Here is a 48,076-nt window from a genome sequence, read left to right as displayed (position 1 = left end):
CGGGCGTGGTGGGGGGTCGGGGGGCGGCGGGCGCCCCCGGGCCGCGGGCCGCCCGGCCCCCCCCGGCCCGGGCGCGGCCCCCGCGAGAAGACCCAGGACACGGCCGCCACCAGCGCGGCGGCCAGCGCCACGACCCCCGCCAGGGTCACCTGGAGCAGCAGCGCCCCGCAGGCGGCCCCGGCGAACATGGCGAGCACGGAGCCGACCCGGCGATGCGGCCTGGCGCCGGTCCCGGCCCCGAGCACGCTCTCCGCGGTGAGCGCCGTGAGGGTCTGGGTGAGCACCGTCGTGGTCAGGTCCCGGGCCCCCAGCAGCCGTACCGTCGCGTTCTGCAGCCCGCAGCAGAGCCCGAGCAGCGCGACGACCGCCAGCAGTTGCCGGCCCTCGGCGCGCAGCGCCCCCGTACCGAGCAGCAGCGCCGTCAGCGCGAGACCGGCCGCCTGCCCGGCGAAGGCACCGCCGAGCCAGAGCCGCGGCCGGTCGCCGAGGAGCCTGTTCAGCTGACCGCCGAGAAACGCCCCGAGCACGAAGGCCGTCATCGCCACGATCGGCGCCACGACCGGCAGTTGGTCGCTCCGTACGACGGAGAAACCCAGGAAGACCACATTGCCGGTCATGTTGGCGACGAAGACATGGCCGAGCCGCAGAAAGCTCACCGCGTCCACCAGGCCGGTCGCGAACGTCATGACCAGCAGCGCCCCGACGGCCCACCGGCGCCCCACGGGAAGTTCCTCGGTCACCGGGACCCACCTGCTCTCTGCCGTGCCCGTGCTCTTGCGTGACGTCCCGCGCAGCGCGCCACGGACCTAACCAAGCAGGTCACGGTCCTGATAAGAAGAACCCGAGCGGGCATGGTCCCCACGCCCCGACGCAGCGAAGGAGAGTTCCGTGCCGCAGCAGCCCGGACGCACCGAAGATCCGCGTGACTCCTCCGTACCTCCGGTGGTACGGAACTGGGCGGGCAACATCACCTTCCGGGCGGCGCGTCTGCACACCCCCGCGTCGGTGGAGCGGTTGCGGGAGATCGTCGCGGGCTCCGACGCGGTACGGGCGCTCGGCAGCGGCCACTCGTTCAACACGATCGCCGACACGCACGGCGACCTGGTCTCGGTGGCCGGACTGCCGGCGACCGTGGAGGTCGACACGGCGGCGCACACGGTCACGGTCGGCGCGGGGATGCGGTTCGCCGAGTTCACCGGCGCCGTCCACGCCGCCGGCCTCGCCCTGCACAACCTCGGCTCGCTCCCGCACATCTCCGTCGCGGGCGCCTGCTCCACCGGTACCCACGGCTCGGGGGCCGGCAACGGCACCCTGGCCTCCGCCGTACAGGCGCTGGAGATCGTCACCGCCGACGGTGAACTGCTCCGGCTCGCCCGCGGGGACGCGGACTTCCCCGGCGCCGTGATCGCCCTGGGCGCCCTCGGCGTGGTCACCCGGATGACACTCGGCCTCGTACCGGCCTACGAGATCCGGCAGCGGGTGTACGACGGGCTGGCGTACGCGCGGCTGCGCGAACACTTCGACGAGATCCTGACCGCCGCCTACAGCGTGAGCGTCTTCACCGACTGGCGCCCCGACGGCGCGGCGCAGCTGTGGCTGAAGCAGCGGACCGACAGCGCTGTTGGCGCCGCCGGCCCCGTCCCCGGCGACGGTCCCGCGCCGGACACCTGGCTCGGCGCGGTCGCCGCGGACGGCCCCCGCCACCCGGTGCCCGGCATGGACGCGTCCACCTGCACCGAACAGGCCGGTGTCCCGGGGCCGTGGCACGAGCGGCTGCCCCACTTCCGTGCCGGCTACGTCCCGAGCAGCGGCGACGAACTCCAGAGCGAGTACTTCGTGGCCAGGGAGGACGGTCCCGCCGCGTTCGACGCGCTGGCCCGCATCGGGGAGCGGATCGCGTCCGTCCTCCAGATCGGCGAGATACGGACCGTCGCCGCCGACGACCTGTGGCTCAGCCCGGCGTACGGACGGGACACGGTGGCCTTCCACTTCACCTGGGTCCCGGACACCGACGCGGTGACGCCGGTGCTGGCCGCGATCGAGGAGGCCCTGGCGCCGTTCGCCACCCGGCCGCACTGGGGCAAGCTCTTCGTGATGGGGCCCGAGCACGTCCGCGGGCTGTACGAGCACTACGCGGACTTCGAGGCGCTGGCGGCGAGGCTCGATCCGCGGGGCGTGTTCCGCAACGAGCTGCTCGACCGCTACTTTCCTGGTGGAAAGTGACGTAAATCACCGATTCGATGGTGTGTCAGAAGATTTGTCATAGAAACTTAACCTGCGCCACAGACAAGGCTCAGTCGAGGTTCCTAGCCTCACCGCCATGTCCCGTCATCGTCTCGCCCCCTCCGCCCGCGGCTCCCTGCCGCGCCGGGCCGCCTTCCCGGCGGCCGCCGCCGCGGTCGTCTGCCTGACCGTGTGGACGGCGACGGGCTTCCCGTCGCCGGTCCGCGGCGACTCCGACGCGGTTCCGCGGTCGGGCGGCCTCACCCGGTCCGCCACCGCCGCCCTGGAGTCGCCGTCGGCCGCGTCCTCGGCCGCGTCGTCCCGCGCCGCCGCGTCCTCGCGGACGGTCGACCCCGACCAGATCCTGACGCGGCGGCTCGCCGCCCTGCCGAAGCCCGCCAAGGTATCCGTCTCGGTCGCGCTCATCGATCTCAAGGACGGCCGTGAGGCCGACTACGGCGTCGGAGTGGGGAAGGCCACGGCGACGTACGACACGGCGAGCATCGTGAAGGTCAACATCCTGGTGGCGCTCCTGCTCCAGGCGCAGGACGAGCACCGCGCGCTCACCACGGCGGAGAAGTCCCGCGCCACCAAGATGATCAAGGTGAGCGACAACGAGTCCGCGGACGCGCTGTGGCGCACGATAGGCAAGGGCGACGGTCTGGACGCGGCGAACCGGCGCCTCGGCATGACCGGCACCACCGCGGGCAGCGGGCCGCTGTGGGGGCTGACCCAGTCGACCGCGGCCGACCAGATCGCCCTGCTGTCGGCGGTCTTCGGCGACGACGCCACCTCCCCCCTGACCGCCGCCTCCCGTACGTACGTACGGAGCCTGATGGGCGGGATAGAACCCGGCCAGGACTGGGGCGTCTCGGCGGCGGGCACCGTCACCGGGCTGAAGAACGGCTGGCTCTCGCGGAGCGCGACCGGCCTGTGGGACGTGAACAGCATCGGCCGGATCGTGGTGGACGGGCACAGCTATCTGCTCGCCGTGCTCTCCCGGGGCAGCGTCAGCATGGAGGCGGGGATCTCCCTGGTGGAGAAGGCCGCCACCACCGCGGTCTCGGCCTCCCGGGAGTGGACGTGAGCCCGCTCATGGCCTCCCGGGAACGGGCGTAGCGCAGCGGCTCACGGCTTTCCGGCGGTGGCCACCACCAGGACACAGCGCGGGCTGCCGTCGGGCCGCGTCCCCAGCTCCGGCAGGGGCAGCAGACCGGTCGTGAAGCCGGCCCCGGCCAGGTCGTCCAGCACATCGGACAGCCGGAAGGTGCGGTAGTACATCACGAACGACGGGTGCCGGAGCAGATTGCGCAGCCGCATCGCCCCGTCGAACCCCCACATCGCCCAGTACGCCGCCGAGCCGACCCGGGGCGGCGCGGGCACCGGGAAGACGAACCTGCCGCCCGGCCGCAGCGCCGCGTACGCCTGGGCGAAGAGCGCGGGCCGCTCGCCGGGCAGGAAGTGGCCGAACGCCCCGAAGCTCACCGCCAGGTCGAAGGCGTCCCGGAACGGCAGGGCGCGAGCGTCGGCCCGTACCCAGTCCACAGCCGGGGAGCCGGACCGGCCCGGCTCCCCGGCGGGGTCCGGAAGGCCGGGCAGGGCCGCGCGCGCCGCGGCGAGCATCCCGGCGCTGAAGTCGACGCCGGTGGCCCGCTCCGTGCAGAGCCGCCGCAGCACCGCCACCCCCGCGCCGGTCCCGCAGCAGATGTCGAGTCCGGTGCGGAAGGGGCCGAGCGGCGCGGCCGCACGGACCACCGCGTCCAGCAGCGGCTCGGGCGTCCGGAACGGCGTCCGGTCGAACTTCGGCGCCAGCAGGTCGTAGCCGTGCTCGACGGACGACAGCGCCTGCACGGCGAGTTCGCGAAGGGTCGGGCCCTCAGGGGTGAACATCACCGCTCACCCTATCCACCGCGCGGCGCGCGCCCTCACGGGGCACTCGTCAGCCCCGCGCGGGCGGCGGCGATCCGGCGCACCGCCTCCCGCAGCCGGTCGGGCGGCTGGGTGAACGGGAGCCGCAGCCACCGCTCAAGACCGTCCTGCACCCCGAAGCGCGCTCCGGGCGTGAGCAGCACGCCGTGCTGCCGCGCGGCGCCGGCCAGCCGCGAACCGGTCGGCTCCGGCAGCCGGCACCAGAGGTTCACGCCCCCCTCCGGCGTACGGAAGGACCAGTCGGGGCACTCGGCACGCACCGCCCCGGCCAGCGCGTCCCGCTGCGCGCGCAGCGCACGGCGGCGCGGTCCCGGACACGGCACGGGGTCGGTGAGCAGCCCGGCGAGCCAGAGCTGTTCGAACAGCGGCGAGCCCAGGTCCAGCGAGGCCCGGATGGCACCGAGCCGGCCGATCAGCTCCTCGGAGGCCCTGATCCAGCCGATCCGCAGCCCGCCCCAGTGGGTCTTGGCGGGCGAGCCCACCGTGATCGTCCAGCGCGGCGCGAACGCGGCCAGCGGCGGCGGCGCGCCTCCGGTCCGGCACCCGTCGCCGTCGCCGGCTCCGCCCCCGTACCCGATTCCGCCCGGGATCCCGTTCCCGCCGTCCGCGCCGCCCAGATCCAGCTCCACCGCCGACTCGTCGACGACCGTGTGGGTCCGGGTGGCGGCCAGTACGGCGCCCAGTCGCTCGCGGTCCTCGGCGGCCATCCGCCGCCCGGTGGGGTTGTGGAAGTCGACCATCAGATACGCCAGCCGGGGCGAGGTCTGGCGGAGCGTCGCCGCGATCCCGTCGATGTCCCAGCCGGACGCGGCGAACGGATCGACCGGTACGGGCACCAGATGGCCCCGCGCGGCCGTCACCGCGTCGAAGGCGTGCGGATAACCGGGCTGCTCGACCAGGACCCGGTCGCCGGGCCCCGCCAGCAGCCGCAGCGCCAGGGCGAAACCGTGGTGCGCCCCATTGGTGATCATGATCTCGGACGGCGCGGTGGGCAGCCCCCGCGCCGTGTAACGGGCGGCGAGCCGCTCGCGCAGCGGCATGATGCCCAGATCGTCGTACGTCTCGTCGTGCAGCGCCTCCCGCAGGGCCCGCTGAGCCGCCTCGAAGGCCGGCAGCAGACCGTCCGCGGCGCCGGGGGAGGCCCGCGTGAGATCGATCAGCTCGGCCCCGTCCGGCAGCCCGGTGCCCGGGTGGCGTACTCCGGGCGGAGCCGCCGTCCAGGACCCGGAACCCTGCCGGGACGCGACCAGACCCGCGTCCCGCAGCCGCTCCAGCGCGGCGCCGATCATGGTCCTGCTGACCCCGAGCGCACCGGCCAGCTCCCGCTCGGAGGGCAGCCGCGTTCCCGGCGGCAGCCTGCCGTCCCGGACACGGGTGGCGAGGGCGTCGGCCAGGTCGTGGCCGCCGCTGCGCGGACCGCCCCGGTGCCACTGCCCGAGCAGGGATGCCAGCCGGGCGGCGGAGATACGGCCGGTGGCATGGCTGCTGAGAGGCGGCAATCCATTCATCGGGCCACTGTAATGAGATTGGTCATGCAGTGGTATGTGGAATCCGGCCAATCAGACTTCTCTCAGGAAAATGGACTGATGTCCGGTTGTCCGGACGCGGGACGACGCGGACGCGGGACGACGGGGGAACGCCACGACGCGGAAACGGCACACGGTGAACGGCGCGCGCGGAACGCCGGATCCGGTGGTGCTCACGGCCGGAGCCCCGGGACCCGGTGCAGGCGCCGCGCCAGGAGCGCCAGCTGGAGCCGCAGCCGCCCGTACGGGTCGCGCACCGGCCAGCCGAGCCACTGCTCCGCCTGTGCCAGCCGGTCCTGGAGCGTCGAGTGGTGCACGGTCAGCTCCGTCGCCGCCGCGCGCAGGCTCGGCGCGAACGCGACCGTGTGCAGCGTGAGCGCCGCCCAGGGCGCCGCGGCCACCGCGCGCTCCAGCGCCCGCACGTCGGGCACCGGCTCGGCCCCGGCGCCGACCGCGTCCGCCAGCAGCACCAGGGAGCCCAGATCGTCCGCGTACACCGTCCTCGGTCCGGGGTCCCGCTCGTCGCCCTCCGCTGTGAACCGCAGCGCGACGCGCGCGGCGGCCCAGGACGCCGGGAGGCCGAGCACCGGCACGGCGGGACCGATCCCGGCCCGCCGTTCCCCGGCCACGGCCGGGCGGCGCGTCCCGGACGGCCGTGGCGCACCGGAGGCCCGGCACGCCCCGGACGGCCGGGGCTCCGGTCCGGGCACCGCCTCGACGGCGGGCGGCGCCCCGGCCGCCGCCACCGCACGGGCCAGGGCCGTGTTCCCCAGCCCGAGGCGACCGGCCGCCCGCCGCCGCGCGTGTACCGGGGCGGACGCGTCCAGCAGTACCTCCACCGAGGCCGGATCGTCGCCGGGCCCCTGGACCGGGGCCCGGCCCCGGGTCCGGTCGAGAACCACCCGCGCGGCGGCCGTGAGCCGTTCCACCACCATCGCGTGGACCCCGCCGGGGCCGGGCGGCCCGGCCAGCTCCAGCCACACCGCGGGAACGCCGCCCGGCTCCAGCGGCGCCGACATCCAGTGGGGACCGGGCGGAGCGCCACCGTCCAGGCGTACGCCGTCGGCGCCGACCCGGATCCGTACCCCCCGCTCCTCGTCCACCAGCCGGGCCGGGCAGCCGGAGAGCACCGCGGCGCCGCGCACCAGCGCCTCCAGGCCGGCCCGGCCCTCGACCAGCCGGTCGAAGTACGCGATCACGTGGAGCGCCGCCCCGGCGTCGGGGTCGAGCGCGGCGAGTCTGCCCGCGAGCTCCTTCACGCCCTCATCCTGCGGTGCCGGACGCCCGCGGCCAAACACGGGTGCGGGCGTCCGCCGTTCCCTCTCCCGGTGGCCGGGTTCAGTTCTCCAGCAGCCGGGTCAGCCAGCGGAGCTGGGCGGCCCTGGCGTCCTGGGCGAGCGCGGTCTGCGGCGCCATTCCCTCGAAACCGTGGAAACCGCCGGGCCATACGTGGAGTTCGGCCCGGCCGCCCGCCTGCCACAGCCGGGAGGCGTACGCGACGTCCTCGTCCCGGAAGGTCTCGGCGGAGCCGACATCGATGAACGCGGGCGGCAGTCCGGACAGATCCGTGGCCCGCGCCGGAGCGGCGTACGGGGAGACGTCCGGGCCGCCGCGCGCCTCGCCCAGCAGGGCGGTCCAGCCGGTGTGGTTCGCGGCCCGGTCCCACACACCGAGTCCCGCCATCTGGAAACTCGACGGGGTGTCGTTGCGGTCGTCGATCATCGGGCACATGAGCATCTGCCCGGCGAGCGTGGGACCGCCCCGGTCGCGGGCGAGCAGGGCGACGGCGGCGGCCAGTCCACCCCCCGCGCTGCCGCCCTCGACAATGATCCTGGCGGGGTCGATGCCCAGCTCGGCGGCGTGCTCCGCCGTCCAGAGCAGCCCCGCGTACGCGTCCTCCACCGGTGCCGGATGCGGATGCTCGGGGGCGAGCCGGTACTCCACCGACACCACGACCAGGCCGAGTTCGAGCGCCCAGTCGAGGGCGCCCTCCAGGCCGGTCCTGCGGTCGCCGAGGATCATGCCGCCGCCGTGGATGTGGTAGAGCGCGGGCAGCCGGGTGGCCGCCCCGGCCGGACCGGTCCCGGTGGGCCGGCAGATGAGGAGGGAGATGTCCGGCTCACCGGGCGGCCCCGGCACCGTACGCTCCTCGAACGCGATGGCGCCGTCCCGGCTCAGCTCCTCGTCGGACGGCCCCCGGCCCAGGGTGCTCCGGATGGCCGGGATGTCCGTGAACTCCAGCGCGCTGCCCATCTCGGCGGTGATGATCTCCAGCGCCGCCGCCAGCTCCGCGTCGAACGGCGGGGGCGGCGGAACCGGGCGGTCGGAACCGGTGGGGTGCGGCGGGGTGGCGGTCATCGGCTCTCCCTTGTCCGTGGTCACGTCCCCGTGACCGGTGGTGGCCATCCTGCCGCCGGGGCGACGGCCACCGGGAGTGTCGGGACGGCGGGGATCACCCGCCGGTCGGCGGGTTCCGGACCCCGCCCCCTGTGACCGTCCCCGCTGGTGGGCCGGTCCTGTCCGCGCCGGCCGGGCTCACCGCGTGGGCCCGCCACGTGGGCCGGCCCTTCCGCGCCGGCCGGCCGTCAGCGGGCCGCCCACCGTCCGGCCGGCCGTCGGCGATCCCCGCCGTCCGGCCGGCCGCCGGTCACTCGCCGCGGGCCGCGATGCGCGCCGGGGAGAACTCCACCGGCAGGGACTTCGGCACCCGGGTCCACGGGGACGGGTGCCAGGCCACCTCCTCGGCGGGGATCGCGAGCTTCATGTCGGGCAGCAGATGCAGCACGGTGTTGACGGCGGTACGGGCGATCAGCCGCGCGGGCACCTGCGCGGGACAGACATGCGGTCCCGCCGAGAAGGCGAGATGGGCACGGTTGCCCGGCTCGCTCACGCCGTCGTCGGGACGGATCACCGGATCGTCGTTGGCGGCGGCGATCCCCAGGATCAGCGCGTCACCGCGCCGGATGAGCCGGCCCCCCAGCTCCGTGTCGGCGAGTGCGTAGCGGGCGGGCTGGTTGTTCATCGGCGGGTCGCGCCACAGCGCCTCGTCCAGCGCGTCGTCCACCCCGAGCCGTCCGCCGTGCATCCGGGCGGCGAAGCGCGGATCGGTGAGCAGCAGCCGCAGCGCCAGCGAGGTCCAGGCGTTGACGCCCTCCGTACCGGCGGAGATCATCACCGCCATCGACTGCAGCCGTTCCTCGTCGTTGCGGAGGTTCGGGTGGTTGATGAACGACGTGGTCAGATCGTCCGCCGGGTTGCTGTGCCGCTGGCGCAGCGCGTCGCCGAGGATCTCCTCGAAGTGCCGGTTGCCGTCCTGGGAGTCGTCCGCGCTGCCGAACACGGCGACCAGCGAGCCCAGCAGCCGCTGGCCCTCGTCGCTGTTCAGCCCGAAGAGCGACGCGATGGAGAGCATCGGCACGATCGTCGCGTAATCGGTCACCAGGTCCGCCAGGCCGCGCTGGGAGAACCCCGCGATCAGCTCCGTGCACACCGACTCGACCTGGCGGCGCGCCCGGCGCTGGTCGATCCGGGCCACTCCCTCGTCGAGGGGCTGGCGCAGCCTGCGGTGTTCCGCGCCGTCGGCGCCGAGGACATTGGCGCGCCAGCCCATCATCGGGAGCAGCCTCGACCGCGGGGACACCACCCCGTCGTTGAGGTCGCGCCAGTTCCTGGCGTCACGGGAGTAGATCTGCTCCTGCCGGGTGATGGTCAGCAGCTCCCGGTAGCCGAGGACCAGCCAGGCGTGCACACCGGGCGCCAGTTCGACCCTGGCGACATTGCCCCACCGGGCGCGCAGCGCGCGGTAGGCCTCCCGGGGGTCGGGCGCGCCCGTCGCCGCGAGGAGCGGCAGTGGCTCGTCCGCACCGATCAGGGAGGCGACGGAGGCCCCGGCCGCGCCGGGCACTCCGGTCCCGTCCGGCGCACCCGGCGCGAGGTGTGCCGGGCACTCCGGCGGAGCCGGGAGCGGGGTGAACGCGGGGGGGCGGGTCATGAGGCGGCCTCCTCGGTGGACTCGGCGCCGAAGTGCGCGGCGTTGGACACGTACTCGACCAGGCTGATCAGGGCGTCCACCGACGGCATGCGCTCCCGCGCGTCGCACATCACCACGGGGGTGTCCGGCAGCAGGTCGAGCGCGCCGCGCAGCTCCGTCGTCCCGTGCACCTCGCTGTCGGGGAACTGGTTGATGGCGACCGCGAACGGCAGCCCGCGCAGCTCCAGTTGTTCGAGGACGTCGAAACTGTCCTCCAGCCTCCGGGTGTCGACGATGACGAGGACGCCGAGCGCGCCCTCCGCGAGTCCGTCCCAGAGGTCCCAGAACCGGCGCTGTCCCGGGGTGCCGAACAGATAGAGCACCAGCCGGGAGTTGAGGGTGATCCGGCCGAAGTCCATGGCGACCGTGGTGGTCGTCTTCGTGCTCATCCCCGCCAGATCGTCCACCCCGATGCTCGCCTCGGTCATCACCTCCTCCGTGCGCAGTGGTGCGATCTCGCTGACCGAGCCCACCAGTGTCGTCTTCCCGACGCCGAAGGCGCCCACCACCAGGATCTTGACGGCCTGCTGGATCGTGTCGGGTAAATAGCGGTCAGCGGAGCCGACGGAGACCATCCAGTACCTCCTGAAGGAGTTGGGAATCGGGGAGAACGGCCTGGGGGACGCCGGAGCGTGCGGAGAGGTGACCGTCGTCGATGAGGTCGGACGCGAGCACCTTCACCAGGCTCACCGGCAGTTCGAGATGGGCGGCGGCCTCCACGAGGGAGAGCAGCCGCTCACACATCCGCACCAGGGCGCGCTCCTCCCGGGTCGCGGAGACGGGCAGGTCGCGCGGGGCGTCGGTGGCGATGAGGAGACTCTCGACACCGACGGTGTTACGGCTGGGCCTGCAGCGGCCCTTGGTGATCACATACGGGCGGAGGGCGCTCGCCGCATACTCGCCGTACTCGCCGTCCGGGCCACTCACCGCACGGATTCCTGCCGGGGCGGACTGCTCAGGTTCCCCGCGCCCATCCGCAGCACCTGCGCCTGCATCTGGCGGGCGACGAGCTTCGGGTCCACCACCGGTCCCGTCACCACCGCGAGATGGGCACCTCTGGCGCTGCGCATGAACAGATACCCCCCGTTGAACTCGACCATCTGCTGGTGGACCGCCCCGCCGTCCTCGCCGAACTCCCGGCCGAGGCTGCGGGCGAGGGACTGGAGCCCCGAACAGTTGGCGGCGAGCCGGTCGGCGGAGTCCCGGTCCATCCCCTCGGAGCTGGCCAGCAGCAGCCCGTCGGCGCTGAAGACGATGGCGTCGCGCACCCCCGGCACGGCGGCCACCTCGGCGATCATCCAGCCGCGTTGCTCCGGGTTCTCCGTGTAACTCATGCTCACGTCAGTCCTTCCGGTGAATCGGGTGGGGTGGGGTACGCAGGGCCCCGCTGGCCCTGGTGGGGTACGGAGTGGCCCTGATGCGGTACGAGGTCGGACGGTGTTACGGACCGGCCCCCCTCGATGAACTGCTCCATCCAGTCGCCCGCCTGCTCGGGTGTGCCGGGCGGGGTGGCCGCGACCGGGCCCGACTCGACCGGCGCGTACTCGTCCCGCCGCGAACGCCGCTGCGGCAGCCGCTGCACGAGGGCGGCACGCTCCGGCGCGGGCCGGCGGACGGGCTCCTGGACGTACGGTGTCACGCCGTCGGCCATCGCCTCGGCCACCGCCGGTACGGGCGGGGGCGGTTCGGCGCCCCGCGCCGGAGCGGCGAGCGGCGCGTCGGCGGGCACGGGCGCCCCGGTCGGCGCGGGCGCCCCGTACCCGGCGCGTTCCTCCCGTACCGACGGAGCCTGCTCCGCCGCGGCCAGGACGGCCTCGGGCGCGGACTCCTCCGCCGTGGACACCCTGGACCTCCTGCGGACGAGCGGGACCGCGGCCGTACCGGCGGGGGGAAGGGTCTGCAGCACCTCCCGGGGGACCAGTACCACCGCGCGGACCCCGCCGTAGGGGGAGGGCCCGAGGTCGACGTGGAAGCCGTGCCGGTCGGCGAAGCGGCCCACGACCGCGAAACCGGTCTGCGGGATCTCGCCGATCTCGCCGACGCCGAGGAGCCGCCGGCCGGAGACGACCTCGCGCGCGTCGGCCAGCCGGTACTCGTCCATGCCGAGACCGCCGTCGTCCACCTCGACCACCGCGCCGCGCTGCACCGTCCGCACGGTCACCGGCACCGCCGTCCGCGGCGGCGAGTACTCCGTGGCGTTGGCGAGCAGCTCCGCCAGCAGGTGGATCAGCGGCTCGACGATCGACGGGGTGACCCCGAGGTCCGGGTCACCGGTCACCTGCACCCGCTGGTACGCGACGATCCGGCCGGAGGCGGCGCGCACCACGTCCACCATCGCCAGCGGCTTCTGCCACTGCTGTCCCGGCCATTCGCCGCACAGCACCTTGAGGCTCTGCGCGTGCCGGGCCTGCTGGGTCGCCGCGTGGTCCACCCGCATGGTGGTCTCCAGCAGATCGGCGTCGCCGGGGAAGCGGTCCGCGAGGCTGGTGACGGCGGCCTGGATCCGGTGCGCCGAGGTCTGCACCCGGCTCGCCAGCTCCACCAGGGCCAGCCGCTGCGACTCCTCGCGGTGCTGGACGGAACGGGTCACCGAGGAGAGCAGCAGATCGAATCCGTCGCCCACTGCGAGCCCGAGCTGTTCGCCGCCGTGCAGCGGCGCGGGAATCTCCGAACGGGTGAGGGCCGCGGGCAGCCTCTGGTTGACGAGGTGCTCGACCTCCTCCCTGATCAGCTCCGCCTGGTGCTCGGAGCGCTGCTGGGCATGGGTGCGCCAGCCGGTCTCACGGCGTACGGCCTCCGCCTCCCGCTCCCGGGCCTCGTCCTGGAACCGGGAGGCGTCGTACTCGGCGCGGTGGTGCCGTCCGCGCAGCACCGCCAGGGCGCCGAGCAGCAGCGCGGCGACCGAGCCGTACGCCACGGCCGCTCCGGCGCTCATCCGCGCGAGCGGCACCAGCGGTATGGCGAAGGCCGCCAGCGCGACCACGAGGGTGGCCGGCCAGAGCCACGGTGAGCTGCCCCGGGGCAGCGGAGGGGGCGCGGGGGAACGTGCCATGGAAAACCTTCGAGTTCGCTGAGAAAAGTGGTCCGGCCGAGGTCACCCGGCAGTCGTCACGGGAGGCGGAGGTGGCGCGTGGCCGGTATGAACGGGCGCGCGCCCAGGGGGCGGCGGACGTCGTCGGCCTCACCGAGGTCATGCCAGTTGATCATGAGATGAACTACCTCTTCACCAGACGTTGTTGGGGATCGTATCCCCGGCGGACCGGTTCTGAAGTAACTTAACGAATACGGAGGGTCACGAAAATAAATCGACCGTTACCGACGGATGCCGACAGAAAACGACTGGCGCTGACTGGCACCGATCGGCGCTGACTGGCACCGACTACCGCTGACCGGTACCGACAGCCGCCGGGGCGAACATGCATGGCCGGTTCGGCCATGTGGGTGTGCTCAGCGCTTCATACGCTCGATCAGCCGCATCTTGTTCGTCACGTCGAGGGCCGCGACTTTGTACGACTCCGCGAGCGTCGGGTAGTTGAACACCGCGTCCACGAGATAGTCGACGGTGCCGCCGCACCCCATCACGGCCTGGCCGATGTGGATCAGCTCGGTGGCGCCGGAGCCGAAGCAGTGGACTCCGAGGAGCCGGCGGTCCTCGGGGGACACCAGCAGCTTCAGCATGCCGTGCGCGTCGCCGACTATCTGGCCGCGGGCCAGCTCGCGGTAGCGCGCGACGCCTACCTCGAACGGCACGCGCTCCTCGGTCAGCTGGTCCTCGGTGCGGCCGATGAAGCTGATCTCGGGGATCGTGTAGATGCCGATCGGCTGGAGGTGGTGCATCGGGTTCACGGGCTCTTCGCACGCGTGGTACGCGGCTGCCCTGCCCTGCTCCATCGAGGTCGCGGCGAGGGCCGGGAAGCCGATGACGTCACCGACCGCGTAGATGTGCGGAACGCTCGTACGGTAGTGCTCGTCCACCGGTATCCGGCCCCGCCGGTCGGCGGCGAGCCCCGCCTTGCCGAGATCCAGCGCCTCGGTGAGCCCCTGCCGTCCCGCGGAGTACATCACCGCGTCGGCGGCGATCTTCTTGCCGCTCTCCAGCAGCGTGAGCGTGCCCTCGTCGTGCCGTTCGACCGCCGCCACCGTCTCCCCGAAGCGGAAGGTCACCGCGAGGTCGCGCAGCCGGTACTTGAGCGCCTCGACCACCTCGGCGTCGCAGAAGTCCAGCATGCCGGCGCGCTGTTCGACCACGGTGATCTTGCTGCCGAGCGCGGCGAACATCGACGCGTACTCCATGCCGATGACCCCGGCGCCCACGATCACCATGGACCGGGGCACCTCCGCCATGCTGAGGACGCTGTCGGAGTCCATGACCGTACGGTCGTCGAACTCGACGCTCGCGGGGCGGGCCGGACGCGTACCGGTGGCGATCACCAGATGATCCGCCGTCAGCAGCCGCTCCTGGCCCGCCTCGTTCCGTACGGCGACCGTGTGCTCGTCGATGAACCGTCCGGTGCCGGAGACCAGCGTGACCTGGTTCCTGGCGAGCTGACTGCGGACGACGTCCACTTCGAGGCCGACGACATGCTGGGTGCGCGCGGTCAGATCGGCGACGGTGATCTCGTCCTTGAGCCGGTAGCTCTGCCCGTAGAGGTCCCGCTGCGTCAGCCCGCTGAGGTAGAGCACCGCCTCGCGCAGGGTCTTGGACGGCACCGTCCCGGTGTGCAGGGACACCCCGCCGATCATGTGGGGCCGGTCCACGACGGCGACCCGGCGGCCGAGCTTCGCGGCGGCGATGGCGGCCTTCTGGCCACCCGGACCTGATCCGATGACGAGCATGTCGAAGTCACGCACGGGAGGAGTCTGTCAGCCGGTGACGTATCCCGGAAGGGCGTGCCCGCGCCGGCCGGCGGCCGCGGTCCGCGTCAGAAGCCGTGGTCCGCGTCGGAGGCCGCGGTCCGCGTCGGGCCTCCCGGGCCGCCCGTCTCACGCCACGACGGTGAACAGCCCCCCGTCCGGGTCGCGCAGCGTGGCCTCGTCGCCCGAGGCGCAGACGGCCGGGGGAGCGACGACGCCGCCCCCGGCCGCCGCCGCGGCCGACGCGGCGGCGGGCACGTCAGCCACCCGGAAGTAGACGTGCCAGCGGGGCCGGATCTGCGGGTCGGGGGCGCTCTCGACGGCCCCGCCGCGCAGCGCGGCGACCGTGTGCGTCCCGTCGCGCACCAGGACCTGGTCGTTCTCGTAGTGCACCTCGCAGCTCCGCCCCTCGTCGGAGCCCCAGGTGAGGACCTGGGCGTAGAAGATGGCCGCGGCGAAGGCGTCCCGGGTGTGCAGCTCCAGCCGCGCGGGCCCGCCGCCCCGCCCCACGGACCAGCCCAGGACGGTCCTGCCCTCCCAGAAGCCGAACACGGCGCCGTCCGGGTCGGCGGCGAGGGTGGCGCGGCCCGTGCTCATGGCGAGGGGCCCCACGGCGACGGTCGCGCCCCGCTCCCGGATACGCGCGGCGGTCGCGTCCGCGTCGTCCACGGCGAAGTACGGGGTCCAGGCGACCGCGGCCTGCAGACTGGGGGCCAGCGCCCCGATCCCCCCGACGGCCCGGCCGCCCGACAGCGCCACGGAGAACGCGTCACCCAGCTCGGTGGGGCGGAACGTCCAGCCCAGGACCGTGCCGTAGAACTCCTGGGCCGCCGGGAGGTCGCGGGCCATCAGGCTCACCCAGCAGGGGGCCCCGGGTACGGCATGTGGTGACGCCGGCATGGCTCTGGTCCACTCCCTTCCGGCGGGTCCGCGGGAGCGGCGCTCGGCACTCCCGTAGCCATGCTTCACCCGGGCGCGGCGCCGCGCATGTCGGCGCCTCAGGGGCGGGCGCGGTGGACGCGCAGGAAGTCGACCCGGTACGACATGGCCGACGTGCCCGGGTCGGGCGCCGGGTGGTGGTGGCCGGCGCTGACCGACAGATTCACGATCAGCGAGGCGGACCAGTCCCGGCCGACGCCCCTGCCGTCCGCGAAGGCCCGGATCCCGTTGACCCACCAGACCACGGTTCCCGCCCGGAACTCGACCTTCAGGTGCACCCACGCGCCGGGCCGGACCGAGGGGTGGGCATAGGCGGTCCCGCCGCCCCTGACGTGGTTCGACAGCTCCAGCAGACCCGGGTTGTCCGGGTGGTACTCGAAGACGTCGATCTCGTTCCCGCCGTCCCGCCAGGTCCAGATCGCGGGCCACGCGCCCCTTTCGGCGGGCAGCCTCACCCGGGTCTCCAGGACGTCGCCGGTGCGCAGCATGAAGCCGTCCGGGCTGCCCTCCGTGGTGAGCAGCCCCGCGTCCCAGTTGCCGTCGGGGCGGCGGGTCGCCCGGAAGACACCGGTGCGGCTGTACTCCGGATCGGTGACGAGATGGTCCAGCTTGTTGTCGTCCGGATTGGTCGGGCCACCGCCCGGATACGCCCAGGACCGGCCGGCGACCCACTGCCGCGTGGAGGAGAAGTCGGCGGTGAAGCAGGGGGGTCCGCCCGGCCCCGGCGGACCACCGGGAGCCGGTACGGTCGGGCGGGGCCAGGGACCGAGCCGGCCGGACAGCCACTCCAGAAGTGCGGAACCGCGGTGCCCCATGACGTGCCTCTTCTCCGGGCCGGGATACGCGCCGGCGGGACCCGGCGCGCCTGCCGGGCCCGCGACCGCGGTGCCCGCCGGGCCAGGCAATCAGGCGCGGGGCACGAGGAGAACCCGCCACGCGGGCCCGGGCGGCCTTCGGCCCGGAGACTGCCGCCATCGGGTGGGCGACGGTCCCGTCATGCCGAGGTCTGGGCCTGGGGCGGTACGGAGCCCGGTACGGCGGCCTGGACCGCCGGAGGCGCCGTGCGCTGCGCCGCCGCCGGGTCCCCGGCGGCGCCGTTGATCTTCTCGATCGCCTGCCGGGCGTGCTCGCCGGTACGTGCCGTCAGCGACGACACCGTGGAGGCCGGGGCGGCGACGGGCCAGTCCTGCGCGGGCTTCGCGTGACCGGCGGCCCGGGTGCGCAGCCGGTGGCTCGCGGCCTCGTCCAGGCTGACGGGACGTTTCATCTGGGCGGCCAGCCGGCTCGCCTCCTGCCCCAGCGAGGCGACGTCCTCCCACCCCAGCCGAACCACCAGACGGAGTTCGGCCTCCCCGTCGGGCAGCGCGCGGAGGGAGGTGTTGACGGGGTCATTCATGGACAGATCCTCTGGGTCTCGGAACGGAACCCTGGCAGAGAGGGCCGCACCGCGCGGGCACGGGTGCTGCAGAGTGATACGCGCCGCCGCCACGGGGCGTTCACTCCGGTGGCCGATTCCCGCCGTTCGCCCTCCGCGTCACCCAGGCCGGGGGCCGTCCCCGCAGCAGCAGCACGACGGAGGCCACCGCGGCCAGGGCGCACCAGGTGGAGACGTACTCCAGCCGCCACAGCGCCGCGCAGAGGCCCGCGCCGGCCGCCACCGCCACGCCCAGCAGCCGCACCCACCGGTCCCCGCCGAGCAGCAGGGCGCCGACCGTGGCGACCAGATAACCCACGACGAGCGGCGCGGCGTACGGCAGGTCGATCACGTATCCGACGGTGTGGCCCCGGATCTCGGCGGTCACCGTGCGGCGCGTGAGGGCGTACGCGAGGAATCCGGCCGTGCCGAGCCCGACGGCCACCGGGACCGCCAGCCGGCGCCGCGCCCCGGGCGGGGCGGCGAGCAGCACGGCGACCGGCACCCAGACGGCCAGCAGCGGCAGGGCGACGACCGCCCAGGCCAGGGTGGCGGTACCGGAGCCGCCGCCGGCCCGCCACACGGCGGACTCGATGATCTGATGGACCCCCAGGATCAGCGGCAGCGCGGCGAGCGGCAGTTCTCGGGGTGAGCGCGCACGCGCCACACAGGTCACCCCGATCGCGGTGATCGCGGTGCCCGCCACGAGATCGGCCGTCGCGCTCCAGCACATGACGCCTTCCAAAGTAGTGCGGAAGGGACGGAGCGGCCGGGCGCGACGGCCGGGGAGGCCGCCGGGTCCTCAGCCGTCGCAGTAGCTGACGTCCCCCACGGTCCAGGCGCTGACGTCCTTGAGGGCGATGCGGTACATGCCGCCGGTCTCCGGGATGCCCAGCGTGCCCTGGAGGATCCGGGCGACATGGAAGTGCAGATGGGTGGGGGGTTCGTCGCGCGGACGCGGGCGGGTGGTCCGGCCGGGCGCTTCGAAGACGGCGGCGAACGGGCCCAGGCGCTCGGAGTCCTTCAGGACCTCCGCGACGCGCTCCCGCCAGACGGTTTCGGGTGCCAGGCGGCCCGTGATGACGGCGCCCTGGACGACCACGGTGAGGGACATCTGATTGCTTTGCTCGGACTCCACGGTGGTGGCGATGTCAACAAGCAGATGATCAGGCTTCGACATGGGCGCCGACTCTACTACGCGAACGGCCGTCCACGGGGCGGTCCTTCGCCGCGCCGACGGGCCGCGGTCACGGCACTCCCTCCGGCGCGAACGTGACCCGCGCCAGACCGTGGTACGCGGCGACACACCGGGCGGGCCAGGGCCGGTGCCCGTGGTCGCCGAACGGTTCGCCCATCCCGCTGATCGGCAGGGGGTGGTACGGCAGCACCCGCGCGCCCCGTGCCGCCCGCTCCCGCAGCCACCGGTCCTGGTGGTCCCACCGCTCCGCCCGTACGCGCATCTCCTGGCCCAGATCGCCGACGGGGACGGCGAGTCCGGCGCAGCACGCGGCGCACACCGCCGCGCCGACCGCCGTCGCGGCGCCGGTACGCCACCCGGAGCGCCGGAGCGCGCGCCCCAGCAGGGCGCCGGCGCCCGTCAGCAGCGCCACGTACAACAGGAGGTAGTCGTTCCAGGTCCGCGCCGCGCGGGCCACGCCGTCGCCGAAGAGCGGATAGGTGAGGACCGTGCAGAGATAGCCGGAGACGACGAGTGCCAGGGCCCCGCCGGCCAGCAGATGGGCGGGGCGGCAGGGCCCCAGCACCGACGGGCGCGCGCCCCGGTCCCGGACGAGCAGCCCGAGGAGCAGACCGGCGGCGACGGCCCCCACGTACTGCCAGGTCGTCAGGACCGTGCCCAGGATGTCCAGGAAGCCGCCCAGCGAATCCGCCAGCGCGTCGGGCGCGAACAGGTCGCCGGTCCGCGCCCCGTAGCGCTCCCGGCGCTGCCGCGACCCCGGGGAGGTGACCAGGACGAGCAGGCCGGTCACCACGCCCGCGAGCCCGGTCAGGCACCAGGCCCGCGCGTACGGGCGTACGCGCGGGACGAAGAGCCCGCGGTGCGCCAGCACTCCGGCGGCCAGCGCCACCGCGGCGACGGCCGAGGTCTCCTCGGAGAGCGTGCCGAGGAAAGCGCCGACGGCGAACACGGCGGCCAGGGCGGCGCGCCGGCCCCGGCGCGAGTGCGCCCACGCGAGGGGGATCACCGCCGCGCAGGCCAGCACCGGCGCGACGGTGTGCGACACCGAGGAGGCGGGCCAGTAGAAGGTCTTGTAGATGTTGAGCGTCGGGAAGAGGAAGACCACGGCCGTCATGGCCGCCACGAGCAGCGGGACGCCGCGCGGCGCCGTACGCCCGGTCAGGCGCAGCAGCGTACGGACCGCGCCCCACAGGATCGCCAGCATGACGACGGCGCTGACGGCGGCGAACCACCGGTGTCCCGCCACACCGGGCTTCGCGTACAGCCCGACCAGCAGTCCGTTGCCGAGCCGGCCGTTGTCCGTGCCGTAGAACTTCCCGATCAGCCCCGTGATGCCGTGGTCGCGCACCTCGGGCAGGAAGCACCAGTCGTCCGCGCTGGGGCGCACATGGCGGCCGAGCCAGGCCGCCATCGCCAGCACACCGAGGGGCAGCGCCGCGAGGGCGGGCGGTCCGTACGCCGCCCATCCGCGCGCGGACCGCGACTTCCCGGTCTCCGGCGCGGGGACCGGGGCGGGGGCGGGAAGGGTCCCGGGGGCGGATCGCCCGGCCGGTCCGCCGGGGAGGGTGACGCTCGACGCGCCCGTGGCCATGCGCGCCACCGCCTTTCGGAGCTGAGGGCTGAGGCTGAGGGCTGGGAGGGAGGGGCGGGGACGGCTCCGGGCCGGTTACAGGGCGGCCCTGTTCCTCGGTCCGGTGTTCCTCGGTCCGGTACGGGACTGTTCCGTCTCGCGGACGATGTAGTGCGGGCGGTGCTTCGCCTCGTGGTAGATGCGGCCCACGTATTCGCCGACGATGCCGAGCGTCGCGAGCTGGATCCCGCTGAGCGCCACGACGGCGGTGATCAAAGTGGTGTAGCCGGGCGCGTCCACACCGTTCAGCGCGACGTTCCCGATGATCCACAGGGCGTATCCCAGCGCGGAGAGGAAGAGCCACAGTCCGGTGTGGATCGCGAGCCGCAGTGGGCGGCTGTTGAAGGAGAGCAGTCCGTCGATCCCGTAGTTGAGCAGGTTCCGGCCGCCCCATTTCGAGGTTCCCGCGGCCCGCCGCACATTCCGGTAGGTGAAGCTCGCCGTGTCGAAACCGATCCACGAGAAGATTCCCTTGGAGAACCGGTTGGACTCGGGCAGTGAGAGCACACTCTCCACCGCGCGGCGGGAGAGCAGCCGGAAGTCCCCGGCCCCGTCGACGACTTCGACCTCCATGCAGCGGCGCACCAGCCGGTAGTAGGCGAGGCTGAGCGCGGTGCGTACGGCGCCCTCGCCCGCGCGGTCGCGCTGCGCGACGACCTGGTCGTAGCCGTGCCGGTGCAGTTCCAGCATGCGGGGGACGAGGTCGGGCGGGTGCTGGAGGTCGGCGTCCATCAGGACCACCGCGTCGCCGCGGGACATCCGCAGCCCAGCGAGCATGGCGGCCTCCTTGCCGAAGTTACGGCTGAAGGAGGTGTAGCGGACCCGCGGATCGGCGCCCGCCAGTCCGCTCAGCAGAAGCCGGGTCCCGTCGGTGCTGCCGTCGTCCACGTAGCAGATCTCGAAGCTCTGCCCGGTCGGTTCGAGGGCGGCGAGCAGCGCGCTGTGAAAGGAACCGAGGACTTCGCTCTCGTTGAAACACGGTACGACAATGGAAACCTGAAGCATGGTCATCCCACTCCACATGGCTGATGCGACAGACGCGCCCGGGAAGGGCGGGGCGGAGGAATCAGCGGGATATGCCGCCGTGGAAGGAATGGGAGTTCACCGCGTACTACCCGGCTGTCCGCTCGCCGGGATTCCGCCGCCGCATCGCGTCCACGCTGCTTCCTCCGGTCCGTGCCGCATGTCCGTTGCCGGTGGCAACCATAGGATGAGGCGATCTTCATCTCAACGGGACATGCCGGACGGTGCGGCGCTTTCGTGCCGCACCGTCCGTGGGGCCGCACCGCCCGGGAGGCCGCACCGTCCGGGCGGCCGCACCGTCCGGGCGGCCGTGCCGCGCCCCGTCAGGCGCGGGGCTCCCGTGGCGCCGGGAGATGGATCGCGGTGGCCACCAGACCGTGTCCCGCGGTCCAGCGGCCGGGAAAGGCGCCGATGCGCCGGCCGCCGACCAGCGGTCCCGGTACCAGCAGCTCCGCGCGGAAGGTCCGTTCGACCGGATCGATGTCGATCCGCGCCTCGGAGAAGTCCAGTTCGGACCCGGTCAGCGGGTACCAGACCTTGAAGACGCTCTCCTTGGCGCTGAAGAGCAGCCGGTCCCAGCTCGTCCCCGGGTGCCGCTCCGCCAGGGACATGACCTGCTCGGTCTCGCCGGGCAGCCCGACGACGTCCAGCACGCCCTCCGGCAGCGGCGCGTCCGGCTCCGCGTCGATCCCCACCGACGCCGTCCCGTCCGCCCGCGCCACGACGGCGGCGCGGTACCCGTCGCAGTGCGTCATGCTGCCGACGATCCCGTCGGGCCAGCCCGGCGCGCCCCGGAGGTTCGGCAGCAGGGGGACGGGCGGCTGCCCGAGCCGCAGCAGCGCGCGGCGGGCCAGCAGCCGTACGGTCGTGAACTCCCGCTGCCGCTTGGGCACGGCCTTCGCGATCCGCTCGCGCTCCTGCGCGTACAGCAGCTCGCCGGGCCCGGGGACGGGGTCGTCGTACGCCGCCTCGCAGGCGACCGAGGCCGGCAGTATCGCCTCGATCACCAGGCGCTCCGGTCGTCGGGTACGGGCAGGATCTCCCGCAGCGGTGTCCTCGGCGGCCGTTTGCCCCACTCGCGCGGATAGCCGATCGAGACCTCCTCGAAGCGCACCCCGTCGTGCCACGTGACGCGGGGTATGTGCAGATGCCCGTAGACGACGGAGGCGGCGCGGAACCGGGTGTGCCAGTCCGCGGTCAGCTCCGTGCCGCACCACTGCGCGAACTCGGGGTGGTGCAGGATCAGGGTGGGGTGCCGTACCAGCGGGAAGTGGTTGACCAGGACCGTACGCAGTCCGGGATCGACGGCGGACAGCCGGCGCTCGGTCTCCTCGACCCGTGCCCGGCACCACGCGTCCCTGCCCGGATAGGGGTCGGGGTGGAGGAAGTACTCGTCGGTGCAGACGATGCCCGCGTCGTGGGCCACGCGCAGCGACTCCTCCATGGTGGTGGCGCCGGGGGCCCGGAACGAGTAGTCGTAGAGCACGAACAGCGGTGCGACCGCGACCGGTTCGCCCGCACCGCGCCACACCGGATACGGGTCCTCGGGGGTGGCGACGCCCAACTCGCGGCACAGCTCCACCAGATGCAGATAGCGCTTCTCGCCGCGCAGATCGCACGGATCCTTCGGGTGCGTCCACAGCTCGTGGTTGCCGGGCGCCCACACCACCTTGGCGAACCGCTCGCTGAGCAGGCGCAGCGCCCAGGCGACATCGGCGTACTTCTCGGCGACGTCGCCCGCGACGATCAGCCAGTCCTCGTCGGAGTCCGGGCGCATCCCCTCGACCAGCGCGCGGTTCTCCTCGTACGCGATGTGCAGATCGCTGACCGCCAGGAGTTTTCCGTCGGGCACAGTACCGTCCTTCTGGATCAGGCTCGAACACCGGTCCGGGCGCCGGTGTTCCCCCTGCGAGATTACGGCTCCGGGGCCGCGACAGGGAGTGGATCAGGGGCGTTCCGGAGGGAAGTCTGCCCGCGCGTGCGCGATCTCAGGCCCTGACGATTGCGCGGACGCGCGGCGCACCGCCGCAGTAGAGTGGAGCCGGCCTCCGGTCCCGCCTGTCGGCGGCCCGGATTCCTCGGTCCGTACCCGGGTTTCAGGAGGATACGAAACGATGGCGACGTCCACCGAAGCGAGCCGCTGGGTCCGGTGCTTCCATCCGGCGCCGCACAGCCGCGGCCAGCTCCTCTGTTTCCCCCACGCGGGAGGCTCGGCGTCCTTCTACTTCCCCCTCTCCGCACAACTCTCCTCCGTGGCGGAGGTGTTCGCCGTGCAGTACCCGGGACGCCAGGACCGACGCGAGGAGGCCGCCCCGCGTGACATAGGGGTGATGGCCGACCGGATCTACGCCGCGGTCCGCGGGCGGCTCGGCACCAGGCCGACGACGTTCTTCGGGCACAGCATGGGCGCCGTCCTCGCCTTCGAGGTGGCACGGCGCTACGAGGCCGACGGCGGTGAGCTCTCCCGCGTCTTCGCCTCGGGGCGGCGTGCCCCGTCGCGCGTCCGGGACGAGAACGTGCACCTGCGCACCGACGACGGGATCGTCGCCGAGCTGAAGTCGATGTCGGGGACGGACTCGGCGCTCCTCGGCGACGAGGAGATCCTCCGGATGATCCTGCCGGCCCTGCGCAGTGACTACGAGGCCATCGAGACATACCGGTGCGAACCGGGCGCCACGCTCCGTGCTCCGATCTCCGCGTTCACCGGCGACAGCGATCCCAAGACCTCGCTGGAGGAGGCCGAGGAGTGGCGTGAGCACACCACGGGAGCCTTCGACCTGAAGGTGTTTCCCGGCGGGCACTTCTACCTCGGCCCGCAGGCGCCCGCGGTGTTCGCGGCCCTGCGGGAGCATCTGGCGTCCGTCGCCTGAGCCGCGCCCGGGTGGTGCCCGGCCCGGCGAACGGTCGGCGGCCCGCGCCGGACACCGGTCGCGTCGCGCCCGGTGCGGACCGGCGGTGGCCACGGCCACCGCCGGTCCGTCCAGGGGCGCGGGCGGCACGGACACCGGATGCGGTGACGACCGTCAGCTGCCGGACGCCTGGTAGAGGCCGCGCCCGGCGCGGTGCGCCCGCGAGGTGCCGACCAGCCGGTCGAGGGTGCTCCGTACCGCGTTGATGCTGCCGGGCGTACCGTCGCGCCCCAGCTGCGCCGCCACGTCACGGGCCCGGACCGGGTCGCCGCCGGCCGCGGCGAGGATGGCGAGGATCTGGTCCGTCAGCCCGGCGCCCTGCTGATCGTCGGCGACGGGAGCCGCCTTCTTCGCGGACTTGGCCGGCGGCGTCTTCTTCGCCGGGCTGCGCTTGGTCTCCTTCGGCGCCTTGGCCGGTGTCTCCGCCTTGGCCTTGGCCGGAGCTTCCGCGTCGGCCTTGGCCTCGGAACCGGCCGCCGCCTTCGCGGCCTTGGCGGTCGCGCGTGCCTTGCCGCGTGCGGGCGCCGGGGCCGTCCCGGCGGGCGCCTCCTCGGCCGGCGCCTCCTCCGCCACGGGCTCCGGTGTCACCGCCCGCTGCTCCGGTACCGCGGGCGCGGCCACCGGCGGCAGCGCTTCGACGGCCTCCGGCGTGGGGGAGAGCGCCTGGAGTGCGCCCAGTGCGGTACGCACCGACTCCAGCCGCTCGGTGACCGTGGCCAGTTCCTTCTCCAGCGTCTGCTGGTGTGATTCCAACTGCGGGAGTTCCGAGCGGAGAAGCGCCGTGGTCGCCTCGATGCTGCCCGGTGTGGTGGGTGTGGTTGTCATGGTGTCGCCCTCTCGTTCTGGCCGCCGCCGTTGCCCCCCGTCGGCCGCCTCTGGGGTGAAGCCTAGGCCCTGCGGTGTGTCGTGTTGTGGTGAGAACGTGTGAACTGCCGTCGATCACCCTTACGGACGGCCCGAACTCACCCTGTAAATACGTCAGTTCGCGGAATCAACGCATCGGGGCGACAGGAGCCGGGCCGCAGGTGAGCGCCCCGGCGGTGGGACCCGTGAGAGGTGTGTGGTGCACTGTGGTGGCAGGCGCCCCGTACGGAAGGACATCTGCCCGTAACGGAACGGCGGCTCGAAAGGCCAGGTGTGCTGTTACGGTCGGAGAGGTGCGGTCACCGCTGCCCGCCGGTCTGTTCGCCCCGCTCCCGACCGGTTGTCCCAGGAGACTCGTGACCGCCTCCCTCGCGCGCCGCGCGCGTTCCGCCCGCCGTACCGCCGTGCCCGCCTGGCTCAGCCACCCGCTGGGCTGGCGCTCGGGACCGATCCCCCGGGCCGCCGTGGTCCGCGGCGCGCTCGGCGCCGGCCCGCTGCTCGCGCTCGGTGTGCTGACCGGTCATCTCGGCCCCGCCGTGCTCGCCGGGCTCGGCGCGATGCTCGCCGGCGTCAACGACCGCCCCGGCACCCGCCGTACCGGTGTCGTGCACATCGGCCTGCCCGCCGTCGCCGGGGCCTTCGGGCTGCTGTGCGGCGGCCTGCTCGCGGACACCGGCGGCCGGTGGGCCGCCGTGCCCGCGCTCTTCGTGGTGGGCTGGCTCTCCGGGGCGCTGAGCGTCGCCGGTCCGGTGTGGTCGGCCGCGGCGACGCAACTGCTCGTCACCGCGTCCATCGGAGCCGGGATGCCCCTGGCGGGCCCCGCCTGGCTCAAAGCGTCCTGCTACCTCGGTGGCGCCGCCTGGCTGCTGCTGCTCCGGTTCCTGCTGCGCGCTCCCGGCCTGCGCCGCGGCGCCCGGTGGGACGGGGAACGGGAGGCCGTCGCCGCCGTCTTCGACGCGCTCGCCGACGCGCTGCGCGCCGTGGGCGGGCCGGACGCCGGGGCCGCCCGGCGCCGGCTGACCGCCGCCCAGCAGCGCGCGGACGAGTCGGTGCGCCTGATGCGGCTGCTGTCCTGGCCGGCCGGGGCGCGCGGCGGCGGCCCGGCCGCCGTCCACCGGATCGTCACCCGCTCCGGCGCGGCGACGGCGCTGTGCGAGGCCGGGATAGCACTGCTCTGGGAGGGCAGGCCGCTGCCCCGCCAGGTGGCCGAGGGGCCCCGCCGGCTGGCCGCGGCCGTCCGCGCGGACGCGGCGCCCGGCGCCCTGCCGAGCCCGGCCTCCGACACGGTCCAGCGCGGCGCGTTCGACCGCGCGCTGCTGGACGCCGCGGTCGCCTTCGACCGTACGGAACCGGAGGGGAGGCCCCTGCCGTACGAGAACACCACCACCCGGCCCCGCGCTCCGCGCGCCGTTCCCCGGCGGCCGGGCCGGGTGTTCGCGCCGGCGCGCCGGGAGAACGGGCTGCGGGTGGCGCTGTGCGTCGCCGTGAGCGCCGCCGTCGCCCTGAGCCTCCACCAGACGCACTGGTACTGGCTGCCCGCCACGGCCGCCTTCCTCGTCAAGCCCGACCTGGGACCGCTCTTCTCCCGGGTGGTGAACCGCGTCGCGGGCACGGCCGCGGGTGTGCTGGTCTTCACTCTGGTCACGGCGGTGGCCACGGGCCTCGGCGGACCCTGGTGGCTGATCGGTGTGGTGGTGACGGGCGGGGCGCTGATCCCGGTGGCCACCCGGCACTTCGGCTTCCAGACCGCGGCCGTCACCCTGCTCGTCCTGGCGTTCCTGTACGCGGCCGGGGACACCGAGGCGACCGCCGCGCGGCTGCTGGACACCGCGCTCGCCTGCGCCATCGTGCTGCTCGTCGGGCATCTGCCGCACCTCACCGATCCCCGGGTACGGGTCGGTCACCGCTTCGCGGTCGCACTGCGCTGCACGGAGCGGTACCTGCGCCACGTACTGGACACACCGTCCGGCGGCGGTGCGCCGGGCACCCCGCGGGCCCCGCACGGAGCGGGGACACCGGCCCCGCCGCGCGGCGGCGACGCCACCGGCATCGCGCTGCGCCACGCCGCCTACCGCGCGCTCGCGGAGGCGCGGGCCGCGGCGGAGACGGCCGCCGCGGAGCTGCCGGGGCCGCACCGTACCCACCGCCACGACTGGGCGGCGGTGGTGGCGCGCGCGGAGCGGATCGTCGAGGCGGCGACCGCCTGTGCCGTACGGGTCGAACAGGGCGTCCCGCTGCCGTCGGCCGCCGAGGCGCGGGAGGTCACCGGGGCGCTCGCCGCGATGGCCGACGCGCTGGAGGAGGGCCGCCCGCCGCCCGCCGCGGCCCTGCCCCCGGTCCCGAGCCGGTGCCGTTCCCTGCGGGACGTCGTGACCCATCTCCACGGGATCCAGGCCCTGACCACGGCGGCCTGACCCGCCCGGACCCGCCCTCGACCCGCCCGGACCCGGCCCGCCGGAGCCTGACCCGTCCGGGCCCGACCGCCGGTGTGTCCGGCCCGGACGGGAGGCGTCACTTTCTTCCGCGGCGGGTGAGCGGCCGTTCGAGGAGCCGGTACGAGGCGTACGCCGCCACGAAACTGGCCGCGACCGTGGCGGGCCCCTGCCAGGTGCCGAGCCCCAGGTCCGACATGAGCCGGGACAGCGGATAGTGCCACAGGTAGAGGCCGTAACTGAGGTTCCGTCCGGTCCACACCAGCGGGGCCAGGGAGAGCGACCGGGCCAGTCGGCTGTCGGGACACAGCTCCAGCGCCGCGACGAGTGTCGCCGACAGGACGGCCGTCACCAGGAACCCGACGGTGTACCAGGGCACGGTCCAGGCGGACTCGCCCGTCATCGGCACCTGCCAGACGATCAGGGCGAGCAGCGCCAGCGCGGGCCAGGCGAGCCGTCCCGCCCACCGCCCCAGGGTCGCGAGCCGGGGATCGTCCGTGGGCAGCCGGGCCACCACCACGGCCAGCAGCGCGCCGGCCAGCAGCTGGTCGGCGCGGGTGTCCATGCCGTTGTAGATACGGTGCGCGGCATCCGGGTTCCACAGCACAAGGCGCCACACCAGCGGCAGCAGACACACCACGGCGGTGCAGATCAGCACCGTACGCGCCCGGAACCGGCGCAGGAGCAGCAGCAGGAGCGGCGGCCAGACGAAGTAGAACTGTTCCTCGACACCGAGCGACCAGGTGTGGGACAGAAGGGAGGTGTCGCTGGAGTAGACGCCGGGCTGGGAGGCCCTGACGATGTTGACGAGGAAGGTGGCGGCCAGGACGACGGCCGGCCACGCACCGTCGAACGAGGGCAGCCGGGTGGTGAACACCAGTACGGCGCAGAACGCGCAGACCGCGAGCAGCGCCGGGACCAGCCGCAGCCAGCGCCGCCAGTAGAACGACCGCATCGCGACGTCGCCGGTCCTGGCGAACTCGGCGAGCAGCAGGCGGGTGATGACGAAACCGCTGATGGTGAAGAAGACGTCCACCCCGAGTGCGCCGCCGGGCAGCAGGTCGGGTTCGAGGTGGTACACCATGACCAGCACCACGGCCAGCGCCCGCAGCCCGTCCACCCCGCGGACCCGGCCGCCCCGGCGCAGCGTTCCCGGGAAGCCGCGCGCTCCCCGGTCGGGCCGGCCGTCGACGCGTACCGGGATGAGACCCAGAGCGAGCCCCGGCGCACCGTCGTGACCGGTGTGCCGGGGCAGTTCCCGCGTGTGCCCTCCGGGCCCACCCGGTCTGTGCGGCTTCTGTTCCTCGGCGGCTCCGTCCCCTCGGCCTGTGCGCGTCGCTGTCTCGGTAGGTGTGCTGTCCATCCCGTGCCCGTGCCCGGAAAGTGGACTCCCACGCGGTTGTTCATGCGATTCTCAGAAAGCGCGGCCATTTGGAGGAAGACGGCAGGACGGGAGGAGAGGTTGCTCCTACGGGAGGAGAGGTTCCTACTTCAGCGGTGCGGCGAACAGCGGGACGACCTTCTCCAGCGCGTACGCCACCGAGAGCACCGAGTCCGTCGCGAACGCGTTGCTGAGCGTGTCGTCGTCGAACACCACGGAACGGCCCGCCTTGACGGAGGGAACGGCCTGGTAGAGCGGGTCGTCGGTGATCTTCTTCGCGTCCACGCCGATGGGCGCCATCACCGTCAGATCGGCGTCCAGCAGTTCGAGGTTCTCGCGGCTGACGGGTACGGAGAACGACGCGCCGGCCTTGGCCTCGACGGCCGGGCTGTTCCGGAAACCGAGGCGTTCGACGAAGTCGACGCGGCCGGTGCCGTGGACGTACGCGCCGAACGCGTCGCCCGTCCGGGAGCCGAGGGCGATCGTTCTGCCCTTGAACTCGGGGTGGGCGGCGGCGGAGTCCTGGAACTTCCGCTCCGTCTCCGCGATGAGCTGCTCGCCCTTCTCGGGGATGCCCAGCGCGGCGGAGATCATCTCGGTCTGCTTGCTCCAGGAGATCTTGTACTGGTCGCCGCCCTTCGGCACCCCGATGGTCGGGGCGATCTTGCTGAGGGTGTCGTAACGCTCTTGGTCCCCGCTGGACTTGGTGTCCAGGATGAGATCGGGCCGGAGCGCCGCGATCTTCTCGAACTGCGGTTCAAGGGTGCCGATGATCTGCGGGCTCTTCCGGTAGAGCCCCTTCGCCCAGGGGCCGACCCCGTCGCCGCCGAACGCCAGCCAGTCGCTGGCCCCGACGGGCTGCACGCCGAGCGCCAGGGCGGCCTCGGCGTCGCCCCAGCCCAGCGCCACGACGCGCTGGGGGTGTTCGTCGACGGTGACCTCGCCGAACTTGGTCGCGACCTTGGCGGGGAAGGCGCCGTCGTCCCGGGCGGCGGAGGAGCCGGCGGAGGCGTCGTCGGACGAGGACGAGCCGCAGGCGGTCAGCAGCCCGACGAAGAGCGCGGTGAGAACGGCCCACAGGGCAGCGCGAAGATTCTTTTTACGTGACATGAAATTAGGTTAGCCTAACCTTAAGTCACTCCGCAGTGGCGGGGTCCCGGTCTCCGGCGGGTACCGGCTCCCCGGCGATGTGGTGACGGCCCATCGGTACGATCATCGGCGTCAGCGAGGCAGGATCCTCGGTGACGGAACAGCGCATCCCGAACACCTCGGTGACGAGGGACGCCGACACGATCTCCTGGGGCGCCCCCTCCGCCACGATCCGCCCGTCCTTCATGGCGACGAGATGATCGGCGTACCGGCAGGCCAGATTGAGGTCGTGCAGCACCACCACGATCGTCGAGCCGTACGTCCGGTTCAGATCGGTGAGCAGGTCCAGTACGTCGAGCTGGTGGCTGATGTCGAGGTATGTCGTCGGCTCGTCCAGCAGCAGGATGTCCGTACGCTGCGACAGCGCCATGGCGATCCACACCCGCTGCCGCTGGCCGCCGGAGAGTTCGTCCACCGGCCGCGCCGCCAGCTCCAGCACGTCCGTCGCCAGCAGCGCCTGCGCCACCGCCGCGTCGTCCTCCGCGGTCCAGCGCCGGAACCACCCCTGGTGCGGATAGCGCCCCCGGCCCACCAGATCGCTCACCGTGATGCCGTCGGGCGCCACCGGGCTCTGCGGCAGGATGCCCAGCACCGCGGCGACCTCCTTGGTGGGCATCGCCTGGATGTCCCGCCCGTCGAGCAGCACACCCCCCTCGGTGGGCGTCAGCAGCCGGGCCATGGAGCGCAGCAGCGTCGACTTCCCGCAGGCGTTCGGCCCGACGATCATCGTGATCCGGCCCGGCGGTATGACCACGCTCAGCCCGGCGACGACCTCACGCCCGTCGTAGCCGAGGCGGACGTCCCGCGCCTGGAGTGTGTGCTCCGCACTCATGCGCAGATCCTTCCCTCATATCACTCAGGGCCTGCCGTTCGGAGCAGGCCCGGCTTTCTCGCGGGGCTTTTGTCGGACACGCTCTAGCCGCCCCTGCCCGCGCGGTTGGCACGGGCCAGGAGCCACAGCAGATAGGGCGCGCCGATCACACCCGTCACCACACCCACCGGGAACTGGGTCGAGCCCAGCAGATGCTGTGCGGCGAAGTCGGCGACCAGGACGATCAGCGCCCCGGTCAGGGCGGCGGGCAGCAGCGCGGCGCCCTGACGCGGCACCAGCCGGCGGGCGATCGGCGCGGAGACGAAGGCCACGAACGCCACCGGGCCCGCCGCGGCCGTCGCCACCCCGGCCAGCGCCACCGCGCAGGCGAGCAGCGCCAGCCGGGCGCGCTCCACCCGGGTGCCGAGCCCCATCGCCGTGTCGTCGCCCAACTGCAGGGTCTCCAGGGGCCGCGCCGCCAGGAACGTCGGCGGCACGAGGAGGGCCAGGGCCACGACGAGCGGCCGGAGCTGCTCCCAGGAACGGCCGTTGAGGCTGCCCGTCAGCCAGGCGAGGGCGGTCTGCGCGTCCGCCACGTCCGAACTGGTCAGCAGGTGCGAGATCATACTGGACAGCGCGGCGCCGATCCCGATGCCGACCAGCACGAGCCGGTATCCGGCGACGCCGTCGCGCCACGCGAGCGCGTAGATCGCCGCCGCGGCCACCACCGCACCCAGCAGCGCGGAGGCGGAGAGCAGGAAACCACTGGCTCCGAAGCCCACCCCGGCCAGCACCCCGGCCGCGCCCGCCCCCGAGCTGATCCCGATCACATCGGGACTGGCCAGCGGATTGCGCAGCACCGTCTGGAACACCGCGCCGGAGAGCCCGAACGCCGCGCCGACCAGCAGGCCGATCAGCGCGCGCGGCAGCCGCAGGTCGACGATGACGAACCGGGAGCCGCCGTCGCCGCCGCCGGCCAGCGTCGCGATCACGTCGCCCAGTGGGACGTACAGGTCACCGAAGGCCAACGAAACGCAGAACATGGCCAGTACGGCGCCGGTCAGTGCCACGCAGACCGCGACGGTACGGGCCCGTCCGGCGCGCCGGGTCCGTACGACGTCCGCCACGGCGGCGGCCAGTCGCGGGTCCGGGTGCCTGGCGGTTCCAGCGGTCAGGTCGTTCACAGCTCCACCAGACGGCGACGGCGCACCAGGATCACGAAGGGCACGGCCCCGACCACCGCGGTGACGATCCCCACCTGCACCTCACCGGGCCGGGCGATCAGCCGCCCCACGATGTCGGAGACCAGGATCAGCACGGGCGCCAGCAGCGCGCTGTACGGCAGGATCCAGCGGTAGTCCGGGCCGGTGAACATCCGGGCCGCGTGCGGTACGACCAGGCCGACGAAGCCGATGGGCCCGGCGACCGCGGTGGCCGCCCCGCACAGCAGCATCACCGTAGCCGCCGACAGCAGCCGCGCCGCGCCCACCCGCTGCCCCAGCGCCCGCGCGAGATCGTCCCCCAGCGACAGGGCGTTGAGCTGCGGCCCCAGCGCCAGCGCCAGCACCACGCCCACCGCGATGCAGGGCAGGGCCTGCCACAGCAGGGTTGCGTCGCGCCCGGCGAGCGAACCGACCTTCCAGAACCGGAACCGGTCGAAGACCTGCCGGTCCGTCAGCATGATGGCGGTGGTCACCGACCCGAGGATCGCGGTGGTGGCGGCCCCGGCCAGCGCCAGCTTCACCGGTGTGGCGCCGTCCCGGCCCAGCGAGCCGACGCCGTAGACCAGTACGGTCGCGGCGAACGCGCCCAGGAGCCCGAACCAGATGTAGTCGGAGGGGGAGCCGAGGCCCAGCAGGCCGATCGCGGTCACCACGGCCACCGAGGCGCCTGCGTTGACACCGAGGATGCCCGGATCGGCCAGCGGGTTGCGGGCCACGCCCTGCATGACCGCCCCGGCGAGCCCCAGTGCGGCGCCCGTCATCAGCCCGGCGACCGTACGCGGAACGCGCTCCTCCAGGACGATGAGCTGCCCCTTGTCGGAGAGATCCCGGTCGAACAGGGCCCGCAGCACATCGCCGGTCGCCGCGTCGCCGGAGCCGAACGCGAGGCTCGCCCAGACCGCCGCCACCAGCAGGCCGAGGGCCACCAGCAGCCCCGCCCCGAGGAGCGGACGGCCCCGGCGCGTACCGGGGCCCGCCGGCCCGGCGGGCCCCTCGGTCGGGTCCGCGGGTCCGCCGGGGGAGCGGGGACCGGTCTCCGTGCCGGAGCGCGCGCTCACGCCTCGTGGGCCTTCGCGCGAAGCGTCCCGCCGTGCATCTGTCCCGCCCCCACTGTGCCGTTCCCGGCGCGGCCGGCCGCGCCGCGGATGCTGGTGAACCCGTAAAGTAAGGTGAGCCTAACATTATCGATCAGCTGTTCGTCTCGTCCTGCCCGGCCCGTACCCGGAAGAGATCCCCCTTGTCCCCTGCCGCGACGACGGAGCACGCAGCGCACCCCGCCCACGAGTTCACCGACCGGGCGGGCCACCGCGCCCTGCGCTCCGCCGGCGAACTGCGCGAACTGCTCGGCACCCCGCACCCGATCGTGATCGACAAGGTCCGCCGACGGCTCGGCCCCGAGGACCTCGATCTGCTCGCGCGCTCACCGTTCTGTCTGCTCTCCACCTCCGACGCCCGGGGCAACTGCGACGCCTCACCCCGCGGCGACGTGCCGGGCTTCGTCCGGGCCCTGGACCCCCGCACGCCGGCCCTCCCGGACCGGCCGGGCAACCGGCGGGCCGACAGCTTCCACAACATCCTGGAGAACCCGCACGTCGGCCTGGTCCACCTCGTGCCCGGCAGCAAGGACGTGCTGCGCGTCAACGGGCGGGCGCGCATCCTCACCGACGCCCCCTTCTTCGACGGGATGGCACTGAAGGGCCAACGCCCGCTGCTCGCCCTGGTGGTGGAGATCGACGAGATCTTCCGGCACTGCCCGGCCGCACTGACCCGGTCGGGCCTCTGGCAGCCGGAGACCTGGCCGGGAGCCTGACACCGTGAGCAGCCGACGGCCCCCCGGCGGCTCAGCAGTGGCCGGGCCGGGCGTGGACCGTGATACGGGCCCGGGTCACGGTCCGGCTGCCGCACTCCTCGAAGTAAGCGCGCAGCACCGCGCGTTTCACCGCCTCCCCGCCGGCCCTCTCCAGCGGCTGCCCCGGCAGGTCGTGGACGGCCACGATCCGCCGCACGGCCAGCATCCGCTCGCGCACCCGCGCCGCCGGCAGCTCCGTGCCGTGCAGGGTGTCCGAGGCGACGGGGGAGCGGTCGAGGGCGAGATCCGTCAGCCCCCGGAAGTCACCGGGCCGCGCCAGCGTCCACACCCGGCGCCGCGCCGGCAGGAAGAGCAGGCCGTCGCCCGGCCGCGCCGACTCCCGTACGGCGCGGGCCACGGCGGTGGCGTCGTTCTGACGGCTCTGCGGGGTCCGCAGATACGTGCCCACCGGCCACAGCGCGGTGAGCGCCGCCGCCACCGCGACCACGGCCACCGCCCGGCGCCGGGCCGTGTCCGCGCCGGCACCCCGCCCCCGGGACCGGTCGAGCGCCGCGCCCAGGAGCAGCGCGAGACCGACGGTGTACGAGAGGACGTAGCGCTCGACGTAGAACGGCCGTAGCGGGGTGAGCGCCATCAGCAGCGCGGTCGGCAGGATCAGCAGAGGCAGCGCGAGCGCCTCCAGCCGGGGGAGCGGCGACCTCGACAGGACCGGCGGGGCGGCGCCCGACGCGACCGGCGGGGCGGCGGCGCACGGGCCGGCGGCCGTGCCGGGTCCACGTGGCGCCGTACGGGCACATGCCACGCCCACCACCGTCACCGCCGCGAAGCCCAGGACCTGCCGCGCGCCGGGGGCGCCGATCCAGTCGACCTGCGCCGACTGCGTCGTACTGAACACCGCGAGCGGCAGCAGCCCGGCGCCCACCGCGCACGCGGCGGTGCCCCACGCCCTTCGAGTCCGCGCGGACAGGTGGGGAGGCGTCGAACACACCACCGTCACGCCGTGGGCGAGCAGCGTCAGCACCGCGAACTCGTGCAGCAGACAGGCGGTCAGTGTCACCCCGGCGTACGCGGCCCACCGCCACCGCGCCGGGCGGGCGAGCGCGTACGCCAGCAGCCAGCTCGCCCAGGTGACCAGCGCGCACACCAGCGCGTAGGAACGGCCCTCCTGCGCGTACCGCTGTACGGCCGGGAGCAGCGGGAGGACCAGTCCGGCGAGCAGCCCGGCGCGCGGCCCGGCGAGGGCGCGGCCGAGCAGCGCGACCCCGGCGGACGCCGCCGCCACCGCGAGGACCGACGGCAGCCGCAGCGCGACGAGCCCGCCGTCCCACAGCGCGAAGACCCCGTGCATGAGGAGGTAGTAGAGGCCGTGGACCGCGTCGGCGTGCCCCGCGGTGCCCCAGATCTGCCCCGGGGCACGGTGCGCCACCTCGTACGTGACGGCCTCGTCGCCCCACAGCGTCCCGCGGCGGCCGATCCCCCACATCCCCAGCGCCAGCGCCAGGGCGGACGGGGCGAGCACGGCGAGCGCCCGCGAGTCCAGCACCCGCGCACGGAGCGGCGAGGCGGGCGCCACGGGCCGCGGGGGCGGCGGGACGAGAAGGATGGCGGGCTCCGTTCCCACCCGCGCGACGCCGGTCGACGCGGCGCGGCGCTGCGGGCTGACCGGCCCACTGTCCCCGATCCGCACACGAGCCGGCCCGCGACGCCCCGCGACCGGCGGGACGGTCCCACCGCCGGGCCCCGCCCCCGTACGCCGTCCGGGGCACGCCCGGCGTGCGGCAAGCGGAACCGGCTCACCTGGACGGCGCCCACCGGATGGCGAGCACCGCCCGGGCGGCGGACGATGACCGCACACCGGGAGAGGCGGACGGGATGAGCGATCTGCGGACGCTGGCGGCCGAGGCGTACGTCTACGGCTATCCGATGGTGTTCAACCTGGACGAGGCCGACCGCTTCACCCACGCCGGGCTCGGCCCGGTGCCGCCCGCGCCCTTCAACACCCTCGCCCACAGCACCCGGCTGGCCGGACCTGACGACACCTTCGCCGGCGTCAACAACGACACCGTCCACACCGTGGCCCAGCTCGACCTGTCCGGCGGCCCGCTGCTGCTGACCGTGCCCGACACGGCCGGGCGCTACTACGTCCTGCGGTTCGTGGACGCCTGGACCAACAACTTCGCCTACGTCGGACGGCGCGCCACCGGCACCGCCGCGGGCAGCTTCCTGCTCACCGGGCCCGGCTGGCGCGGCGAGGTACCCGCCGGAGCCACCCGGATCGCCTGCCCCACCGCCGTGGCCTCGCTCATCGGCCGCTGGGCGTGCGCGGGGCCCGAGGACCTCCCGGCCACCGCCGCGCTCCAGCGGGCCACCCGCCTGGAGGCGCTCGCGCCCGGCGGTGGGAGCGCCGACCCCCTCGCGGGCCTGCCGCTCTCGGACCCCGACGTCACCGACGGCACCCTGATGTTCTTCGAGAAACTGCGGGTCCGCACGGCCGCGTTCCCGCCCGCCCCCGCCGACGCCGAGTACCAGCGGCGCTTCGCGCCCCTCGGCCTGCTGGCGTCGGCGAGCCCCTACCGGTCCCCGGAGCCCGAGCTGGCCGACGCCCTGCGCGAGGGATTCACCGAGGGCAGGGAGCGGGTCGAGTACGCCGCCGCGCACGCCGAAGGACCGGAACAGAACGGCTGGCGGCTCGCGTACCACGCCTTCGACCACAACGCGGACTTCTTCGAGACGGGGGTGCTGACCGACCCGGAGTGGACGGTCCGCGACCGCGACGCGGCCCGGCTGCTGCGCGCCGCGGCCGCCCGCAGCGGTCTGTGGGGCGGCCACGGCTACGAGGCCGCCTCCGCGATGACGTGGCACGACGCGGACGGGGAGCCGCTGGAGGGGCGCCACACCTACACACTGCGCTTCGAACAGCCGCCGCCCGTCGACGCGTTCTGGTCGCTCACCATGTACGACCTGCCCGAGTACCACCTCGTCGCCAACCCGCTCGACCGGTACGCGATCGGTGACCGCACCGCCGGACTGCGCCGCGCCGCCGACGGTTCTCTCACCCTCCAGCTGCGGCCGGGCCGCCCGGAGGACGCGGAGGCCGCCGCCAACTGGCTGCCCACCCCGCCCGGACGGTTCCGCCCCGTCCTGCGGATGTACGAGCCGCGGGCCGCGCTCTTCGACGGCGGTTACGAGCTGCCGGCGATCCGCCGGGTGACCTGACCGGTGCGCGGGACCGGGGGCGGCCGTCGTCACTATGATCGTGGGGCCGTCCGCCGCACCACGTCTGGAGCCCCTGATGACGCCGCCGCCCACCGCCCGGGTCCTGGTCACCCTCGACGAGGACCTCGCGCGGGCCGCCGCCGACCGCCAGGGCGCGCTGTGGAAACTGGCCGAGTCCGGGCGGGCCCTGGACGCCAATGTCGTACGGCTGCCACCGGGCGCGGCCGTCGGCGAACACACCGACCACGTGCTCGACGTGCTGCTCGTCGTCCTGGACGGCGACGGGGGGCTCGGCACGCCCGCCGGGACCGAGCCGCTCGCCCCGCGTGCCGTGGTGTGGCTGCCGAGGACCTCGCGCCGTTCACTGACCGCGGGGGAGCGCGGGCTGGTCTATCTGACGGCGCACCCGCGCCGCCCCGGTCTGACGGTCGCCCCCGCGCCGCCGGACGCCGCCCCCGTGCGGGCGCCCGCGGCGGAGGGCGGCGAGCCGCCCTGTGCGCTGAACCATGTCTGCGCCGCGTGCGGACGCCTCTGCGGGGAGCGCGACGCGCGGTTCTGCGCCCGCTGCGGCGAGGCGCTGCCCGGCTGACGGCGCCGGGGCGGGCCCGGCGACGGCCTCCGGCAGCACGTCACCGGGGCCGGACTCAGGCCGAGTCGCGCCGGACCAGTTCGGTCGGGAGGATCACCGTGGAGGTGTCCTCGCCGCCGATCTGGGCGAGCAGCACCCGTACCATCTCCGTGCTGATACGGTCCCACGGCTGACGGATCGTGGTCAGCGCGGGCCGGGTGTCCAGCGCCGCGGGCGAGTCGTCGAAACCGCCCACCGCGACATCCTCGGGCACCCTGCGTCCCGCCTCCCGCAGCGCCGTGAGCACCCCCTGCGCCATCAGGTCGGAGGCGACGAACACCGCGTCGAGATCCGGTGCCCGCCGCAGCAGTTCCGCGGCGGCGGCCTCCCCGCTCGCCCGGCTGTAGTCCCCGGCGGCGATCAGCCGTTCGTCGGCCTCGATACCGGCCTCGGCGAGGATCTCCCGGTAGCCCGCCAGCCGTTCCGTGCCGCCCGGGGTGTCCAGCGGGCCGGTGACCGTGGCGATCCGCCGGCGCCCGCCGCGTACGAGATGGCGCACCATCTCACGCGCGCCGTCCCGGTCGTCGGCCGCGACGTAGCTGACCTTCGAACTCTGCCCGAGCGGTTTCCCGCAGGCCACCAACGGTACCCGGGCCGCCCGCAGTTGCTCGGCGACCCGGTCGCCGGAGTGGCTGGACACCAGCAGGACGCCGTCGACATGGCCCGCGGTGATGTACCGGGCGATCCGGCGCCGTTCGTCCTTCGTCCCCGCGATCATCAGCAGCAGCGGGATGTCGTGCGCGGCCAGCGCCTGGGTGCATCCCCGCAGCAGCACATTGAAGTTGGGGTCCTCGAAGAACCGCTCCTGCGGCTCGGTGAGCAGGAAGGCGACCGAGTCGGAGCGGCCCGTGATGAGACTGCGGGCATGCCGGTTGACGACATAACCCGTCCTGCGGATCGCGGCGTTGACCGCCTCTTCTGCGGCCGGGCTCACATAGTGGCCGCCGTTGAGGACCCGCGAGACGGTGCCCCGGGAGACACCGGCCTCCCGTGCCACGTCGTGGATGGTCGGCGGCTTGCGCCGGCCGTTGGTGCCCGTGCGGCTCATACCTGTCGTTCTCTCGTGATCGTGCCTGTCGCGTCAGGACTTTACGGCCCCGGACAGCAGGTCCAGGCTCCAGAACCGCTGGATGACCAGGAAGAGGGCGATCAGCGGTACCACCGCGAGCAGCGCACCCGTGATGACCAGAGTGTAGAGCGCCGGGGTGTTGGAGCCCTGCTGGAGGAGGGTGTACAGACCGAGTGTGATGGGGAACTTCTGATCGTCGCCGAGCATGATGTAGGGGAGGAGGAAGTTGTTCCAGATGGCCACGAACTGGAAGAGGAACACCGTCACCAGTCCCGGCAGCATCATCGGCAGTGCCACCGACCGGAAGATCCGCCACTCACCCCCGCCGTCCATCCGGCCGGCCTCCACCACGTCGGGAGGCACGGACGCCGACGCGTAGATCCGGGCGAGGTAGATCCCGTACGGGGAGAGGATCACCGGCAGCAGCACGGACAGATAGCTGTCGGCCAGGTCGGCCTTCGCCATCAGCAGGTACTGCGGTACGGCGAGGATGACCGGCGGCATCAGCACGCCGGCGAGCAGCACGTTGAAGAGCGTCTCGCGGCCGCGGAAGCGGTAGACGGCCAGGGCGTAGCCGCTGAGGGCGGAGACCGCCGTCGAGAGCAGGGCGCCGGCGCCGGAGTAGAACAGGGAGTTGAGCATCCACCGCCAGTACACGCCCTCCCGGTACGCGGACAGCTCCGCGACGTTGTCCGCGAACCCCGTGCCGGGCAGGAAGGTGAAGGTGGAGAACAGTTCGCGGCCCGACTTGGTGGCGGCCACCACGATCCACGCCACGGGCAGCAGACAGTAGAGCGCGCCGGCCAGCAGGGTGATCGTCGGCACCCAGGCGATCCGGCGCCGGGCCTTCGGCCGGGGCGCCGGCGGCCCCTGCGGGGTGCCCGGCGTGGTGCCGGCCGCGGGCGCGGTACGGCGGGTGGTGAGGGCGTTCACGGGGTCTCTCCCTGGTTCGAGCGGGAGTTCGCGGCCTTCAGGAAGCCGAAGGACAGGACGAGGGTCACGACCGCGATGACCACGGAGGTGGCCGCCGCCGCGTGGATGTCGCCGTTGACGAAGGCGTCCTGGTAGACCTTCATCAGCGGGGACCAGGTGGTGGAGAGCGAGTTGGTCAGGGGCTTGAGGGTGGTGGGTTCGCTGAACACCTGGAGGGTCGCGATGATGGAGAAGAAGAACGTCAGCACCAGCGCGGGCGCCACGATCGGGATCTTGATCCGCAGCGCGGTCTGGAGCTGCGAGCAGCCGTCCAGCCGGGCCGCCTCGTAGATCTCCACCGGGATCGAGCGCAGCGACGTGTAGATGACGATCATGTTGAAGCCGGTGCCGCCCCACAGCGCGATGTTGGCGAGCGCCAGGTACAGCGGCCCGCCGTCCAGGAGGTTCGGCCCGGGCAGTCCGGCCTTGTCCAGCAGGTAGTAGAAGGGGCTCACGTCCGGCAGGTAGAGGAAGCCCCACATCATCGCGGCGATCACACCGGGCACGGCGTACGGCAGGAAGATCGCGAGCCGGGAGAAGCCGCTGAGCCGGGTGCGCTCGGCGTCCAGCATCAGGGCGAGGACCAGCGCGAGGCCGAGCATCGCGGGGACCACCATCGCCCCGTACCCCAGCACGCGCAGCGCGCTGGAGAGCAGTTGGGAGTCGGTGAGCGCGTCCGCGTAGTTGGAGAGCCCGGCCCAGACCTCCTGGCGGGCGCCCCGGCCGAGGCCGAGCCCCTTGACCTCGACCTTGCGCAGGCTCAGATAGAGGGCGTATCCGATGGGCAGGGCGAAGAAGAGTGCGAAGAGCGTGACGGCCGGCAGGAGAAAGGCGTACGGCGCGCCGCGCACCCGCCGGCCCGTCCGGCCCGAGGCGCCCGCCGGGCGCGGGGTGGCGGCCATCAGCCGGTGACTCCGAAGCCCTGCTTCTTCAGGTCGGCGACGGTGGCCTCCTGCATGCCGGCGAGGGCCGTGCCGAAGTCCGACCTGTTCTTGGCCGCGGTGGCGAAGGCGTCCCGGAAGGTGGTGTACGCGACGTTCACGTTCGGGCCCCACGCGGAGGGCGCGGTGGTCTTCGCGATCTCGGCGGCCGTGGTGTAGAAGTCCGGCTGGTTCGAGAAGTACGCGGGCGGCTCGCTCAGCGCGCCGCCCGACTGTGCGGCGGTGGCGGCCGGGTAGATCCCGCCCTCCTTGACCATCGCGGCCAGGGCGGCGCTGTCGGTGTTCAGCCAGGTGGCGAACTTCGCCGCGGCCTTCTTGTGCTTCGAGTCGTTGGTGACACCGGTGGACGAGCCGCCCCAGCTCCCGGTCGCCGGCTCGGCCGCGTCCCACTGCGGCAGCGGCGCCATGGCCCACTTGTCCTTGGTGTCGGGCGCGGCGGTCGTCAGGGTGCCGGGCGCCCAGACCGCGCTGACCCAGGCGATCTGCTTGCCCGTGTTGAGCGCCTTGTTCCACGACGGGGTGTACATGGGCTGGTTGTCGATGGCGCCCTCCTTGACGAGACCGCCCCAGAAGTCCGCGACCTTCTTCGTGGCGGCGTCGTCGATCCCCACCTTCCAGGTGTCGCCCTGGGTGGTCCACCACCGGGCGCCCGCCTGCTGGGCGAGACCGGCGAACAGGCCCGCGTCGTTGCTGGAGAACGTCGTCAGGGCCTTGGACGGGTCCTTCTTCTTCAGCGCGCGGGCGGTTTCGGCGAACGCGTCCCACGTGGTGGGGACGGTGAGCCCGTACTCCTTGAAGAGGTCCGCGCGGTAGTAGAACATCATCGGCCCGGAGTCCTGCGGGACCGCGTAGACGGCGTCCGTGCCGAGGGTGGTCTGCTGCCAGATGCCCGCGGCGAACTTGTCCTTCGCGTCGCCGACCTCGCCGGAGATGTCGGCGAGGACGTCGTTGCTGACCAGGGTCGGCAGCGCCTGGTACTCCGCCTGGACCAGGTCGGGGGCCTTCTTCGCCTTGGCCGCGGTGATGATCTTGGTGACCAGGTCGTCGCCCGACGCCTGCTTCTTCACCGTCACCTTGATGCCGGTCTTCTCGCCCTCCGTGGTGTTCCAGAGTTCGGCGACCTTGTCCATGCCGGGCGCCCAGGCCCAGTAGGTGAGATCGGCCGGCCCGTCGGCCCCCGCGTCGTCGTCGCCGGAACCCGAACCGGAGCCGCACGCGGCGAGCGCGGTGGCACCGAGCGCGATGGCGAGGGACGTGGCCACGAGGCGTCTGCGCGTCGTGAATTGCATGGTGTTACTCCCCTGACGAACCCTGACGGAGGTCCGCGACCTGAGTACGGCGGACCGGCCCTGCTCTGTGAGCGTTCACAGTAGAGAAACTTCCCGGACACTTGTCAATGGTTGTTCCTGTGCGCTTATGTTGGATCCATCGGGTCGTCGCGATGTGTGCACGTTCCCACACCCGACGCACCCGGCGGCCCCGTCCGCTCGTCAGCCGTACCGCACCACAGGAGGCAATCCATGCCGCAGACCGCGCCCGAGGGCCCCCCGAAACACGCCCTGGCGTTCGGCGGGGACTACAACCCCGAGCAGTGGCCGGAGGCCGTCTGGCAGGAGGACGTACGCCTCATGCGCGAGGCCGGCGTCAACCTCGTGTCGGTCGGCATCTTCTCGTGGGCCCTGCTCGAACCGGAGCCGGGCCGCTACGACTTCGGCTGGCTGGACCGGGTCGTCGACCTGCTCCACGAGAACGGCGTACGGGTCGACCTCGGCACGCCCACCGTCGCCCCGCCCGCCTGGTTCTACCGCGACCACCCGGAGGCGCTCCCCGTCAGCCGCGAGGGCACGCGGTACGCGTTCGGCTCACGCGGCGCGATCTGCCACAGCTCACCGGCGTACCGCGCGGCCTCCTCCGCCATCACCGAACAGCTCGCCCTGCGCTACGGCTCCCACCCCGCGCTGGCCCTCTGGCACGTCCACAACGAGTACGGCGTCCCCGTCAGCGCCTGCTACTGCGACGGGTGCGCCGTCCACTTCCGTACCTGGCTGCGCGCCGCCCACCAGGACCTCGACGCGGTCAACGAGGCCTGGGGCACCGCCTTCTGGGGCCAGCGCTACGGCTCCTTCGAGGAGATCCAGCCGCCCCGGGCCACCCCCACCGTGTGCAACCCCGCCCACCGGCTCGACTACGCGCGCTTCGCCGACGCCACCATGCGCGAGAACTTCGTACGGGAACGGGACCTGCTCCACCGGCTCGCCCCCGGCATCCCCGTCACCACCAACTTCATGACCGCCCTCAGCCAGTGCGAATCCGTCGACTACTGGGCCTGGGGACGCGAGGTCGACCTCGTCACCAACGACCACTACCTGATCACCGACGGACGCCGCACCCACGTGAACCTCGCCATGGCCGCCGACCTCACCCGGTCCGTGGCCGGCGGCGCCCCCTGGCTGCTGCTCGAACACTCCACCAGCGGCGTCAACTGGCAGCCCCGCAACCCCGCCAAGGCGCCCGGTCAGATGGCCCGCAACAGCCTCGCCCACGTGGCACGCGGCTCCGAGGGCGCGCTGTTCTTCCAGTGGCGCCAGTCCCGGCGCGGCGCCGAGAAGTTCCACTCCTCGATGGTGCCGCACGCCGGCACCGACAGCCGCGTCTGGCGCGAGGTGGTCGGCCTCGGCGCCCACCTGGACAGCCTCGCCACCGTACGCGGCACCCGTACCGTCGCCGACGCCGCCGTCGTCTGGGACTGGCAGTCCTGGTGGGCGCAGCGCCTCGAATGGCGGCCGAGCGAGGACCACGACGCCCGCGAGCGCGCCGACTCCTTCTACGAGGCGCTCTACGACCGCCACCTCACCGTGGACTTCGCCCACCCCGAGGCCGATCTCTCCCGCTACCCGCTCGTCGTGGTGCCCGCCCTCTACCTCGCCACCGAGGCGACCGGCCGCAACCTGCGCGCGTACGTCGAGAACGGCGGCACGCTCGTCGTCTCGTACTTCTCCGGCATCGTCGACGAACACGACGCCGTCCATCCCGGTGCCCATCCCGGCGCGCTGCGCGACGTCCTCGGCCTGACCGTCGAGGAGTTCTCCCCGCTCGGCGAGGGCGAACGCGTCCGGATCACCGCGGCCGACGGCTCCGAACTGACCGCCGACGTGTGGAGCGAGTTCGTCGTCCCGCGGGGCGCCGAGACGGTGTGGACGTACGCCGACGGGCTCGCCGCGGGCCACCCGGCCGTCACCCGACACCGCCTCGGCCGCGGCACCGCCTGGTACGTCTCCACCCGGCTCGCCCCCGGCGCGCTCGACACGATCCTCGGCGCCGCCGCCGACGACGCCGGGATCGCGCCGCGCGCCGAACTGCCGCACGACGTCGAGGTCGTCCGCCGGTCCGGGGAGAGCGGAGAGTACGTGTTCGCCATCAACCACACCGCCACGGACGCGAAGGTCCCGCTGTTCGCAGCGGGCACCGAACTCCTCACCGGCGAACGGGCCTCGGGCGGGCTCGCACTGCCGGCCGGAGCCGTACGGGTCGTGAAGCTCGACGTCTGAGGGCCGCCTCCCGGTGGTACGCCCGGCCGCCCCGCGCGTACCACCGGGAGGCACATGGAGCACCGATCGGCACACGTACCACCGAGCAAGGCACATGCCGACGAGCCGCACACGCGTCGACGAGCCGCACATGTGCCACCGCGCACCACCGAGACACACCGCCTGCCCGCCCACCGGTCGAAGGGACATCGACGATGCACCTCGCACACCGCACCTGGCGCACCCGACTCGGGGCCACCGCCATAGCCGCGCTCGGCGCGCTGCTCCTGACCGCGCTCCCCGCCCAGCAGGCCCGGGCCGCCGCGACGCTCACCAACCCCGGCTTCGAGGCCGACGCCACCGGGACCGCCACCCCCACCGGCTGGTCGACCTACTCGGCCGCGGGGCAGCACGCCGCCTCCTTCACCGAGAGCGGCGGCGCCTCCGGGAACCGCCGCCTCAGCCACTGGTCGGCCTCCGCGTACAAGGTCGAGACCTACCAGTACCTGACCGGGCTGGCCGACGGCACGTACACACTCAGCGCCCGCGTCCGCTCCAGCGGCGGCCAGAACTCCGCGTACATCGCCCTGCGCAACTGCGGCAGTGCCGAACAGCGCACGGATCTGCCGCCCACCGCCGACGGCGCCTGGATCCGTCTCGTCACCTCGGTCCGGGTGACCGGCGGCAACTGCACCGTCAGCCTCAACTCCGACGCGCACGCGGGGGAGTGGGCCAACTTCGACGACCTGACGTTCGCGCCGGGCGCCACCGGGCTCGCCATCAAGGGCGGCGACCTCTCCACCCTCCCGAAGAACGAGGCGTTCGGCGCCGTCTACAGCAGCGCCACCGGGCAGCGCGGCGACGCGCTCGGCCTGCTGCGCGGGGCGGGCATGAACTACGCACGGCTCAAGGTGTGGGTGAACCCGGCCGACGGCTACAACAACAAGGCACGCGTCCTCGCCCTGGCCGAGCGGGCCAAGGCCGAGGGCATGAAAGTACTGATCGACTTCCACTACTCGGACCGCTGGGCCGACCCCGGCCAGCAGAACAAGCCCGCCGCCTGGGCCTCGCACCCGTACAGCCGGCTCCGTACCGACGTCTACAACCACACCTACGACGTGCTCAACGCCCTCAAGGCGCAGGGCACCACGGCCGACATGGTCCAGATCGGCAACGAGATCAACGGCGGCATGCTCTGGCCGGAAGGCTCCACCGACAACTGGACCCAGCTCGCCGGCCTGCTGACCTCCGGCGCCCAGGCCGCGAAGGCCGTCTCCTCCACCACCCAGGTCGCGCTGCACCTCGCCAAGGGCGGCGACAACGCCGGCACCCGCTGGTGGTTCGACCAGGCCGTGGCCCGTCAGGTGCCCTTCGACGTGATCGCCCTCTCCTACTACGGGTACTGGCACGGACCGCTCTCCGGACTCCAGGCCAATCTGGACGACGTGTCCGCCCGCTACGGCAAGCCGGTGCTGGTCGCCGAGACCGCGTACGCCAGCACGCTCGCCAACGGCGACTTCCTGGAGAACAACATCGCCACCAGCGGCCAGTTGGCACCCGGCTACCCGGCGACCCCCGCCGGCCAGGCCGCCAATCTGCGCGACGTGATGAACGTCGTCGAGGCGGTCCCGGGCGGGCGCGGCCTGGGCATCGTCTACTGGGAGCCGGCCTGGACCGCCGTGAAGGGCAGCGGCTGGGACCCGCAGGACCCGTCCTCGGGCAACGCCTGGGAGAACCAGGCGCTCTTCGGGTACGACACCAGGCTCCTGCCCGCCGCCGGCTGGTTCGCCCACCGCTGACCGCCGGACGCGCCCCGCCGCCGTCCCGGTGCCCCACACGGTGCGACGCGACCGGCATGGCCGATTACTGACGGCGGAACAGGTCCCGGCACCGGGCCGTGCGCAGAGGAGACGCCATCGGCGGATCCCGCTGCTACGCTCACGAACCCCGGTGCCGTGACCCGGCCGGCGGCCGGGCCAGGAGGAGACAAGGAGCGGCATCGTGGGCACAGTCGTCGACGACGCCACCGCCGCCGAGTTCCACGCGTTCTTCGAACGGCATTACGCGGAACTCTCCCGGCTGGCCTACCTGTTGACCGGCGAGGCCGACACGGCCGACGATCTCGCCTCGGACGCCCTGCTCGCGCTCTGGCACCGCTGGGACCGGGTCAGGGCGGCCGACCACCCCGTCGCGTACGCCCGCGGGGTGGTCACCAACCTGGCCAAGTCCCGTATCCGCAGCGCCGTACGGGAGCGCCGCCGCGTCGCGCTGTTCTGGTCGCAGCGCGGCGACCGGTTCGACGGGCCCGACGTGCCCGCCGTGCTCGACGTACGGACGGCGCTGCGCCGGCTGCCGTTCCGTAAACGCGCCTGTGTGGTGCTGCGCCACGCCCTCGACCTCTCGGAACGGGACACGGCGCTCACCCTCGGCATCTCGGTGGGTACCGTCAAGAGTCAGACGTCCCGGGGCATGGCCGAGCTGCAACGGCTGCTCGGCCCGGGCACGTCGCCGCAGCGGGTGCACGCCACGGTCGCGGCGGACGGTACCGGAGGAGGCAGCGGCTGATGGTGGACGACGACCTGCCCGCGCGGTTGCGGGAGGCGGCCGGGGAGCACCGCCCCGACCGCGCGCGCATGCTCGCGCGCGTGGAACGCGGCATGGCGGGCCCGAGGCCCGCGGGACACCCCGGGCGCCGCGGCCGGCCGGCCGGCTGGCCGCGGGTGGCCGTGGTGACGGCCGCGGCGGCCGGCGCGCTCGGCGTCGGAGCGCTCGCCCTCGTCACCACCCAGGACTCCCCGCACCAGACGGTGGTGGCCTCCCCGGACCCGGCGGGACCGCCCGCGGCCCCCGCTCCGGGCGTCTCGTCCCCGCGCGCCCCGGTGGAGCGGTCGCCGGGCCGGAGCCCGGAGGACCCCGCCACGGCCGGGAGCGGCTACCTCCGGTCGGACGGTGTCGTGGACCCGAACAGCAACGCCTACTGGGCGCAGAGCAACGTCACCCTCAGGACCGAGCAGCCGCTGACGGCGCTCATGGTGGAACTGCGCATCGCCGAGACCGGCGGGATCGAGGACGCCGGTTCCTGGCGGTCGCTGCCCGAGGAGGACTTCACCGTCTCCGTCCGGGTGCGGGACGGGGCGCTGGTCTACCGGTGGACCCTGCGGGCCGGCGCGACCGTCCCGGCCGGCGAACACGTCTTCGCGGGCCAGTACAACCACGCCGAGGGCGGCCGTGACGCCGAGGACGACCGCTACACGGCACGGGCGACCTCCTCCGGCGGCCCCGCCGAGGTGACGGGCGGCTTCGCCCCGGGCGGCTGACCCGCCGATCCGGACGACAGATCCTCAAGGACCGGTACGGGATTCGAGGTCGCGGCGGGTGTCGTCGCCGTAGACGCCGGTCTCGTCGCCCCGGATGCCGTACCAGAGCTGGAACCGGCCGACGGCCTCGGTCAGTGTGGTGTCGTACGTACCGGTGACATCGCCGCCCTCGTACACATTCGGGATGCGCAGCAGCCGCTCCTGCAACTCGGTGACCTCCGGGCCGCTGTCGCCCTCCTGGAGTACGGGAGCGGTGGCGCCCGGGTCGGCGGGGGCGGCCGGGGGTGTGGTGCCGGCGGGCGGGCCCGTCGGGGCCGGAGTGGGGTTCCCGGGCGGTTCCGTGGTGGGGGCCGGAGCGGGGGGCGGCTCCGCGGCCTCGCTGGTGCCGCCCGAACCGCCCCAGGTGAGCAGCAGCGCGATGCCGAAACCCACCACCCCTGCAGCGGCCACCGAGAGCAGGGCGGTGAACCGGGCGTTGCGCGGCCGGACCACCCCGGCCGTCCACCCGCCCGCGCCGGCCTGGGCGGGGACGGGGGGCAACTCCTCGGTGTCCTCGCTGTCCTGGGAGTTCGAGGCCGCCCGTCCCCCGCGGGGTCCCCGGGACGGCCCGGAAGTCCCCGACTGCCCCGATGCTCCTGACGGACCCGGCGGTCCCGGCGGTCTTGCCGACTTCGCGTCGAGCGGGACATGTTCCCAGCCCTCGCCCCGGCCGTCCTCCCGGCTCTCGGGGTCGGTGTCCTCCGGCCGGAAGAGCTCCGTGAAGTCGGAGAGCGCGCGGGGCCGCCGGCGGCGCATGACATGCGTCGGTTCCAGCACTGTGCGTCGCCCGGGCCGCGTGTGATCGGATGGCTCCGTCACTCTCGCCTCCTTCACCCCTTGCCTGACTGTCCGTTCGGATCGGGACGCTACCTTGATCTCGCGAGACATGTGTGCGAATGGAGTCAAGTGGCAGGTGACAGGGGTGGCGCCCCCCCGGGGGGGGGACCCCAGCGGTGACCGGGCCGGCCCGGGGGCGGGCAGCAGCCGGTCGGGCACCGGCAACACGACGTTGGACGCAGCGC

Annotated in this window: 43 protein-coding genes; 11 read left to right on the top strand and 32 right to left on the bottom strand. The window is 73.6% G+C overall.

Features of this window, described 5'->3' with window-relative positions; translation table 11 throughout:
- Positions 1-740, bottom strand: a 740-nt coding sequence (locus ACFXKG_RS13755; protein ID WP_384837021.1) for a YoaK family protein, incomplete at its 3' end; no start/stop codon positions are given.
- A gap of 148 nt (positions 741-888) precedes the next feature.
- On the opposite strand from ACFXKG_RS13755, the gene ACFXKG_RS13750 reads away from it, so the two are divergent.
- Positions 889-2,223 (top strand): D-arabinono-1,4-lactone oxidase, encoded by a 1,335-nt coding sequence (locus tag ACFXKG_RS13750; protein WP_384837018.1) that lies wholly within the window; start codon positions 889-891, stop codon positions 2,221-2,223.
- Between the two features lie 97 nt (positions 2,224-2,320).
- Positions 2,321-3,310, top strand: coding sequence for a serine hydrolase (locus ACFXKG_RS13745; protein WP_384837015.1), 990 nt, complete (start codon positions 2,321-2,323; stop codon positions 3,308-3,310).
- A 41-nt stretch (positions 3,311-3,351) separates the two neighbouring features.
- On the opposite strand, the gene ACFXKG_RS13740 is transcribed toward ACFXKG_RS13745, so the two are convergent.
- The 19 genes from ACFXKG_RS13740 to ACFXKG_RS13650 all read right to left on the bottom strand — a co-directional run bounded on the left by ACFXKG_RS13740 (position 3,352) and on the right by ACFXKG_RS13650 (position 22,618).
- Positions 3,352-4,113 (bottom strand): class I SAM-dependent methyltransferase, encoded by a 762-nt coding sequence (locus tag ACFXKG_RS13740; protein ID WP_384837012.1) that lies wholly within the window; start codon positions 4,111-4,113, stop codon positions 3,352-3,354.
- Between the two features lie 35 nt (positions 4,114-4,148).
- Positions 4,149-5,660 carry a PLP-dependent aminotransferase family protein gene (locus ACFXKG_RS13735; RefSeq protein WP_384837009.1) on the bottom strand — a complete coding sequence of 504 codons (1,512 nt, stop codon included), beginning with the start codon at positions 5,658-5,660 and terminating at the stop codon, positions 4,149-4,151.
- A 191-nt stretch (positions 5,661-5,851) separates the two neighbouring features.
- Positions 5,852-6,937 carry a helix-turn-helix domain-containing protein gene (locus ACFXKG_RS13730; protein WP_384837006.1) on the bottom strand — a complete coding sequence of 362 codons (1,086 nt, stop codon included), beginning with the start codon at positions 6,935-6,937 and terminating at the stop codon, positions 5,852-5,854.
- 79 nt (positions 6,938-7,016) lie between these two features.
- Positions 7,017-8,036: an alpha/beta hydrolase gene (locus ACFXKG_RS13725; RefSeq protein WP_384837003.1), complete on the bottom strand. Its 1,020-nt coding sequence runs from the start codon at positions 8,034-8,036 to the stop codon at positions 7,017-7,019.
- A gap of 289 nt (positions 8,037-8,325) precedes the next feature.
- Positions 8,326-9,528, bottom strand: coding sequence for a cytochrome P450 (locus tag ACFXKG_RS13720; RefSeq protein ID WP_384837038.1), 1,203 nt, complete (start codon positions 9,526-9,528; stop codon positions 8,326-8,328).
- A 137-nt stretch (positions 9,529-9,665) separates the two neighbouring features.
- A complete protein-coding gene (locus ACFXKG_RS13715; protein ID WP_384837000.1) occupies positions 9,666-10,283 on the bottom strand; it encodes an ATP/GTP-binding protein in 618 nt (205 codons plus the stop codon).
- Positions 10,261-10,635 carry a DUF742 domain-containing protein gene (locus ACFXKG_RS13710; protein WP_365820337.1) on the bottom strand — a complete coding sequence of 125 codons (375 nt, stop codon included), beginning with the start codon at positions 10,633-10,635 and terminating at the stop codon, positions 10,261-10,263. Before ACFXKG_RS13710 ends, ACFXKG_RS13715 begins: the two co-directional genes overlap by 23 nt.
- Positions 10,632-11,042 (bottom strand): roadblock/LC7 domain-containing protein, encoded by a 411-nt coding sequence (locus ACFXKG_RS13705; protein WP_365820339.1) that lies wholly within the window; start codon positions 11,040-11,042, stop codon positions 10,632-10,634. The genes ACFXKG_RS13710 and ACFXKG_RS13705 overlap by 4 nt, the downstream gene beginning before the upstream one ends.
- Positions 11,043-11,044: 2 nt before the next feature.
- Positions 11,045-12,760, bottom strand: a complete 1,716-nt coding sequence (locus ACFXKG_RS13700) for an ATP-binding protein (protein WP_384836996.1) — start codon at positions 12,758-12,760, stop codon at positions 11,045-11,047.
- 395 nt (positions 12,761-13,155) lie between these two features.
- Positions 13,156-14,544 carry a Si-specific NAD(P)(+) transhydrogenase gene (gene sthA / locus ACFXKG_RS13695; RefSeq protein WP_384837035.1) on the bottom strand — a complete coding sequence of 463 codons (1,389 nt, stop codon included), beginning with the start codon at positions 14,542-14,544 and terminating at the stop codon, positions 13,156-13,158.
- Between the two features lie 147 nt (positions 14,545-14,691).
- Positions 14,692-15,411 carry a VOC family protein gene (locus tag ACFXKG_RS13690; RefSeq protein WP_384836993.1) on the bottom strand — a complete coding sequence of 240 codons (720 nt, stop codon included), beginning with the start codon at positions 15,409-15,411 and terminating at the stop codon, positions 14,692-14,694.
- Between the two features lie 149 nt (positions 15,412-15,560).
- On the bottom strand, positions 15,561-16,316 hold the full coding sequence (locus ACFXKG_RS13685) for a beta-glucanase (protein WP_384836990.1): 756 nt from the start codon (positions 16,314-16,316) through the stop codon (positions 15,561-15,563).
- A 179-nt stretch (positions 16,317-16,495) separates the two neighbouring features.
- Entirely contained in the window at positions 16,496-16,897 is a 402-nt protein-coding gene (locus tag ACFXKG_RS13680) for a hypothetical protein (protein WP_384836987.1), read from the bottom strand.
- A gap of 100 nt (positions 16,898-16,997) precedes the next feature.
- Positions 16,998-17,648, bottom strand: coding sequence for a DUF6629 family protein (locus tag ACFXKG_RS13675; RefSeq protein WP_384836984.1), 651 nt, complete (start codon positions 17,646-17,648; stop codon positions 16,998-17,000).
- Between the two features lie 69 nt (positions 17,649-17,717).
- On the bottom strand, positions 17,718-18,095 hold the full coding sequence (locus ACFXKG_RS13670) for a hypothetical protein (protein WP_384836981.1): 378 nt from the start codon (positions 18,093-18,095) through the stop codon (positions 17,718-17,720).
- Positions 18,096-18,162: 67 nt separating this feature from the next.
- Entirely contained in the window at positions 18,163-19,704 is a 1,542-nt protein-coding gene (locus ACFXKG_RS13665; protein WP_384836978.1) for a DUF6056 family protein, read from the bottom strand.
- A gap of 75 nt (positions 19,705-19,779) precedes the next feature.
- Complete coding sequence (locus ACFXKG_RS13660; protein ID WP_384836975.1) at positions 19,780-20,748, bottom strand: glycosyltransferase family 2 protein; 969 nt, start codon at positions 20,746-20,748, stop codon at positions 19,780-19,782.
- Positions 20,749-21,089: 341 nt separating this feature from the next.
- Positions 21,090-21,773: a 4'-phosphopantetheinyl transferase gene (locus tag ACFXKG_RS13655; RefSeq protein WP_384836972.1), complete on the bottom strand. Its 684-nt coding sequence runs from the start codon at positions 21,771-21,773 to the stop codon at positions 21,090-21,092.
- On the bottom strand, positions 21,770-22,618 hold the full coding sequence (locus tag ACFXKG_RS13650; RefSeq protein WP_384836969.1) for a metallophosphoesterase family protein: 849 nt from the start codon (positions 22,616-22,618) through the stop codon (positions 21,770-21,772). The genes ACFXKG_RS13655 and ACFXKG_RS13650 overlap by 4 nt, the downstream gene beginning before the upstream one ends.
- Before the next feature lie 262 nt (positions 22,619-22,880).
- Between ACFXKG_RS13650 and ACFXKG_RS13645 the strand changes: the two genes are divergently transcribed.
- Positions 22,881-23,636, top strand: coding sequence for a thioesterase II family protein (locus ACFXKG_RS13645; protein WP_384836966.1), 756 nt, complete (start codon positions 22,881-22,883; stop codon positions 23,634-23,636).
- Positions 23,637-23,789: 153 nt separating this feature from the next.
- On the opposite strand, the gene ACFXKG_RS13640 is transcribed toward ACFXKG_RS13645, so the two are convergent.
- Positions 23,790-24,500 (bottom strand): hypothetical protein, encoded by a 711-nt coding sequence (locus tag ACFXKG_RS13640; protein WP_384836963.1) that lies wholly within the window; start codon positions 24,498-24,500, stop codon positions 23,790-23,792.
- Between the two features lie 395 nt (positions 24,501-24,895).
- Here ACFXKG_RS13640 and ACFXKG_RS13635 point away from each other — a divergent pair, with 395 nt between their 5' ends.
- A complete protein-coding gene (locus ACFXKG_RS13635; protein WP_384836960.1) occupies positions 24,896-26,953 on the top strand; it encodes an FUSC family protein in 2,058 nt (685 codons plus the stop codon).
- Positions 26,954-27,050: 97 nt separating this feature from the next.
- Here ACFXKG_RS13635 and ACFXKG_RS13630 read toward each other — a convergent pair whose 3' ends face one another.
- From ACFXKG_RS13630 to ACFXKG_RS13610, 5 genes are all read right to left on the bottom strand, one after another.
- Positions 27,051-28,334, bottom strand: a complete 1,284-nt coding sequence (locus ACFXKG_RS13630; protein WP_384836957.1) for an acyltransferase family protein — start codon at positions 28,332-28,334, stop codon at positions 27,051-27,053.
- Positions 28,335-28,457: 123 nt separating this feature from the next.
- Complete coding sequence (locus tag ACFXKG_RS13625; protein ID WP_384836954.1) at positions 28,458-29,462, bottom strand: iron-siderophore ABC transporter substrate-binding protein; 1,005 nt, start codon at positions 29,460-29,462, stop codon at positions 28,458-28,460.
- 25 nt (positions 29,463-29,487) lie between these two features.
- Positions 29,488-30,333: an ABC transporter ATP-binding protein gene (locus tag ACFXKG_RS13620; protein ID WP_384836951.1), complete on the bottom strand. Its 846-nt coding sequence runs from the start codon at positions 30,331-30,333 to the stop codon at positions 29,488-29,490.
- An 83-nt stretch (positions 30,334-30,416) separates the two neighbouring features.
- Positions 30,417-31,496 (bottom strand): FecCD family ABC transporter permease, encoded by a 1,080-nt coding sequence (locus tag ACFXKG_RS13615; RefSeq protein ID WP_384836948.1) that lies wholly within the window; start codon positions 31,494-31,496, stop codon positions 30,417-30,419.
- Positions 31,493-32,593, bottom strand: a complete 1,101-nt coding sequence (locus ACFXKG_RS13610; protein WP_384836945.1) for a FecCD family ABC transporter permease — start codon at positions 32,591-32,593, stop codon at positions 31,493-31,495. Before ACFXKG_RS13610 ends, ACFXKG_RS13615 begins: the two co-directional genes overlap by 4 nt.
- 179 nt (positions 32,594-32,772) lie before the next feature.
- Between ACFXKG_RS13610 and ACFXKG_RS13605 the strand changes: the two genes are divergently transcribed.
- Complete coding sequence (locus tag ACFXKG_RS13605; RefSeq protein ID WP_384836942.1) at positions 32,773-33,345, top strand: MSMEG_1061 family FMN-dependent PPOX-type flavoprotein; 573 nt, start codon at positions 32,773-32,775, stop codon at positions 33,343-33,345.
- A 31-nt stretch (positions 33,346-33,376) separates the two neighbouring features.
- On the opposite strand, the gene ACFXKG_RS13600 is transcribed toward ACFXKG_RS13605, so the two are convergent.
- The gene (locus tag ACFXKG_RS13600; RefSeq protein WP_384836939.1) at positions 33,377-35,032 is read right to left on the bottom strand and encodes a hypothetical protein; all 1,656 of its coding nucleotides are present in this window, start codon (positions 35,030-35,032) and stop codon (positions 33,377-33,379) included.
- Positions 35,033-35,160: 128 nt separating this feature from the next.
- Between ACFXKG_RS13600 and ACFXKG_RS13595 the strand changes: the two genes are divergently transcribed.
- Together ACFXKG_RS13595 and ACFXKG_RS13590 are read left to right on the top strand one after the other, a co-directional pair.
- The gene (locus ACFXKG_RS13595; RefSeq protein WP_384836936.1) at positions 35,161-36,561 is read left to right on the top strand and encodes a DUF1254 domain-containing protein; all 1,401 of its coding nucleotides are present in this window, start codon (positions 35,161-35,163) and stop codon (positions 36,559-36,561) included.
- Between the two features lie 76 nt (positions 36,562-36,637).
- A complete protein-coding gene (locus ACFXKG_RS13590) occupies positions 36,638-37,150 on the top strand; it encodes a hypothetical protein (protein WP_384836933.1) in 513 nt (170 codons plus the stop codon).
- Between the two features lie 55 nt (positions 37,151-37,205).
- Here ACFXKG_RS13590 and ACFXKG_RS13585 read toward each other — a convergent pair whose 3' ends face one another.
- Genes ACFXKG_RS13585 through ACFXKG_RS13570 form a run of 4 tightly spaced genes read right to left on the bottom strand, consistent with a single transcriptional unit; the run spans position 37,206 to position 41,460 of the window.
- Positions 37,206-38,237, bottom strand: coding sequence for a LacI family DNA-binding transcriptional regulator (locus tag ACFXKG_RS13585; protein ID WP_384836930.1), 1,032 nt, complete (start codon positions 38,235-38,237; stop codon positions 37,206-37,208).
- Positions 38,238-38,270: 33 nt separating this feature from the next.
- Positions 38,271-39,191, bottom strand: coding sequence for a carbohydrate ABC transporter permease (locus ACFXKG_RS13580; RefSeq protein ID WP_384836927.1), 921 nt, complete (start codon positions 39,189-39,191; stop codon positions 38,271-38,273).
- A complete protein-coding gene (locus tag ACFXKG_RS13575) occupies positions 39,188-40,132 on the bottom strand; it encodes a carbohydrate ABC transporter permease (protein ID WP_384836924.1) in 945 nt (314 codons plus the stop codon). The genes ACFXKG_RS13580 and ACFXKG_RS13575 overlap by 4 nt, the downstream gene beginning before the upstream one ends.
- Positions 40,132-41,460, bottom strand: a complete 1,329-nt coding sequence (locus ACFXKG_RS13570; RefSeq protein ID WP_384836921.1) for an extracellular solute-binding protein — start codon at positions 41,458-41,460, stop codon at positions 40,132-40,134. Before ACFXKG_RS13570 ends, ACFXKG_RS13575 begins: the two co-directional genes overlap by 1 nt.
- 231 nt (positions 41,461-41,691) lie before the next feature.
- Here ACFXKG_RS13570 and ACFXKG_RS13565 point away from each other — a divergent pair, with 231 nt between their 5' ends.
- The 4 genes from ACFXKG_RS13565 (at position 41,692) to ACFXKG_RS13550 (ending at position 47,015) form a co-directional block, all read left to right on the top strand.
- Entirely contained in the window at positions 41,692-43,719 is a 2,028-nt protein-coding gene (locus tag ACFXKG_RS13565) for a beta-galactosidase (RefSeq protein ID WP_384836918.1), read from the top strand.
- Positions 43,720-43,913: 194 nt separating this feature from the next.
- A complete protein-coding gene (locus ACFXKG_RS13560) occupies positions 43,914-45,497 on the top strand; it encodes an arabinogalactan endo-beta-1,4-galactanase (RefSeq protein ID WP_384836915.1) in 1,584 nt (527 codons plus the stop codon).
- A 202-nt stretch (positions 45,498-45,699) separates the two neighbouring features.
- Positions 45,700-46,263: a SigE family RNA polymerase sigma factor gene (locus tag ACFXKG_RS13555; RefSeq protein ID WP_384836912.1), complete on the top strand. Its 564-nt coding sequence runs from the start codon at positions 45,700-45,702 to the stop codon at positions 46,261-46,263.
- Positions 46,263-47,015 carry a hypothetical protein gene (locus ACFXKG_RS13550; protein ID WP_384836909.1) on the top strand — a complete coding sequence of 251 codons (753 nt, stop codon included), beginning with the start codon at positions 46,263-46,265 and terminating at the stop codon, positions 47,013-47,015. The genes ACFXKG_RS13555 and ACFXKG_RS13550 overlap by 1 nt, the downstream gene beginning before the upstream one ends.
- 24 nt (positions 47,016-47,039) lie before the next feature.
- Here ACFXKG_RS13550 and ACFXKG_RS13545 read toward each other — a convergent pair whose 3' ends face one another.
- The gene (locus ACFXKG_RS13545; RefSeq protein WP_384836906.1) at positions 47,040-47,873 is read right to left on the bottom strand and encodes a peptidoglycan-binding protein; all 834 of its coding nucleotides are present in this window, start codon (positions 47,871-47,873) and stop codon (positions 47,040-47,042) included.
- Positions 47,874-48,076 lie beyond the last annotated feature (203 nt).

This window comes from Streptomyces sp. NPDC059255 (assembly GCF_042752355.1).
GTDB lineage: Bacteria > Actinomycetota > Actinomycetes > Streptomycetales > Streptomycetaceae > Streptomyces.
Note: the sequence above shows the minus strand (reverse complement) of the source record. Positions and strands in the feature narration are given on the sequence as shown.

Coding starts and splice junctions, on each gene's coding strand:
- ACFXKG_RS13645 (WP_384836966.1), top strand. CDS start 22,881: ATGGCGACGTCCACCGAAGCGAGCCGCTGGGTCCGGTGCTTCCATCCG.
- ACFXKG_RS13680 (WP_384836987.1), bottom strand. CDS start 16,897: ATGAATGACCCCGTCAACACCTCCCTCCGCGCGCTGCCCGACGGGGAG.
- ACFXKG_RS13735 (WP_384837009.1), bottom strand. CDS start 5,660: ATGAATGGATTGCCGCCTCTCAGCAGCCATGCCACCGGCCGTATCTCC.
- ACFXKG_RS13620 (WP_384836951.1), bottom strand. CDS start 30,333: ATGAGTGCGGAGCACACACTCCAGGCGCGGGACGTCCGCCTCGGCTAC.
- sthA (WP_384837035.1), bottom strand. CDS start 14,544: ATGCTCGTCATCGGATCAGGTCCGGGTGGCCAGAAGGCCGCCATCGCC.
- ACFXKG_RS13685 (WP_384836990.1), bottom strand. CDS start 16,316: ATGGGGCACCGCGGTTCCGCACTTCTGGAGTGGCTGTCCGGCCGGCTC.
- ACFXKG_RS13575 (WP_384836924.1), bottom strand. CDS start 40,132: ATGGCCGCCACCCCGCGCCCGGCGGGCGCCTCGGGCCGGACGGGCCGG.
- ACFXKG_RS13585 (WP_384836930.1), bottom strand. CDS start 38,237: ATGAGCCGCACGGGCACCAACGGCCGGCGCAAGCCGCCGACCATCCAC.
- ACFXKG_RS13670 (WP_384836981.1), bottom strand. CDS start 18,095: ATGTCGAAGCCTGATCATCTGCTTGTTGACATCGCCACCACCGTGGAG.
- ACFXKG_RS13560 (WP_384836915.1), top strand. CDS start 43,914: ATGCACCTCGCACACCGCACCTGGCGCACCCGACTCGGGGCCACCGCC.
- ACFXKG_RS13570 (WP_384836921.1), bottom strand. CDS start 41,460: ATGCAATTCACGACGCGCAGACGCCTCGTGGCCACGTCCCTCGCCATC.
- ACFXKG_RS13660 (WP_384836975.1), bottom strand. CDS start 20,748: ATGCTTCAGGTTTCCATTGTCGTACCGTGTTTCAACGAGAGCGAAGTC.
- ACFXKG_RS13740 (WP_384837012.1), bottom strand. CDS start 4,113: ATGTTCACCCCTGAGGGCCCGACCCTTCGCGAACTCGCCGTGCAGGCG.
- ACFXKG_RS13700 (WP_384836996.1), bottom strand. CDS start 12,760: ATGGCACGTTCCCCCGCGCCCCCTCCGCTGCCCCGGGGCAGCTCACCG.
- ACFXKG_RS13745 (WP_384837015.1), top strand. CDS start 2,321: ATGTCCCGTCATCGTCTCGCCCCCTCCGCCCGCGGCTCCCTGCCGCGC.
- ACFXKG_RS13595 (WP_384836936.1), top strand. CDS start 35,161: ATGGCGAGCACCGCCCGGGCGGCGGACGATGACCGCACACCGGGAGAG.
- ACFXKG_RS13640 (WP_384836963.1), bottom strand. CDS start 24,500: ATGACAACCACACCCACCACACCGGGCAGCATCGAGGCGACCACGGCG.
- ACFXKG_RS13625 (WP_384836954.1), bottom strand. CDS start 29,462: ATGTCACGTAAAAAGAATCTTCGCGCTGCCCTGTGGGCCGTTCTCACC.
- ACFXKG_RS13715 (WP_384837000.1), bottom strand. CDS start 10,283: ATGGTCTCCGTCGGCTCCGCTGACCGCTATTTACCCGACACGATCCAG.
- ACFXKG_RS13690 (WP_384836993.1), bottom strand. CDS start 15,411: ATGGCCCGCGACCTCCCGGCGGCCCAGGAGTTCTACGGCACGGTCCTG.
- ACFXKG_RS13675 (WP_384836984.1), bottom strand. CDS start 17,648: ATGTGCTGGAGCGCGACGGCCGATCTCGTGGCGGGCACCGCGATCACC.
- ACFXKG_RS13565 (WP_384836918.1), top strand. CDS start 41,692: ATGCCGCAGACCGCGCCCGAGGGCCCCCCGAAACACGCCCTGGCGTTC.
- ACFXKG_RS13630 (WP_384836957.1), bottom strand. CDS start 28,334: ATGGACAGCACACCTACCGAGACAGCGACGCGCACAGGCCGAGGGGAC.
- ACFXKG_RS13590 (WP_384836933.1), top strand. CDS start 36,638: ATGACGCCGCCGCCCACCGCCCGGGTCCTGGTCACCCTCGACGAGGAC.
- ACFXKG_RS13725 (WP_384837003.1), bottom strand. CDS start 8,036: ATGACCGCCACCCCGCCGCACCCCACCGGTTCCGACCGCCCGGTTCCG.
- ACFXKG_RS13705 (WP_365820339.1), bottom strand. CDS start 11,042: ATGAGTTACACGGAGAACCCGGAGCAACGCGGCTGGATGATCGCCGAG.
- ACFXKG_RS13550 (WP_384836909.1), top strand. CDS start 46,263: ATGGTGGACGACGACCTGCCCGCGCGGTTGCGGGAGGCGGCCGGGGAG.
- ACFXKG_RS13665 (WP_384836978.1), bottom strand. CDS start 19,704: ATGGCCACGGGCGCGTCGAGCGTCACCCTCCCCGGCGGACCGGCCGGG.